Below are 57,671 nucleotides of genomic sequence, written 5' to 3' on the forward strand. Positions count from 1 at the left end.
CATCAAGGGCCTTTGAAATCGGAGACTTAGAAGGCACCTTTGCAAGCCTGGCCATGATTACAGCAGCTATCGTCACAATCATATTAGCATATACCATTTTTCCGGTATTACAGAATGAATTAATTATGTAACGGTGATGGGATACAGACGGTAGAAAAGTAATTCCAATCACTGACGAACTTCGAGATATTCTATATACGCAATAAAAGAAGATATTTATTTTCGTTTTTTGCATAAAATCAGCATTAGACTAATTCTAAGGGAGAAGCTTAAATTCTCCCTTTTTTATATTACAGTTTCAATTATTTCCTCTGTTCTTTAGCTTCGTACATTCGTTTATCAGATTCTAAAATTGTATGGTGAAAATCATTTTTACTGCCTGCATAAAGCAGGGGCCGAAGCATTATCTTACTTTCTAACGATAATCCGGAAATTTGAAATACTGCGAATGATCAATGTTTGAAAAATATGGCATAGACGCTGAAGGAGTCATGGTTGGGGTTTCATGCGTACTTCATCCTTTTTCCATAAATATAACGGAATACTTTATGGGAGTAGGTGAATCCTTCTCCCATTAGGGACATCGTTACATCATGCTGCCTAATAGCCACCTATGAAGTAAGAGGCAACTCAAAGGAGAAGAATTTTGTATACTTTTTTAACTGGTGATTTCGTCAGTTATCAAGCCAGAAAGAGAGTGATGGCCAATCCGGTTTGGAATTTACGGGGGTATAGGAATATGGTGTCATTCTTTACCTTATTTTCCCATTGTATAATGTAGAAAATTGCTGGAAAATAGAGGTTATACAAAATTAGGAAAAGTATTTGGGGAATTTATCCGAATGCAGGGGGAAGAGATGAAAGTACAGTTTATTGGTAAAGTATTGTTGTCAGCGGTATTGTTATCCATCGGCACACAAGCGGGAAAAGGGGACTTAGCGATGGCCGGGTCTCCAGAAGAGTATAAAGGGGCCGAGTTTTCTACATTTGGAATCCATCCAGCCCTGTCACCGGACGGAAAAACGGTTTTTGTAGGGAAGGGGCAGCCTGATCCAAGTAATGATGATCTTTATAGATTAAGTATGTACGATGTCTCCACCGGATCGCTTCTCAAGGAAATAGACAGTCCGAACAGCTCGGCTTATTATGATTTCAGCCCCCAAGGGAAGTATTTGATTTCCAATGGAGATTACACGAATATATTAAACGGCGATGATGGCGAGCAGGTATCGACCCTGCCATTCTATTATGCTCGGTATTCATTCAAGAAAAGTAATGAGGATATCGCAGCATTTACTTATTCATCCAATAGACAACTGTTGGATGGAAATACAGTTTCTATTTATGATTTATCATCAGGAACAGAAATCTTTAAAAAAGAATATGAAACCGATAAACCAATGAGGGTTGCTCTGCACCCAACGGAACCGATTGCAGCCATATCCTGCGGCCTTGATATTGAAGTTATTGATTACCAATCCAAAAAAACGCTCAAGATGATACGGAACCCGTTTAAGTTGACAACGAATCAACAATATCAAGCGATCGGCCTTTTGGAATATAGCAATAACGGGCAATTGCTTACAGTATATAGCAATGCTGGGATTGACGATTCAGTTAAACAATTTGATGCCTTAAAAAATTATAGTGAGTCACTGGTTGAATCGTTCGACACGGAGCAGCGGGTCAGAAATAGCCTTCCTGCGCAGATGGAAAATGCTGTTTTTTCAAAAGATATGAAGAAAGTCGCGTATGAAACAACAGGGGATTATACGCGGCATGTGGTCGTTGGGGATTATCCCATCAAAACTAATGCATCAGAGAGAATTGAATTTAAAGATCCGTATATTCAGCTAAGAGAGGGTTCTTCTACCTATTACGGTTTGGAGTATATAGACAAATATAAAAATCGTATACTGCTCGAGCCGAAAGATGTGAAGCTGGAAGCACTGGACCCGGAAATCTTAGAAATCAATGCGGCGAATAAAATAATTGCCAAAAAGCCAGGAAGCACGTATGTAAAAGCTACCTACAAAGACTTTACCGATTTCCTTACGGTTGAGGTCCAAAGCCTGGCAAGCTCCCGGATCGTCACGGATCCACTATATGATTCGTCTTTAACCATAACAGGCAAGGCCCCTGAAAATATTACACTGTTTGGGTTTTATGCGGGCAGGGAATACCGCATCACTACAGGGAGTGATGGTTCATTTACCTTCCTTTTGGATAAGCCACTAAAGGCAGGTTCCCGCGTCTGGTTTATGTATTATCTGGAAGAGTTATATCCGGCTGAGGCACCTCCCGGAAGTGATTACCTATTCGAGAATGTTTTACGTGATACAGTGGCACCTGCTGCCCCTAAAATCACAGAGGTAAATCAACAAACCAGTGAAGTACAGGGAATCACGGAACCAAATGCTGCGATCAGCGTTTCAGTCGATGACACCGGAAGTGCCGGATTTGTCAGGGCCAGCACACAACCAACAATAAAGGTTTCCGCTAAAGCAGATAAGCAGGGCCGTTTTAAGATGGTAATCCCAAATGTAAAACTGAGCGGCAGAACCTTCCGGACAACAGCGAAGGACCTTGTTGGCAATCAAAGCAAGACAACCGTCACAAGGGTTGCTGATAAAATTCCGCCTGCTGTCCCGCGGGTTAAACCCCAGAGCAATATAGCGACAGCCATTACCGGAACCGCGGAGCCATATGCTACTATATACGTGAAAAAAGGGACTTCTGTCTTGGCAAGCGGGAAAACATCAAGCAGTGGAGCTTTTTCCATTAAGATTCCAAAGCAGCCTGCAGGGACGTATTTGAAAATCAGTGCGATGGATGCTGCAAAGAATATGAGCAAAACTGTAACGATCATGGTTTTGAAAGCTCCCGCTACTCCAACTGTGAATAGTGTTTACAGCACATCAACTGTCGTTTCCGGGAAATCCCAGGCAGCAACTACCGTGTATGTGAAAAAGGGAACTGTGATTCTTGCTTCCGGGAAGGCAACCAGTAAAGGGACATATTCCATCAAAATTACCAAACAACGAAAGGGCACTGTATTAACCATCGTGGCAAAAAATGGCCAGGGAGTATATAGTGCTTCAAAAACAATAACAGTCAAATGATAGGGAAGCCTTCTAGGCCTCCCTTTTTTCGCAGTCATAACCATACAGGTTCACCGGAGTGTTGTAATCATCTATTCACAAGTTTATATAGGTAATCAATTAGAAGTGTAAAAATATATATCTGCATATGTCATAAAAAAGAAGTGTGAGGTACACACATCATTTTTGTTTCGTATTATACTTTTCTGCTTGCAGCTGTTCCAGTTCCTTATTGACTTCCTCTTCGTCAACATAATTGCGATAACCGGCATCATATTGGACAAGCGGACCTGCAGATTCGGCTCCCGCCTGTGCCTTCGTCTCCATAAGAAGGATGCGACCCGCTGGATTCAGGAAGCTTTGGCGAAAAGGAGACACATATATTTTAATATAATAGGCCTTGAAAGAGTAGATTGATTCTTTCTATCTTCTTTGGGTGTATCCGGACATGCCATAGAAGTTCAGGTCAAAAGAATGATATATCCCCTTCAGGCTTTTTAGTACAATAGGAATCAGGTACAAAGTCAGAGATGAGGGGAATGATACATCGCATGAACAACGTAGCAAAATGGACGGGAATCGGGATAGCTGTGTTGATAGGGGTGACCATGATCTCCCTAGGTTTTTTGGCTTGGATATCTATTCTGACAGGGGAAGGATTCTCGGCGGATGTATGGAGACCTCTTTTGATAACATCGATCGGGGGAGCGGTAGCGGGGTGTATTGTGTTATGGGGTATAAGGAAGGTGGTTGCTGAAAATGGGTATCTTTCTCGGCAGAACCATCAAGAGCGACCCAATGTGCGAATAGCTGAACGTCTCCTCTCCTGCTTAGAAGACCATCCCTACAGGATGAGGCTAAAGACGGAAGTTAATATGCCGGTGAGCAAGGAACTTCGGTGCTTTTTTGTAGAAGATGGACTGTACGTTGTACCGCTTGCTGGTTATAAAAGGACCGTTGAAGAATTCCTCACTGCCTTGAGAAAAGAAATGCTGGGCGCAGACGAGGGTATGTACCTCGCGTTTGACAAGATGAAAGAACGGATTGAAGAGATACATAGGATATATCAGGAACAAACGGAGCTTGAAAGGCTGCGGGAACAAGCTTCCATATTTATGAAGGCTCATGGGAATCTAAAAACTTATAAAAGTTACGCGATTTCATTCAAGCCCCATAAACTTCAAAGTATAATGGTTTCATTGGCACTTGAGGAACATCAGATGCTACTGACTTTGGATACTGTAATATCCGATTTCGAAAAAAACATGGAGTACGTTCGTACTGGACTGATGAAAAAATCCGCATAATCCTGGATACAGAATCTCTCGTAAAAAATTTTTCATTTCAAATAATACTTTGGTGGAGAGAATTCTGTTACTCTCCACCAGTCAGGCTATAGTAATTAGACAAATCGCTAGTCATCGGCAGGCTTTAGTTTTAGGAAAAGAGTTGCGCGGCAGCTCTTTTTTTCTTTTTGCAAGAGGGGACTTGAGTATGAACGCGTAAAAAAGGTGATAGGATAAGCGGGCACATTTCTTTGATTAAATGAATGTGAACTGACTACGTCGAAAGCTTGTCATTCTATTAACCGAGCAAAATACAATTCTCTAAGAAGAGGAATAGTTTGTTGTTACATTATCGAGGTTGCATAATGAGGGAAAACGGAAGATAAGCAATGGCCTATGAAAATACTTCACATTTAATAGCTTATTATTTTTTGCGTCATGTTTGGAAACTTACATAAAAAAAGCCTCCTATAAAGGAGACTTATTACCAACTAGCTTTCTTTACTCCAGGAATTTGCCCTTTATATGCAAGTTCTCTAAAGCAGATACGGCATAGTTTAAATTTACGGTAAACAGAATGTGGACGTCCACATTTTTCGCATCGAGTGTATTCTTGAACCTGATATTTAGGTGTGCGTTTTTGTTTAATGATCATAGACTTTTTAGCCATATATGAAACCTCCTTGTAAATGTTAATTGGGGAAGGAGACATACAATATTATAAATGAATAATTATTATTATTAAATAGGAGTTCAGTGGAAAATAAAGAGCGAAATCATGTATTAGCAAGTAGGGAGTGAACTGTTTAGCTGAAGGGACTCTGTCCCACGACTGGTACGTTCTACCCCTGATACCGAAATGTAACTAATATATAAATGTTCAACGACAAATATCTGGCTCAACTAATCATACGAACAGGGCAGATAAGCTAAAGATAACGGACCAAACGGATATTTGAAGGTGCTTGAAGGACTGACATCAAATGTATTTTATGGTGATGTATCATGGAACAATTTCAAAAACAGTACCTTGGTTAAAATCAGTCACACTCATAGAGCCATAAACCCCTAAAAAAAGTCTGTTTTGATTCCGATTCGTTCCCAAACTAACATAATAGGCGGATTGAGGCCCAAAATTATAATCGGTATCAATAATACTTACATCATTTAGTTGACCATCTGTTCTTGCCCTGGTATAAGCTAACACCCCTCGGCCCGGAGATTTTGATTCTTTCCGGGCAATGTCTGTAAACACAACGCTTCCCGTTAAATGAGGGATTCGATTCCCCATATAGGCTTGCACGCCTGTCAGTGCAGTTCCTCCAAACTTATCGGGTCGGGGATCTTTATGGAAATAACTGGTTAAAGGCTGAAGACGCTCCACTGTAGTTTTTATTGCTTCATCGTAATAAGCAATTGTTTTCTGATTCAAAGTCGCATTTGAAGGGCATCCCCGTATAAATGAAGTAGGAAAAGCCCCTTCCCACCCGCGCCAGCCAAAGTTAATCAACCCTTCGCGGTCAAACTCAGTTCTCATTAAAAAAGCTTGAATAAGCTCAGTGACCTGTACTGGTTTATATCGAATGAATGAAAAAATTGACTCTGCCAAGTCCTGCCCGACATTTCCCGCATATTTGATATACTGATTATAAAATCTTTGAAACGAAATGCCTGGTATATTGCGAACCCCTTTGGCAATGACCGCAAGTGTTTCCTGGATTGGTGCGGGCAGCTCATTAAAACGTGTGACAGCGGGTGGATTATAGCTAAACGTATTCATATCTACATTTATTTCAATTATCTTACCGGCGATTTCCATATCATCCTGACTTAAATTAAATGGATCATAGCCGGATCCGCCGTCTCCAGTTGTCAAAATAAGTTTTCCTGTTTCAGGTGAAAAGTTTAGGCTATTGACACCATTATGATTAAAGAATGGTCTTCTTAAGTTAAGTAATGTCCGTCGTTTTTGAGGTTGACCATTGGATTGTAATGCCCACTCCTCAACTGTATCAATATGATCATATTGAGTTTCTCTATGTATCCACCTAAGGTTTAAAGTTCCTGGATCGCACGGGTTAGGCTCAAAAGGTTCAGGAAGGGGACTTGGGCCTTGTGTTCCAGCTACTGAATAATGAAGATAAAACAGACCATTAGAATAAAAATCAGGATGAAACGCTAACCCAAGCAATCCCCGTTCATCATATCCACCACCAAAAACACCCAGTTTTATGATTCTCGGACGAATATCTAAAAAAGTCCTTAAATCTCCGTCATTTATGTAAAAGATTTCTCCTGCCTGTGTTGCAATAAATAATCTTTCCATTGAGTCACCCGGAAGTATAGCTGTTTTCATAACAGTGGGTAAGTTTATCTTACTTACGATGGGCCGTAAGCTAACCTTAAGGTTTGTCAACTACCTTTGCACTCCTTCATTGTTTCTTTTTATAAGAATATGAATAGAACTGGTCTATTAGTCCTCTATGGTGAAGTGGCGCACATATACGGTGGTAGTTGGATAAAGCGGTGAATAGTATGAGGGTAGTGTAGAAGTTTATTGGAGGTGGGGCTCACGAAGATGGTAAAAAGTAAAACCGTACAGTATTGGCGTAGGCCTTTCTTGGGAATACCGCATGCCCTTATCGAATTGTCTTCTACCACAAAACTAATACTTACCGCCGCATTAAGCGCGTGTGCAGCCATGTCTCAGTCAGCAGGGGGATATGTGCCCGGCATCGGTTTTTTCGTAAGTGCCATGACGACTTTACCGATCTTTTTAGCAACGGTGGTATCCGTGAGGCACGGATTTCTTTCTTATTTTGTTACGTTCCTGCTTTTATTGTTCATCCAGCCTAGCGAGCTAATCATTTTTGCTTTCACAACGGGAATTCTAGGGTTGGTGCTTGGCGGTTCCTTCTGTAAGCGGAAAACAAGATTTTGGGTTGTAATCCTGGCGGGAGCGGCCTTATTTATAGGAATCATGGCGCTCCTATTTATTTTCCGCTTTCCTGTGTTAGGACCTGAAGTTGATACAGCCTTTCATTTTGGTCCGTTATTGCTCGTAGGGATAGGCAGTATTTTATATGCATGGATGGCAGCAGAATCTTGTTGGTTTGCCCTAAAACGGTTGGGCCGTGCTCTGCCCGATAAAGCAATCAAGGCTGTATCCGAAAAATTAGACACAAATGAATAAATCAAATATGAAAAAGTGCCTGTAACCTGAGGCACTTTTTCTAGTGGAGCCGTGTTACGAATCACCTTTCACAAGCATAGAGTCTTTATCTCTCCTGATGGGGGATTGATCAGGACTTTGCATGCGAGGGGGAGCACTATGTATGGTCCTTGTCAGTGTTTTATTAATGCCCCTAGATTCGATTCTTGGGTTTTTTAATCATTAGCCCATACAATTTTTCTCTACTGACATAGGTTATAGTATTAGTTCGAAAGGAGGAATAAATTATGGCTGATGGGGCAGGATACGGCAGCGGATTTGCCTTGGTCGTTGTTTTGTTCATCTTACTTATCGTTATAGGTGCGGCGTATTGTGGTGGTTGGTAATAAAGCAAGAAAATATTAATGGTTTAAAGAATGGGTATTTCTTATTATGTATGGCTACGGCGATTACGGTTATGGACGGACATTCGTATTAATTGTGAGTTTTATTCATCCTCTTAATTATTGTTGGATGTGCTTGTCCTAATTATGAAAATGTTTAAGGGTCCTTTGAAGGACCTTTATTTTTTTTGAAGAGCTTATGAATGTCCATACATTGCTGCACCTTGCAGATATGGGATTTTTAGATTATTTATTTTTACCTTACATAGCCCATACAGAATGTGCTTTTAAGAATACTCTAGTGTAAGCACCGTAATACCTTCTTCTTCAAATACAATCTCCTATAAGAAGATCGGTCCCGCATCCAGTCTTCTTATTTTTGGGGTTTTCACTGAAAATCAATCCAACGTCCATGAAAATTTATGGAAGAAAGCATATCCATCACATCACAATATTTACACACTTACATAGGTTATAACAACAGTGAAAGGAGGAAATTGTTTTTGATGGGGCAGGATACGGCAGCGGAATTAATTAATCGTTATCCTATTTATCTTACTAAATGTGGCAGGCGCTGCGTTTGGTGGATGTTGGTTCTGAATTAACAAAATACTCTTAAGAAAGGGGGAATGATTATGTATGGCTACGGACCATATGGATATGGATACGGCGTCGGTCACGGTTACGGGTCCACATTCGTTTTGATTGTAGTATTATTTATTCTGTTGATTATTGTTGGATGTGCCTGTGCTTATTAACTGAAGTGTTTATAGGTCCTTCAAAGGACCTTATTTTTTTAACTAACCATCTAATTAAGATTCTGCTTTTTCCTTATGTGAAATTCTTATGAATACTGTTTTTTCGCAAATAGCCCAGACAGAATAACGGTTAAGGAATACTTTAATGTAAGCACCGTATTACCCTATTCAGACATACAACCTCCAGAAGAAGCACGGATACAAATGCCGTCTTCTTCGTACATATTTAATAGGCTTCTCCGAAAAAGCTTGCCTTCCATTTTGATGACTATGTTGCGATTGATATCTAAACAGCCTCGATGGCAGACATCTGTCACTAGTTTTGTTTTTGATCCTTCTAAAGACGAGCTCTTGACAATGATGTCAGCAGATTTGTCTTTCATCCACCTCATGAAGAACCTTTCTCGATTCTTCTAACTAGGTGTTGGTCCTTCACCGACCTGATGAATAATCTCTTCACAACTCTATCACCGATTTTGGGCCTTCATCTCGGCAATGAAGAACCTTTCTCGCATTTTCTCACTGATTTTGGTCCTTCATCAACCTCATGAACGACCTCTTCACAACTCTATCACCGATTTTGGGCCTTCATCTCGCCTATGAAGAATCTTTTCCGCCTTCTCTCACTGGTTTTTGGCCTTCATCGACCTCATGAACGACCTCTTCACAACCATCTCCCCGATTTCGGTCCTTCATCTCGATTATGTGGTGGATAAAGAAGGGGTGCGCTCATTAGGGCCGATTAGATTGCAAATCAAATGCATTTAATGTACGAACAGAGTGAGATGTATGTAGTCGTAAGTTTGAAGCTTCCATTAAGATCGTTTTTTGCTTTTTCACAAAAGTGGCCAGTTTAGTTAAGATACATTGTTTGCAAATATGCCTGAAGTGACGTTAAAAAAGTAGAATCCCCATGTATAGATGATTCTTTTGTACTCTCAATCGTTTTATTGCTTTTATCGGCGTAAAACCAAACATGCGGAATACTCACGACTAAACGGTGAAGGAGTTTCATAACCGCCCGATCTGCTGCATCTGCTGGCCGGACAGCAGCATGCTATGGGTTTTTTGCAGTTCTAATCGTTTTGGAACTGAATGGAAACTCATCGCTGTTATTTCTTTAAAGTGCCATTGAAATGAAGAAAATCCTCATTTTTGCTTTATCAGTAAGCTCTCAAACATCATTAGATAGCTTGAGAGCAGGTTATTTGAATGACGCAAACAAACACCCATTCATATGAATGGGTGTTCACTTTTCAAATACGATGCCAAAGTGATCGGAGGAAGCTCCACTTGCCTGATTACACTTAAACTGAGTTCGCCTGTCCATTCTATGATGGTTTCCGGTTTAGGGCGGATATCTAACGATGGACCCCTCGGAGTTTCTGTGTGTTTCCAATGCATGATTCCTATCTTTCCTCCATCTCTTAAGAGGGACATTGCATTTTTCATTAATGCAAGAGGTTCTTCACAATGAAGGATGTTAAACAGAGACACATAATCAGCGCCTTTTAACGAATCATCCTGTAATTGTGATATATCTCCATTGATTAACCTGATGTTCTCGATGGAAGCGTCTGAAACTCGTTTCTGACACAATTCCAGATACCAGTTGTCGATATCCACACCAATTGCAACACCAGATATGATCCGTGAAGCAGGAATGAGGAATGTGCCATATCCACAGCCTATATCTATGAATTTCTTAATATCCTTAGTAATATCCAATGACTTTAATACCAATTGTGTATCGAAAAATCCTTCCCAGGTGTCATCGCTGGGCATGCCTGATTGTCTGTATTTCATATGCGTTGCCCCTATGCTGATAATAAAACAATATCTTTTATGAAATCTGAATATGTCAATATCTTATTTACATTGGGTGCTATTGTTGAAGAAAAGTTGCAAACTGGGTGACTTTTTCTTCAGCAATAAAGTGACAGCAGCTGAATAATACAAAGGAACGTATGCAAGCTCCTCTCCTTTTGAAGGTATCGAAAAATACGGAGTGTGATCCCACTTTTTTATTTATCGCAATGTGTTCAAGTGCCCGATTGCCACAGGCTTACTTCCTAATACATAAACACAAGGACCAAGGGTTTGAAATCCTGAAATTAGCGAATATTTGGAAAGAATTGGCCTTATACTTTCAAAGAAGAAGCAAATTTATTAGCTCTTTAGCATTGACTAAAAATAGTTTATAGGTGTAAACTACATACATCAAATGGTTTATCCCTATAAACTATATTCGGGAATGAGGTGAACTTAATGAGCAGAGAGAATTTATATCAAGCTGTAAATCTTTTTGGTGACGTATTATTCGAGGGCGTAGAAATGATAAACAAAGAAATTAACTTAGATATCTTGAAGCACATATCTAGAGAACAGATAGATTTACTCAACATATTAAAGAAAAAGGGTGCCTGTTCTCCCGGGAGTCTTGCTGTGTCGCAAGGTGTTCATAAAAGTGCCATTTCAAACAGGTTAACCAAGTTACTTAATAAAGGTTTGATCGAATGCGATGAAACTTCATCTATTGCAGATAAACGCTCCAAGCTTGTTAGGCTTACTGTCCAAGGGGAAAAGACCTTACAGGAAATAGAAACTGCCATTTTTCAAAAAGTCGAAACGCTACTGGCTGATATTGAAGATGAAAAAATAGATACTTTCATTGATATCTTCACTACAGTTAAAGAGAAGCTGAAGGAGAAAGGAGACACCAAAGAATGAGGTTCATCGTAAAATTTAAATGGGTCATTGCTGCTTTAATAGTAGCTTTAACTGTTACCTTATTTATGTTAGCTCCAAACTTAACGAAACTTGCTAATGAAAAAGGGCAGACTCAGCTTCCAGATAGTGCTTCCTCCTCAAGAGCTGCTCAGATTCTAAAGGATGCGGGTTTGGACGATAATACAATAAGTGTGGTGCTTACACTCGACAAGGCGCTGAATAATGACACAGAGAAGCAGCTACAAGATGTAATCACTGACATGAAGGATATCAAGGGTGTACAGGGTATCACAACCCCTCTGTCACAAGACGAGAAGATCCGCGACCAGCTGATGTCAAAAGATAGGAAAACCATCCTTATACCAGTGACGGTTACGGGTTCAGACGAACAGGTGGAAAAAATAGCTGATGAAATATATGAGGCGGTACCAGATAACATAATTGCCTATGTTACTGGATCTTCTCTCATTAATCAGGATTTTGGACATAGTTCTGAGGAAGGGTTAAAGAAAACAGAATTAATTACAATTGTGTTGATTTTAGGGTTATTGCTATTAGTCTTTCGATCTATAGTGACTCCATTTGTTCCGCTTATCGCTGTTGGTGTCACATACTTATTAAGTCAATCGGTGCTTGCATTTTTAGTGGAAAAAATGGATTTCCCGATCTCAACCTTTACACAAACCTTCCTGGTTGCCATTCTATTTGGGATAGGAACGGATTATTGTATCCTTCTTTTAACTCGATTCCGTGAAGAATTGGCGAACGGCCATAATAAGGTAGAGGCAACCATTATTGCTTACCGTACTGCCGGTAGAACATTATTTATCAGCGGAGTTGCAGTACTGATCGGGTTTGCTGCTATAGGCTTCGCTGAGTTCGCAATCTTCCAGTCTGCCGTTGGGGTGGCAGTGGGAGTCGGTGTACTCATTCTCATTCTGTTTACCTTGCTGCCGCTGTTCATGGTGACATTAGGTGAGAAGCTGTTCTGGCCATCCAAGAAAGCGGCATCTCATAGCGACAACAAACTTTGGGCATTTCTGGGTAAACACTCCGTTTCCCGTCCATTATTATTTTTAATCATTACGGCCATTATTACTGTGCCGTTTATCCTGACATATGATAAACAGGTTTCGTTCGACAATACCGAAGAAATCAGCAGTGAATATAAGTCTATTAAAGGGTTGAATGCAATAAGAGACGCTATGGGTGAAGGAAAAGCCTTCCCTGTGAATATAGTGATTAAAGGAGATAAAGACTTAACAACAGCCGACACAATTCCTTATCTAGGAAACATAAGCAGGGCCATTGAAAAGGTAGATAATGTTGATTCAGTATTGACGATTACTCAACCGACAGGTGAAAGAATAAAAGATTTATATATTGATTCCCAATTAGGGGCCATGTCCAAGGGGATCAATGATGCTGTAAAAGGTTTAGGGGACGTTCAAACCGGTCTGAAACAGGTGGAAGACGGATTGAGTCAGATCGCCAAACAAACAGGGGCAGCTGCGGGTGGATCTTCCGGAAATCCGCTGTCAGAAGCAACAAATGGCCTTGGCCAAATCAATAACGGTTTACAGTTAGTAAGCCGGCAGCTTGCACATACTGGTAATGTACAACAAACGGTTCCTCAACTAAACGCCATTAGCGGACAGTTGAAACAAGTGCAATCAGGTTTGGAGCAGGCAGGTACAGAACTTGCCAAACAACAACAGCAAGTTGGAGCACTAACCGAGAATCTTAACAAACTTTCTCAAGGAGTAGCGAGTGCCGATCATGGAATTGCCAAAATATCAGAAGGTCTCACGAAAGCTACTGATATGCTGAACAAAATGAGTGATAGCACAACAATCAATGAAACTGGTATTTACATTCCACCTGATGCTCTGAAAGAAGAGGGATTCAAGCAAGCCATTGATACTTATTCCTTTGCAGAAGGTAAAGGGGTAACTTTGAATGTGGTACTTGGTGTAAATCCTTATTCGGAGGAAGCGATCGAAACAGTAGATAAGATTAAAAAAGCTGTCGCCAGTGAAGTACTGGGTACTCCTTTCGAAAAAGCGGAAATTGCGTATGGCGGGGTCTCCAGTTCAAATGCAGATTTAAAATCAATTTCTACCACAGACCTGACACGGACTATGATTATTATGATGACCGGGCTATTTGTGGTTCTGACCATCCTATTCCGCTCAATGATCATGCCTATTTATATGATTGCATCCTTATTACTGACGTACTACACAGCGATGTCTATCTCAGAGTTAGTTTTCGTTAATGGTATGGAATACAGCGGTATTAGCTGGGCAGTGCCTTTCTTTAGTTTTGTAATACTGGTAGCATTGGGAATTGACTATTCAATCTTCTTGCTTGACCGTTTCAATGAAGAGGTTAAAGTCGGCATCGTACCAGGAATGGTGACGGCAATGACTAAAATGGGCTCTGTAATCATAACAGCATCCATCATCCTGGCAGGAACCTTCGCAGCTATGATCCCTTCAGGAGTGCTTACACTTGTCCAAGTAGCAACAGTAATCATCATTGGTTTACTGTTATATGGCCTTGTAATCTTGCCGCTTTTAGTTCCGGCAATCGTTGTTACGCTAGGGGAAGGTAACTGGTGGCCATTCGGAAGAAAGAAAACAGAATAACATTCCGGAACTAAATAAAAAACCAAAGAGGAATACAATCCTCCTTGGTTTTTTTGCTGTGCTCACTGATGCGGCATGTTATTGAAGGAGAACTCGCCGTTTTTGTAATATTTTCCTTTGTCATTAAATTAAGTCGAGTAAGAATGTTTATAGGCTTTTTTTGATGTGCAAACGGCGAGGGCAGTCTGAGAACGATGAAGAAATAGAAGAAATAGATGAAATTTGGTTGAAGTAATATTGGCGGGTGATCATAGCGTTAATTGGAATGTGTTCCCGAAATAAAAGATTTTTTAAGATCCGTACGGAGATTGGCATATCATACATGACGGGATAATGGGTTTATCCAGAGGCCTGCATAAAAGAAATGAGACTCCGTCTCTTTGATCTTATAATGTAGCGGATAGAATCATGAACGAAGAGCGGCATTTTCATCATTAGCTTAGTTTCTCTAGAAACGATTTGCTTGTAGAAACCTGGTCTTCTCTTAACCCGTGCATGATGAGAGGGCGTTCATAACCAACAGACTTCAATAGCGACAAGTAATGCCTGTAATCAAGATTGCCCTGGCCCGCGGCCACAAAATCATCCTGTTCAATGGACAAATCCTTTGCATGGGCCAAAATGATATCTTCTCCTAAGAGGTCAAAAGCCTCATCCAGGATAGGGTTCATCCGGTGGATTCGATGGATTGGAATCAGGTTCGCACCATCCATAATAATTTTAAGATGCTTAGACTGGAACGTATCCAACATTGACCTTGCTTTGCTTGCCGTATTGATAACGTTTGAAAGTTCCGGTTCAATGCCGAGAACAATATCGTATTTCTCAGCAATCTTCAGGGCCTTCTCCATGGTTTGCAGTAAGTCATCCCATGCTTTCTGTGAATTATTTTCAGGATGGAATTTCCACATGTCGTTTGCATCCCTGCTGCCCGTACAAAGGGTAATGATGTTCGTTCCAATACATTCACAGATGTAGGCCAGATTCTCTAATCCAACTAGTCCCTTGCCACGTTCGTGGATGCTGGGATGAATCATGTTAAATGTTCCCGACAGAGCTGCTACATGAACATTCGAAGTACTAAAAACGTTCTGCAGTTTTCGTATGGTTGCTCGTTCCATTTTTGCGGGCAGTGTCGGCAAGTTGGCACAGGCCATATTAAATTGAACGGTATGAATGTCATAATCCTGAATAGCCTGGATCACATCCATCACATTATTCCGGCTGAAGGTTTTAGCAAATATACCAATTTCCATCATACTGCTCCTTTTACTTCTGATAGGTGGATGCGTCGGCCAGATTCTACGGACCTGGCAATGGCGACCATCGCTTTCATGTTGGCGATTCCGTCATGGACGGTGGCCCCGTGCATCGGTTCATTATGTAAAATGGTGTTGGCAAAGCCCTCCAGCTGCCGGCGATAAAAATGTCCGTCTGAAGCTAATGGGCGATGAAATTGATTGTCTTTCGTTGAAAAGATATCCACATCACTCGATTTGAATAACCAGGGGTTATAGGTTTTGCCGACAACACTTCCGTGTTCCCCGTAAATTTGAAAACCTTCGTGCCAATCCATCCTGATTCCTACCGTGAGATCTAATTGTCCGAAACTTCCATTTTCAAATTCAACCGTCGCCAGCCAGTTGTGGGCCCCGAACCTTTCCGTATGGTGGGCCTGGGCACTTACGATATTTCCCCCAAAAAAACGTGCGGTATCTACTAAATGGCTTCCATGTGCCAGCATATAATATTGTTTTTTGTCTGCCTTAATATTATGCTTAGGTCTTATCGCATGATGGCTCCTTTCGATAATCGGCATGACATTATCGGTAACCGTATACCGTTGAAAGTTGTCACCATACCAGGCCTTCAGAGCCAGGAGTTCTCCGAGCTCATGTTGGACAAATTCCCTCGCAGTGGCAATCCCTTCGTCAAACCTTTTCATATTCCCCACTTGCAGGACCAGCCCTGTTTCTTTTACGACTTTTTCTAATTCCAGACATTCTTCAATGGCAATGCCTAATGGTTTTTCTACTAAAACATGTTTGCCAGCCTGCAGTGCCCTGATGGCCGCATTCACGTGAAAGTGGTCAGATATCCCGATAATGACGGCATCTATCTCCTCATTTTGAAGCATTTCATCGTAATCTGAATATGAAAACTTCGGTCTATGGATTTCTGATACCCTTGCAAGCAAATCCTCTGCTCCGTCACACAATGCATACAATTCTACATTTTTCCCTTTTCTGCAGGAATCAATATGGGCAGCCTGGGAAATCGCACCGCATCCAAGGATGCCGATTCTTATTTTTTCTTGTTTCATCTTGTTTTCCTCCGTTTTTAGATTTTGAAGCAATGATACAATGAAAAATGAGAAGTATCAAGAATAATATCCGCGTTTATACTTGTAATTTTGGTTGTTTTGGGATAAAAAAGGTATAATACAAGAAAAATCAAGAAAAAAGGAAGATTATAACGGCATGCTACGAGAAGAAAGGCAAAGAAAGATATTGGATACTTTGGACAACGAGGGAAAAGTGGTCGCGAAAGAATTGAGTTTACGATGGAATGTCTCAGAGGATACGATCCGCAGGGACTTGAGGGAAATGGATTCCAAGGGCCTATTACAGCGGGTTCATGGCGGGGCATTCCCTGTGGCTACTGGATCTGTCATCCATTCAGTAAGAACCGGGGAGAATGTAGAGATCAAGAAAGCTCTGGCTGAAAAAGGGGTCAAGCTGATCAAAGACGGGCAGGTCATTATCTTGGATGGCGGTACAACAAATCTGTTCCTTGCTAAAGAGATTCCCCTTGATTTCAAGGGGACGATTATCACCAATAGCCCCGTTATATGTATCGAGCTGGCAAATCATCCTCATATCGATATTGTGATGTTAGGCGGGACCTTTTTTAAGGAATCGTTGATAAACATAGGGATTGAAGTAGTGGAAAAGCTGAAAAGCATAAGAGCTGACCTTTGTTTTCTGGGTATTTATTCTTTACATCCTGATTTCGGATTGAGTATCCCCAATCTGGAAGAGTCGTATGTGAAGCAGCAAATGATAAAAAGTTCGAACAAGGTTGCGTGCCTTATAACCCGAACTAAACTCAATACCATTTCAAATTATATTGTGGGTCCTGTTTCTGATCTGGACTACTTAATTACTGTTGAGGACATATCGGATTTGCACTTTACTACTTATAAGGAAATGGATATTGAACTAATGTAACGAACCTTCGATAAAAAAATTAGTAAAAGGCAAATCATTGAATGGGGGGAGCTGATCGTTTGGACAGCTTTTTCTATTGGGCTAAAGGGGCAGTTTAGCGGAGAAGAGGAAGGGGCAAAAAAGACAGATACTCAACAGTAGAAGAATTTTTCTTAGCCTGGGAATCAGAAATAATGTTATCTTGAACCAGAGAATTGTGAACGAGTGTATTTAGGTTAACGGGTGCGTTGATTGGCAGGATTACACCTTTTTATCAGCCTTCCGGGTTGCCTAACAAGGGATAAAATCATACAGATAAGTCGCTTCCATAGTGGCTTTTTTATTTTGCTAAAGGGGCAGGTTAGCTGAAGAAGGATTTTCCTCTGTAAAGCAGAATAATTTAATCTGACATAATCTATGAATAAAGGAATTATAACTATGGATAGACAAAGAACACTTTTCTATGGATTTATAATAGGATTCACTTTATTAATTTCACCAATACCAAGTGTACTGTATTGGATGGATGATATAGAAGAAATATATCGTTACTTGGGCTTAATCATCTCCTGCCTGTGTGGTATTCCATTAATTATTGATGCTTTCAAGGTCCTTTTGAAAGATGTACAAGAGAAATAAATGCTGCCGTTGTGGCAGCTTTTCTTATTGAAGAAAAAGTCCTTCTTTTTCCATATTCTTTATTTAGTATTACTAATTGTTCTCAATATTCTTGTAGTAGGAATGTAACGCAACCAAGAAAATATCCGTCTATGAAAATAGGAGGAATGTTCATGAAAAAAACCATATTGCGAGTCGGACTGGTTGGTTTGATTCTTTTTGGACTATACATAGGTGAGGGGCTGCTTCAGGGAGAACCACCACAACCCGCTGTGAAGGCAGATGGGAAATTCATACGGGTATATCTTGGGTCGTATTGCTGGAATTCCATGCTTAACGGAAGGTGCGTCGATACCATCGGTCCAGTTGGAATAATCCAACACCACCAAGCTAAGCCCATGTCGATATCTCCAGGAACTACAATCACATTGGAATACGGGAAGAAGCCCAACAAGGGCAGCGTGGGAGCGAACCGTTGGAGTCCGGATAATGAAAGCGAAACAGTCTCCCTAAAAGGGAACTCCTTTACAGCACCAAATGAAAAAGGGACTTATGTATACGATGTCTCTGCAAGTTGGGAAAAGGGCAGTGCAAGCCATGTGTTTGTCGTAAAAGTAAAATGAAGCATCACAATTCCGTAATGTTCAACAGCGGGCACAGTGCCGATGTAGTTAAGGAAGGTCCTTCTTGTTCCACTAACGGGGCAGCATTCCTGTAATGAATGAAAATGGAGTTTGAACAAAAAAATAACCTCTTGGTAGAATGAGAGGGTCCTGAAGCTCGGCCAGCGGAAAGGACAAATCTCATATACCAGGAGGCTTTACAATGAATTATAACCAAAATAAGAAGATTGCTCAAATTACTTCCCAAACCTTGATTATAGGGGTGGATATTGCAAAATTCAAGCACGTGGCACGTGCCCAGGACTTTAGGGGAATGGAATTTGGATCGCCCTGTTATTTTGAAAATACAAGACAAGGGTTCGAGCATTTCCTTAATTGGATGTTGGAGATCAAGAAAGAACAAGGCATGGATCATGTGATGGTGGGGATGGAGCCTACAGGTCATTATTGGTTCAATTTGGCTCACATATTAAAAGAAAATGAAATAAAATTGGTAGCTGTGAATCCCTTGCACGTGAAGAAAAGCAAGGAGCTTGATGATAATTCTCCCACTAAAAATGACGTGAAGGACGCTAAAGTCATTGCCCAACTGGTCAAAGACGGGAGGTTCGCAGAACCTACAATTCCACAGGGAGTTTATGCCGAACTACGGGTGGCAAAGAAGATACGGGACCTTTTGACAGAGGATCTTCAGACAGTCCAAGGTCAGGTTCATAACTGGATTGACCGGTACTTTCCTGAATTTCTGACGGTCTTTAAGAAGTGGGAGGGCAAGGCAGCGTTACAATTCCTAAAGCTCGATGCGTTACCGCATGAGATAGTTGATTTCTCCGACGAAGAATTGCTTTCTCATCTTAGAAAAGCCGTAACCAGGAGTGTAGGTCTGAATAAGATTCAGGAATTAAAGCAGGCTGCGAAGAAGTCCATCGGACTTCGTCAAGGCTCTGAAATGGCAAAACTGGAACTGAAAACGCTTCTGGCTAAATATGAGTTAATACAGGTGAAATTCGAAGAATTGGACGCACAGATAGATAGTTTACTTGAGGAAATACCGGGTGTACCGCAAATGTTGGCGATAAAGGGTGTTGGCAGGGACACGGTCGCCGGTTTCTTTGCCGAAGTAGGTGATCTTAGCGAATACTCTCATCCCCGACAGATTATCAAGCTGGCCGGCTTGAGTTTGAAAGAAAATACTTCTGGTAAGCACAAGGGGAAAACGACGATTACAAAGAGGGGACGTAAAAAGCTCCGGGCCCTGTTGTTCCGGGTTTGTATGGTTCTCGTAGCCAAAAACTCAGCGTTTCATTCATTACATGTGTACTATACGCAACGTCCTGATAACCCTTTAAAGAAGATGCAGTCCCTTATTGCATTGTGTAATAAATTGATCCGAATTTTCTTTGGAATAGGGAAAAAGCAATTTGATTTTAGTGAAGACAAGATGTTAAAAGACATCCCTCATCAGTCAATATCCAAGAAGACAGAAATGGCCGCTTAAGACTTTTTTCGTTAGGGAAATAGTAGATGTTGTTTTATTGATTTGGGGACATTTGAAGCACGGATTAGTCGGCAAAGCAACTAAATTAAGGGCGAAGACCCTGTGGGGCAGCATGGCCGACATCCACCTCATGGAAAGGTTGGACGAAGGAATTTGAGAGCGAAGACTCTGTGAGGCATGGGAGGGTTGACCTCCATGAGAAATGTGGACATCCGCCAGTGCAATCATATTTTGGATCATCCACCAATAAATGTAATTGGTTGGTTAGTGGGTTATAACTCTTTTTCCTTTAGAGGTCCAATTATATCCTTTTAAGTGATAAATCCCCAACTACAAAAATATTACCGACAAGTAGATAACTATGAAAACCTAAGAATACTGGAGAAATCGGAAGATTTTCGTTTCTTTATTGAGGGAGGTTAGTTAAATACCCAGGTGGTATATAATCTTGTTTCTAATTTCATGTTGGAGGTTATCATGAAGGAAATAATAAATCAATTTAATACTGAAATCACTAGAAAAATTGATTTAAACTATCTTGTTTTCTTGCCTGAAGATTATGAGAGTGTGGATAACAAACAATATCCATTACTAGTCTTTCTCCATGGGGCTGGCGAACGGGGAAATGACATTGAAAAAGTAAAAAATTACGGGATACCAGAAATCCTTTCCCACGCAGATTTGCCATTCATTCTAATTTGCCCCCAGTGTCCAGATGGTACCGTATGGTCTCTTGAAATTGATGCTCTAAGTAAATTATTGGAAGAAATCAAACGGTTGTATAAAATAGATGATAGGAAGGTATTTCTAAGTGGGTTAAGTATGAGAGGCTACGGCACTTGGGATTTCGCAATGAAATTTCCAGACAAATTAACTGCAATAGCCCCTATCTGTGGTGGAGCCATAATGCCAGAGAAAATATGTACACTTAAGGACTTGCCTGTATGGGCATTTCATGGGGAGAAAGATAAATCTGTTCCAATAGAAAATACAAAACGGCTTGTGAGTGCATTAGAAAAGATCGGTGGAAATGTTAGATATACATATTATCCTGAAATTGGTCATAACTGTTGGGGGGCAGCTTATAAGAATCCTAATCTCTTTAGGTGGCTTCTTGAACAAACCAAATAATTTTCATGTGGAGCATTACAACCTCGTAATGCTTTTTTTATTAGTGGGCTAAATCTATTGGTTCAGCACCTTAAAGAGGCAGTTTAGTTGAAGAAACACCCTCCAAATGTACTCATGAAAATGTTAATATTTATCATGTGTGTAAAAAAAGTGAAAACGGAGTAAATTGTATGAAGAGATTACTATATAGTTTCGTGGTTTTGTTATTATTAGCTGGTTGCCAAGGGGCAGACAGTAATGATAAAAAAGAGAATTTAGTAGAAAATAAAACTAATGAAAATGAAGGAGAATCTATGTTTACGATAGACAATTATACAAACACAATAACAAATAATCTTGAATTAAACTCTGAAATGCTAATACAAAAATTAACTGAAATACGGAGTTTGAAGATTTATTCCGAAGTGGAGTTGTTAGATTTTTCAGCATTTATGGAACCTACAAGATATGAATTATCAATCGTAATGTATTCGATGGATAAAGAGGCTAATGAAGTCTTTTATGAAGGTGACGATCCAAAGATGTTCGCGGGGAGTATGAATGTACTACAGGAGATAGTATATTACCAAGAATCAACTGACCAAATGGATAAGTTCCTTGAATTTTATGAACAGAATGATGAAGAAATTGTTATTGCAGAACAAGAAACCGTAAAAAAATGGTTTTTAGATTGCTGGGAAAAAGCGAATGGACAGGACTTTAAATTGCCTTCTTATTTATCTTTTCACGATGAATATAAATCATATGATTTAAAGAATAATAAATGGATTTCAGAAGACGAAATGTGGTCTTATTAAAAAATAACCATTACTTCACTAACGAGTGCTTTGATCCAAGTGTGATTAAGGCACTTTTTTGTTGAATTGGTTATTGTGCCAACGGGGCAGGTCAGTTGAACAAGATCAATGATACACTGCATAAATGTGTAGTTATTTTATTTAATAGCCGGAAATTAAGTTTTGAACGGTTTTTCGATGTCCCCATATCATAAATTTCAAAATGAAATACCGATGAAAAAAATCCTCGAAATTACGTGATTAATCCTTCCGCAGCAGATTCAGGATTTCTCTTTGTTCAAAGTTTTAACAGGAAACAGCACTGGCCATCGAGAATACTATCCTATAGCTCTTGGTAACTCCTTACCCCTGGTACATCCTGGAAACGAACATCCAGATTGAAAGGAATGGTAGATAAAAACAGAATAAAACGGCTGCGGGAAAGCAGGCAGGCAATAAAGGGGATAATTGAATGCTAAATAATATGGCACAGTTTACTCAAACCATCCAGCAAAACGGGGGTGGGCACATCCTGTATTTTTCCAACTGCGAGGGGGAATATGTGGCCAATGCGGCAGACTATATTGTAACCGGCATTAAGAACGGACACCATATCGTATTCGTGGAAAATGACCGGATTATCTTAAAAATCGCAGAAAAGCTATTCCGCCGTCTGACGGTTCAGGAGCTAAAGCGGATCCAATTCATCAATAATTTCGATTTTTATTTTTCCAATGGCAATTTTCATCCTGTGACGATCTTTAATCATTTCTTTGACACCTTGGACCCCTATTATGAACAAGGATTGAGTCTTCGGTTATGGGGGCATGTGGAGTGGGGGCCACAAAATGAAATCGAGCGGACGCTCGAGAGCTTTGAACGCGAGGTGGACCAGCTGATGCCCGACATGGAGGTAATCGCCGTATGTGCTTATGAATCAGACCGGCTCTCTTATAAGCTGAAGAAAGAATTGATGAAGTGTCACGGCTATTTAATGACCGACCACTATGCGTTACTCATCCCAGAAATGGAGCTGGCTTCTGCGGTAGAGGACGCTATGGATTGGACGCCGGAAAAATGAGGGCTTAAGCCTTCTTTTTTTCTGTCTTCTAAAACGAAAGCCGCGTACTTATTACAGCCAAACTCATATTCTTCTGATGTTTCCGGGTTAACAACCGGCATTTCTACAACGAATAAAGAGAGTCGCCATTGGCACTTTTTCTTGTTGTACTAAAGGGGCAGGTTAGTATGGCCGTTATCGGGAAATGTTTTGGTTTAGTGACGAGATGAAGTGGATTATATATGCTTCTGGCTCTATTACTTAGATGGTAAATATTTGATAAATAGAATAATGGGCAATGGGAAAAATAGCTTGGGTTACATTTTTTCCCAAGCTCTTCTATACAAAGATATGAAGAATTTCCTTCATATTTGAACGACTTGTATCATAATTTTTGTGACGTAATGTTCCTTATCATTCATTACAACTGTGTCATAAATATACTCTTCAAAAGCATAATCACCTAAGGCTAAATTTAAACGTTTCATCTCTGAAAGAAGTCGCTTATATGTTTTATGTATTGATTTCTCATCCCCGATATGATATCCAATGAGAAACTCACCTTTCACCGCCTGAAAATACGGATACCCCACCTTAGGATGCGGCTGCTCAATATATAAAAAGCTGTAATTAGAGAATTCTCCCTTCATTACGTGCTCCCGCTTTGTAATTCCACCTATTGGATATCCTGAATCAAGATGAGATATATTCAATTCATTAATAAAATCTGAAATAACTTCTACAAATTCTTCATCACTTATATTTTCAATGTTTCTACTTAGATATAGTGTTGCTTCCGGTAATTGTTTAAGCGTAATTTGTTTGAAATCCAGGTGAGATGCTTCTTCCATTAATGCTATTTTTGCATCAATCATTCTTTCCTTCATTTCAATCTCCTTACGCTTTTTCACAATCTCTTCTTTTTTTTGATGCATTAATGATAAAAAACTTTCAGGCGATTTATTTTGTGTATATTGTTGAATATCGTTTAGCGACATACCTAGGTCCTTTAATAAATCAATAACAAAGAATAGCTCTATTTGGTGAATTGAATAATAACGATAACCTTTTTCATTTTTCCATAGGGGAGACAAAAGTCCAATTTGATCATAATAAAAGAGCGTCTGTTTGTTTACCTTACAAAGCTTCGCAAATTCCCCAGTAGTTAAATACTTGCCATTTTTTTATCCATTTTTTACAGCACCACCCTTGACTATATAGTTACTATATACACTAGGATGGTTATTGTAAATAAATGAAAAATACAAATTAGTTTAAGGGAATTTGTTTATTAAGGGAGAATGTAAAAGATGAAGGCTCATAAAGTCACCTTAGGGTTATTATTAATGAATTTATTCATAGCCTTTTTGGGAATTGGTCTTGTAATTCCAGTATTACCTACGCTGATGAATGAACTAGGCATTACTGGAACAACAATTGGTTATTTAACAGCAGCGTTTGCATTTGCTCAATTGATTGCTTCACCGTTTGCGGGGAAAGCGGCAGATAAATTCGGCAGAAAAATTATGATTGTCATTGGCTTATTTATTTTCGGTATCTCTGAATTTTTATTTGGGATCGGCAGAGAAATCGAAATGCTATTTATTTCTCGTATTTTGGGTGGAATTAGTGCTTCGTTCATTATGCCAGCTGTTACAGCGTTTATTGCTGATATTACAAATTTGGATACTCGCCCGAAAGCGCTAGGATATATGTCAGCTGCAATTAGTACAGGATTTATAATTGGTCCAGGTATTGGTGGATTTTTAGCGGAATTTGGAACACGTATACCATTCTTGTTTGCAGGCGGATTTGGTACCATAGCTGCTATACTTTCAATTATCTTATTAAAAGAGCCTGATCGTAGAGATGATAGTAATGGACAAGTCTCAGATGGTACAATTGGCCTCAAACGGATTATTGCCCCTAAGTATTTCCTTGCGTTTATTTTAATTTTTATTGCCTCATTTGGTTTAGCAGCTTTTGAATCGTTTTTTAGTCTATTTGTGGACCATAAATTTCAATTTAAACCATCCGATATAGCCATTGTGATCACGGGTGGTGCCATTTTTGGTGCACTTTCACAAGTCATATTATTTGATCGGCTTACAAAAATTTGGGGTGAAATTAAACTGATTCGATATAGCTTACTATTATCAGCCATTCTAGTCTTTTTAATGACTGTTGTTCATTCCTATTTCTCTATTTTACTTGTTACATTTATTGTGTTTGTAGGCTTCGATATATTCCGGCCAGCAGTTACCTCATACCTTTCAAATATTGCTGGGAACGAACAAGGTTTCGTGGGTGGAATGAACTCTATGTTTACAAGTTTAGCGAACATCAGCGGACCAATTCTAGGGGGGGTATTATTTGATATAGATATTAACTACCCTTACTACTTTGCGACAATGATACTCTCTGTGGGAATAGTTATTACATTGTTCTGGAGGAAGGAAGCAAGTGATTCTTTAAACGAAGTGAAGACAAGTGGAGCCAATTAAGCAAATTGAAATAATGACGGAAATTGTGAACCATGTACTTAAACAGCGGGGACGCTGATCCATGAAGGATTAACGTCCCTTTTTTATTGAATTCCTCTTATTGAGCTAAAAGGGGCATGTTAGTGGAAGAAGAGTTGAGTGAAATTTAACAATATTATTCAAGGTTATCCTAGTGATGGATTGCTTTATGTAAAAATAATGCGATTTATGAAAGGGATTTTTCAATGACAGCTCATCATTTTATCGCTACATTAAAACCTATTCCTGAATATCACTCAAGTGAAAATAATTATCCATTTTTAAATGGTGAAGCATATAAGGAAAGTTTGCCGTTTACCCTTCCTTATGTGTATGAACTTGGAGGAGAAGACATTGAATTTATAACATTTTTGGATTCAATTATGGATATAGGGGACGTTGTAGAATTATATATATTTGAAGAAGGACGACAAGGTTATTCCTTATCGCATAATAATCCAGAAGAGGCGAGAACGATCAATCTCTTAAAAAAAACTTACAAAGACCAGTACGGTGAATATCAATTTGATTCAAAGAAATGGAAAGAAGAGCTTTCCAGACGCACTATTGCATCAAAGCGAAGTGTGACCACCTTCGTCAAATATTAGTTGTTATTGAAGCAACTTGTGCGTTGATCCAGCAAGGATTATCGCTTTTTTTGGTGAATTCCTTATTGAACAAACGAAGCAGGTTAGTTGAACAAGGATTGACAATATTCATGTTGTTTTTGTCTCTTCATCAAATGGATAATCTCACGCATTTTGTTGCTTGCCCAGATTTTGCAATAAAAAAGCTCCGAATAAGCGGAGCTGAATTTTCTTTGGTTTTTTGCATATGTTTTTTACGACATCACCATCGGAAATTGATAGAGCTTGTTCACGATTCCTGTTTCGTTTGGAATAGGAATCTAATGGAGAATACAGTGCCCTTATTCAGCTTACTCCACACCTGTATATCGCCATTCAGCAGCTTCACTAATTTCTTTACAATGGATAGACCGAGCCCTGTTCCTCCAAAACTTCTGGAACGGGATTTATCTACCCTGTAAAACCGTTCAAAGATGTATTCCAGGTCTTCTGTAGGGATACCCACACCAGCATCCTGCACTTCCATGCACAATTGCTGCTGCTCCATCCAGCATCTGATCGTGATACTGCCATTCATTTTGTTATACATGATCGCATTTTCCACCAAGTTTAAAATGATTTGCTCGATACGCAGACCGTCCGTAAACTGTAAAGGCATATTCGGTTCCAGCTCTTGATAGATGGTGACGCCTTTTTCCTTTGCCTTTAGCGAGCTCTTCTGTATACAGTCTTCCAGGATCTCTCCAATGTTTACCCATTCATATGTAAGTTCAATCCGTCCTTCCTCAATCTTGGAAAGTTCAAATAAGTCATTCATTAACGTTGTCAGTCGCTGCGACTCATCCTGCAAGATGGATAAATACAATCTCTTTTCTTCTTCATTGCCATACAGCCCATCATTTAAAACCTGGGCATACCCTTTAATGTAGGAAATGGGGGTGCGAAGTTCGTGAGATATATTAGCAAAAAACTCCTTCTGGTTGTTACGGTGCGTTTCCAATTCCCGACCCAAGTCATTGATTGCTGTACCTAGCGTACCCAGTTCATCATGGGAAGACACCGTTACCCTTCGTGATAATTTCCCTTTTGCAATTTCCCTCGTCACTCTTTCCATATGAAGTAAAGGGGCTGACAGTTTTTTGGAGGCGAAGTAGGTGAACACTAAGGCGACCATCAAGGAAACCAGAACGGAAATCAACAACAGCATTTCCATATTATAGAGGGAATTTTTAATATGACCCACATTGGCAATCGCATAAATGCCCCCTGCCAATTCATCTTTGTGCATGAAGGGCTCGCCAGATATTAAATAGGTTACGCTCGTATTTGGATTGCGGTATTCCGTCCGGATATTATTATAACTGAATACAGGATTTGTCAATATCTTATCTAATCGTGTGCCTTCCGGAAACGCCCTTTGTTCCGTGCTGAACACAAGGGTTCCACGGCTATTGACCATTAAAAATTCTGTATGGGTTAAACTCGCCAATTGCCTAAAGGACTGAAGCGAATCTTCTTCCGACATTTTTGCGAGCATACCGGCATATTGTGACGCTAACTTATCAATTTGATGCTGGGTTTGGTTCAAGTAAAACGCGGAAAACAGGTGGCTGATGGTAAAGAAGAGAGGCAGCAGCACAATCAAAAACAGAATCATGATGGTGCTGCTAAGTTTTAACACAATACTTTTTTTGATCATCTGCCTTCATCCAGTTCATTGAATTTATACCCGACTCCCCACACCGTCTTGATTGGATTATAGGATGGACAGATTTTCTTTACTTTAATTCGTATATTCTTTACATGGGTGTCAACCGTCCGGTCATCCAACACATCATTGATTCCCCATACCATGTCCAGTAATAGGTCCCGTGTAAAAACCCGTTTAGGACTGGTGGCTAATAAGGAAAGTAATTTGAATTCCTTTGGCGTTAGATCTATTTTATGGCCTTTTACTGTGACTTCACGAGCCTCCATTTCAATTTTTAGAAGGCCATGCTTGAAATTCAACACCTTTTCGTGGCTGGGGTCTGATGCATTAACCCTCCTAAGCAGGGCTTTCATCCTCGCAGTCAGTTCCGCCGGTTCGAATGGTTTCACCATGTAATCATCGGCCCCTATATCCAATCCATAGACTTTATCCTTGAGCTCATCCAAGGCTGTCAACATTAGGATAGGGATTTGACTGCGGAGCCGAATTTCCCTACAGATTTCCCAACCGTCCTTCTTTGGCAGCATAATATCCAATATGATAGCTTGTATGTCCTCAATGCTCAAAACCTCAAAGGCTTCCTTCGCATCACTTGCTTCATAGATGGTATACTCACTGCTCAGGTAAATCTTTAATAGATTCCTCATATTCCATTCATCATCTATCACAAGTACATTTTTTCTCATGCATCCGGCTCCTTGGCTCCTAATTTACTTAATTATATCTAATTTTCTGACTATATGGAGAGAATCATACTTTTTCACGCTTGTACAGCTGTTCTTGAGTCAGAGAATAAAAGGGGTACATGAAAAAAGTCCATCTCCAGATGGACCCTCTATTTTATGGCTGTAATTTCTGAGGTTGTATCATTAAATTTAGTGTAAAAATCTGAGCTGAAGAGAGACATAACAATCACATCATGGTATTGGTTTCTTAAGAAAAAATGCTCTTTCAAAATCCCTTCCATGTTGAATCCGTATTTTTCATAAGTGATTTTAGCAGCATGATTATATTCCGCCACCTCTAAATAAATCTTCCTTACATTCAGGTATTCGAAGGCATACCTAAACAGGATATCCATCGCATCAGTGCCAATGCCTTTCCCGCGACGTGATTTTTCTCCTATTGTAATCCCGAAATATGCGGTCTTTGAAATCCAATCAATTTGATTGAGATGGATATAGCCGACCAACGCATCATCTTTTAAATCCTCAATCGCAAATAATACCCTGGTCCGTGATTGGTCATCCAAAATGCTTTCATACCATTTTTCCTCCATAACTTCTGTGACTGGAAATCGATAACCCATGATGTTTTCGATTATTTCTGGCTCATTTCGCCAGTTTAGGGTTAACTCTTTATCCTCTTTCTTAAATGGCCTGAGCCTGCATTTTCCACCAGTGAAACTAAACATGATTCATCCCCTTCACCTAATAGAATTTGTAAATGATATCTACTTACAATTTCAGTGATGGTCTTGATCTGTTCGCTGTTCTTGCTCTAATGGTAAGAATAAAATTTGAAGAAATTATGAAGTTATGGAATTATGATGCCACTTAAGTCTTCATCAGTGAAATAACCCCCAAAAAACGTAACCAAATTACCAAAGGGGGAGAGGCGATGGAAAATCCTTTGAAACTGGCACCTGATGTCCGTCCTCAAGCAGCAGTCTACACTCTCTGGAAAATGATTTTATATTTCTTGAAGTTGGGCACGATTGGATTTGGCGGACCTGTTGCGTTAACAGGATACATGTACAGAGAATAGTGAAGAAAAGGAATTACATTTCGGAAGCCCATTATTAAGATGGCCTTGTGTTATCGCAGCTCGCTCCCGGTCTATTGGAAGCTCAATTCGCCATCTATCTTGGTTATGTGCGGGACACATTCATTCACCCTTAACGGTCTTTAACAAGGACCTTTTGGTTCTTGTTCTTTTTAAATGAAACTAAAAACTAAGTTAATGGGTCCGATGAATCAGGAAGGAATTTATGCATAGTTTCCTGAATTTCTTATTATGCTAACGGGGCATAAGAAAATAATGACCGCTTCGTCATTCTTTTTCTTTGCACACGTAAAGGTACAGTTTAAGGAAGCCTCAGAATTCACTTGTGTTCGTTGTGAATTTTAATCTACAGTATAAAGAACGCTAGCCGAAAATGATTAATGTTCCTATACTGATGGGATAAGACTCGTAAGTGGCGAATCTGGAAATTCCAAATAAAACAATTTCTGATAATGAAAGCCCTTCTAAGTAAGGCTGAACGATACGATGACGAAGGTCCGGCGTGGTGTTTTAATATAGAGTTGGAGCCGGAGGAGAACAATAGAAGTTAACAATATCTCTTACAGCAACCGAATATTGATTCCATCTTCCTCCGAAAAATCTATAACCATAAATTCTTGATTCCCCGACAGGCGTTAAAAAAAACCAGAAATTGTCTCCGTTTCTAAGCCACAAATAGGTGAATCGATAAATACAATTTTGAAGCCCCCGGGTATTCTGGGCATAGAGTGGCAATTGTCGTGTATATTCCAAAATTCGAGGTTCACTCCTATTGAAATTAGACTGATAACCAGTTTATGCTTGGGGTCAAATCTTGGAATGGGTTTATGCCTAATAGCCCGCCTAAGTTTTCAAATATGAAGGAAGAAGCTTTTGTTTAAGGGTTGGGAAAGCTCTTTTAATAGCTCGTGATATAGAATGACAGTGGTTTTTTTTTTGGTTAACACCTATTGATTAGAAGAATTACAAAGGCTGGATTTAAAAGAAGTTAAGCTTCCATTTGAATGGTACGAAACTTGGTTAAAGGAATTAATTGAAGAGGAATAATCATTGGTTATTGAACAAACGGTGGGTGTTCCAGGAAGGATTTCTACACTTTTGTTGGGGGCTTTAGAGAAAGATTTGAGTTTTAATTAAGGCGAGCTTTTTTTATGAACGGTGCGTTTAGGAATAAGAAGATGGGTTTTATTGTGAATGAAAAGTCCATTTTATTTGTTGGATGGGGCAAATGCCCTCTAAATTCTAGAATTAAAGACAAATACCCAAGAACATTACCCAAAAACGCATATGCTTTAATGTAAAATAAAAAAGAGGAGGATGAAAATGTTTCCTAATGATAATGCCCATATTCCGACAGATCGAGGGATTGGTTTAGGTGGTCCAGGGTCGGGCTTTGGTTTTTCACCAGGACTTGGCTTAGGTGGACCAGGATCAGGTTTTGGTTTTGGACCAGGACTTGGCTTTGGGGCTCCAGGCTATCCGCACCAACACTACCCTTACTACCCTCATCACCATTATCCGTACCACCATTATCACTATCCTTACTATCATCATCACTACCCGTATCACCACCATCACCCCTACCCTTATTAACATTGATGATAAACCCGTTAAATAAGGTTCGGATTCAAAATAAGGAAACCTCGCCAATAATGTGGCGAGGTTTGCTACTTTATATGATAATTACGACTCCAAAAAGATTGTCAATTGTTCGTTTTTTTAGAATTGTACTTAAAAACGGAACCCTCTAGGCATGTAATCTGCTTATTTATGATGTTTTTTGACTTGTGTGGAGGCTTTCTGCCATCATCAAGTCATTCTTGTATGCAGCCATCGCCAGTTCATACCTCACCTTTTTGCCCGCTTCCAGGAAATGCGCTTCGTTGACAAGACCCGATAATGAATATCGGTGACCTCTGAAATCCACGTTCAGTTCGGTGATTTCGTTAAATTTGAAACGCTCCACTGGGACGCCGTTCTCATCCTTCAAGAGGAATTCACTGTAGGTTTCGTTACATGTTTGTGCCACTTCCTCCATTACCTTGAAGGCATCGTCCGGATTTTGCCTATAATGGAGCACCAGGCTTTCGTTCACCCGGCGCCTTCCCCGGTTCCCATTTTGAAGCTCTATGATGCTGCTATATGAGACTGAATAAAGGTATCCGTCATATTGGCGGATCTTCAGGTGACGCATGCTGATTTCCTCGATTTTCCCCTCGCGGTTTCCATTGATGATGACATAATCTCCGTGGTGGATCTGGCGCTCAAATAAGTAGGTCAGCCCCATTATGTAATCGCGGATGATATGCTGAAGGATTAATGCCAACGCACCTGCCACCACCACAGAACCAGTGACAAGCTTTGCCAGGTCGAAGAAATGGCTAAGCACATAAATAAAGAAGAACACCAGTCCCAATACCTTTGTCACCTGGTTGGAGAAATGCATCAATGTCTCTTCCCGCTTTTCATCCAAGAAGCTTGTCTTGTCAAAGAAAAGCTTGATGGATTTGCGGATTAAATAAACCGTGAATATAATGAGCAGTGCCACGGTTAAAATTTTTACTGGAAACTGCTGGAACAGTACAGAGAAAACCATTCTAATCCCCCCACTTTTTTACGCTATATCAAAGGAATGCGGATAAGGAGAAAAAACTCTCCTTTCTCAACAAACATTAACGATAGCATGGTTTAATAAAAAAAAGAAGCCTTATCCGTGCTTCTTGAGGAATGATTATTAGCCAATAAGCAGCTTTTCTTTTTCGACTAAAGGGGCGGTAAGTTTAAGAACAATTTCTAAATAGGATGAACTGAATTCGATAAATTCCTTTAATGAAGTAAATTTGTAAAGCTAAGGGGAGCAGTGATGAACGAGTTAATGTAAGCCGCCATAAAAGAATTGGAAGAAGAAAAAGGCACACATATATGCTATATGTTCGGCAATCCAACAGCATATATTTATAGAAATAATAAATAGTGCTTGAGTGCCTAAACTGGAGCTGCTAAATTGTCAGCTCTTTTTTCTTGTTCTGCTAATGGGGCGGGCTAGTTGAGCAAGGACTCTGGAGTTGAGGAGCCAAACCTGCGACTCTTGATCATAAAATATAGTCACTATTCACGAGTATTGGTAAATGAACGAAGCCGGCCTGGGCACAGTTATGCTTTTTATCGGTTTCTTAAGGTATACTAAGATAGAGAATAAGCAATAAAGGTGTGATTTTTTGTCTGAAGTAGTAGTTCCAATCAAAAAGCAGCATCGTAAATTATCAGCGTTACAAGTGGTCCGGAGAATGATCTTCCTTACTATTGGTGCATTATTCATGGCAACAGGACTGGAAATCTTTTTGGTGCCCAATCATGTTATCGATGGTGGCGTAACCGGTATTTCCATCATGCTGTCCCATATCACAGGATGGAAACTTGGAATTTTCCTATTCCTTTTAAATTTACCTTTCGTCTATCTGGGTTACAAACAGTTCGGGAAAACATTTGCCCTCTCCACGATATATGGAATCATCATGCTTTCTATTTTTGCCACCTTCTTTCACCCCATACCACCATTCACCGAAGACCTCCTTCTCGCTACAATTTTCGGCGGCATATTTATTGGTGTAGGCGTAGGGCTCGTGATTCGCAACGGTGGGGCCCTAGACGGTACAGAAGTGCTTTCCATCGTGATAACACGAAAGACCCCCCTTTCCCTCGGTCAGATTATCATGTTTATTAATGTATTCATACTGGGTTCGGCAGGATTTGTGTACTCATGGGACCGGGCTATGTATTCGATACTTGCCTATGTTGTGGCAGCCAAAGCCATCGATATTGTCGTGGCAGGAATGGAAGGTTCCAAATCTGTCTGGATCATCAGTGACGAAGCAACAGAAATAGGAAACGCCATTACCAACCGGCTGGGCAGAGGGGTGACTTACCTGGCCGGCGAGGGAGCCTTTACGGGAAATGATAAAAAAGTGATTTTTTGCGTCATTACCCGCCTGGAAGAATCAAAACTAACAGGCATTATCGAGGATATTGATCCTTCGGCATTCCTGGCGATTGGAGACATATCGGAAGTCCGCGGGGGACGGTTTAAAAAGAAAAACATTCACTAAGAAAAGCCAGCAAAAGTGCTGGTTTTTTTATTGAACAAATATCCTAAGTAGAAAGGGATCACTATGCTGCAAGGGAAATGGGAAGGCCTTGGGCTGACAGGAGCAAAGCCGGGTTGTTTGAATGGGGATTGCGGGGCATGTACTGTAATGATAGATACAAATCCGATGAAGTCTTGCTTGATGCTGGCATTTGAAGGAGCAGGCAGGAAAAAATTACAATCAAGGGCTTAAAAAACAGACCCATACAGAATGCTTTCGCCTGAGCATTTTGTATGTCAATGCGGCTATTGTACCCCCAGAATCATCATGAACTGCGAAGCCTTGCTTCTGCAGCATCCAGACGCAGATGACCAAACCGTAAAAGTATGGTTGGAATCTACTATTTGCAGGTGTACAGGCTACCAAGAAATCGAACAAGCTGTGAAGTCATTATTTGTAAGAAATCGGGATCCAGACGATTAAGGAGCTAATATGAAAGGGGAAGCGTTGAAATGCCTAACGCTTCTTAGTGATGTACTACCATCTTTCTTCGGTGATGTATAAGGAAAAAACAATAGATTCATAGAGTGTTATAGTATTAAGAACGGAGCTGCTTCTGGAGCGGCTTTTTTTGTTCTGCTAAAGGGACAGCTAATATCAAATGTCTAAAATGGCTGATAAGAACTATTTTTGCTAGATTCACCACCAGGAATCAGTAACACTCTCCGTTGTAAAAATGTTAGAATATAGGAAATATTGTATTATTTTGTAGAATGCTAGAAATGTATTGTATAGAGACAGGAAAAGGACGGGAGAATCATATGGAAACCCCCTTGCTTCATAAACAAAGAAAAATACTTGTTCAGTTCCTCCAGAAGTGGGAACATAGGTTTTTGGCTGATTGGCACCAGATGATCATCGTAGATGAGCTGGACCCTTTTAAAGAGCAAATCAAAGGGAATGGCCTGATGATGTATCAACTCATTACTCAGACCTTAAAAGGCACCCTTTCTTCGGAAGGTCTAAAAAAGCTTGCGTTCAAAGTGGCAGCCGAGCGGGTTCAGGCCGGTGTAAATATCGGCAATTTTATCTATAACGTCAATCTGGGCAGGACAATCATCATCAACAATATCCTGGAATCCGATGTGCCTGAAAGGGACCTGAAGGATATCATTGCCCATATCAATAAGCAGTTTGATAATTTCTGCTATCATGCCGTATCCAGATTCACGGATATCAAGGAGATGGAGTTACAGGAGAAAAGCCTGTACATCAGCGAAAATCATAAGGACAAGCTTGCTGTGCTCGGACAAATTTCCTCAAGCTTCGTCCACGAGTTCCGGAATCCGCTCACGTCCATTATCGGTTTTAATAAGCTCTTAAAGGAACAGCACCCAGACCTGAAGTACTTGGATATTATGGAAAATGAACTGGAACAATTAAATTTCCGAATCGCCCAGTTCCTTCATACGTCAAAGTCCGAATTGAATTCGGTGTATGAGAGGGGTATTTCGATCAATAGTCTGTTCAAGGATATCCAGCAGCTTACCTATCCGAGCATCGTGGATACGGATGTTAACGTTTCAGCAGAATACGAGGGTGATTATCTGATTTCCGGGAATAAGGATGAACTTCGGCAAGTACTTTTGAATCTCTTCGTCAATTCGATAGAGGCGTTAAAAGAACAGGAATCGCCGCGCAATCTGTTTGTGAGGGTCCATTCCACCGGCAGGGAATTGGTTATCAGCATCGCTAATAACGGTCCGCTCATCAAACCAGAACATACTAGGAAGATTTTTGAACCCTTCTTTACCACAAAGGACCTTGGAACTGGGATTGGATTGTATGTATGCAAGAAAATCATAGAAAAGCAAGGCGGTCGGATTGATTGCCAATCCACTCCTGACCTGACGACTTTTTCTGTCTATCTTCCGCTCGCCGAGTATTTACATTTTTCAATGAACGATGCAACAGAATGTATGGATGTGGTCGAAGCTCCACGCGGATAAAGAAAAGGAATAAGGGGGGATAAACAAAAAACTATACGTTTTTCTAATCATCAACAAACGGAGCAGGATGATTGAAATGGAAACTAGCACCATAACCTTTATTCAAATAGTCTCTATATGTAGCCTTTGATTTGGCATTACGTGCAGCCATACTAATGAGTGCTTTCTTATACAGGCTTGGAACCGCATGAACATGAGTCTGTACTGGTACTGAAGGATCGGTTCTTATTTCAATTAGAAACACAGACGATGCTAAAGCAATCATCAATATTTCCGAAATGTATGGAAGCTTGTGTATTAGTGGTTTCGAGGTTACTCTGTTTAAGGGAGAGCTTATGTACCCAAACAAAAGGGGACAGTGGACCAGCAAATGTATAAGTCATGGCTCACATTCTATATGAGTAACATTATCTTGAATTCAAAACAACTTCCTCCTACAATAAATATGTCGGCATTTGTGTGATGACAGAATTTTGAAAGGAGATATCATGAAGAGTAAATCAATGATTATGCTGCTGCTGGCAATCCTTATGTTGTCGGCATGTGGGAAAGCACAGTTGGACGATCCTCTTACCCTGATGGATCAAGATAAAAACGAAGTGACATTCCCTTCGGACAAGCCGTCCTTATTCTTTTTTATCACTACGTACACCTGAAGCCACTGTCAGCAGCAACTGGTTCAGTTTCATGAGAATTTGAATCAACTAAAAGATCTGGATGTCAATATGTACATCGTAAGTGGCGACAAGCCAGAAGAGCAGGTCCAACTGTATCAAGCACTGAAAGACAGATATGGGAAAAGCATAACATTCATTTCGGATCCGGAGCTTAAGCTGATCGATCTTTTCGAGATGAAAAACGGCGAACAGGCATACAGGGGCTACGGGATGATGGATGAAAAAGGCAATATTGTATTCCATACCGCCAATGATTTGTGGGGAGAAGAATTAGATAAGACAGTTAAAGAAATAAAAAAAGAGTATAAAGCTCTATAAATTGAAGGCAAGATACCGGAAAAAAAACAGGCTTTCCCGAAAGGGGAGCCTGTTTTCTATTCAGTCCATCAAGGATAGAACGGAAAAGTCCCCAGGGCCAATTAGCGCCATTCCGAGGGAAACGACAATCAAGAACAAATTATATTCATAGCCCCCTGCAGTATTCGAAAAGCCCTTCGAACCATGGACCGTTGTGATTGACCCAATCATGATAATGGTAATCAGTAAGGCAGCCAGGGGTAAATATATGCCCAGAATAAAAAGCAGCCCTCCAATCAATTCGGCAATTCCGCTAAACGCAGCGATGGCATGCCCCGGCTTGACCCCGATCGACTCAAACCATCCGCCCGTTCCCTTTACTCCGTGTCCCCCAAACCAGCCAAACAACTTTTGGGAACCATAGTATATGAATACAACGCCGATCATAATCCTGATAAGTAAAAGACCGATATCTTCCAATATATAAACCTCCTGCTGAGAATATTTGGCGGGTATAATGGTTATCATTCCCCAAATGGAAAACGCTAACCTGCAATCTTTTATACAAAAAAGTTTCTTGTTATGGAGAGAGAGGTAAGTGAAAAGTCACTTGACCGTACAATTATCAATATGTTGCACGAAGGCAACTCTTTTGCCTTCTTATTAATATTATTCTGATATCTAAAAAGGTTGCTGTAGACCCACCCAGTGATACATTGATATGATGATCAAACAGTCAATTTTAGAAGGGTGATTCGATGGATGAACAGAAATACAACGATCTAAAGCTCGGCGAACGGGGAGCTTATATTAGCATCATTGCTTATATTTGCTTGTCGGCCTTAAAATTATTTATTGGCATAACAAGCGACTCGGCAGCCTTGAAAGCGGATGGCTTGAATAACTCAACGGACATTGTGGCATCCATCGCCGTATTGATTGGTTTGAGAATATCCCGGCGTCCAGCCGATAAGAACCATCCTTACGGACACTGGAAAGCAGAGACGGTAGCCTCCCTTGTCGCTTCCTTCATCATGGCGGCCGTCGGGTTGCAGGTGCTGTATGAAGCGGGTTCCAAGGTTATGGAAGGGACAGAAAGTACACCGGACCTTATATCTGCATGGACAGCGATTTTCTGTGCTGTCATCATGTATATGGTGTATCGATATAATCATAGGATTGCGAAAAAGATTAATAGCCAATCCGTCATGGCAGCAGCAAAAGACAACTTGTCAGACGCCTGGGTCAGTATCGGCACAGCAGTTGGGATATTTGGGTCTCAGCTGGGACTTCCTTGGCTGGATCCAGTGACGGCTGTCATTGTGGGGCTGCTGATATGCAAAACGGCATGGGACATCTTTCGTGAGGCATCACACCATTTAATGGATGGGTTCGATGTGGAGCAGATGGACATATATAGTGACACCATCATGGAAGTAAAAGGTGTAAAAGGCATAAAGAGCGTGAAGGCAAGGAGCTATGGGAATAATGCAGTGGTGGATGTCGTTATATTGGTCAATTCTACACTAGGCATCAAAGAGGCCCATGATATCTCCTCCATCGTGGAAAAGAAACTAATGGATGAGCATGAAGTATATGATGTCCACGTCCATGTGGAGCCAAATTAACCCCAGGAGAGAACGGTAAGTGTATTCTATGGCTTTGGGGAGGACAGAGAGTTGTGGAATGCTTCATAATTTAAGGGCTGTAAATCTGGGAAGCCGTCATGAAGGCATCGTTCATGGGCTGCTGCATCGCAGGCTATGGGGATATTACGGTGTTCCCGAGGCTTTATACGTATGGTATTTAATTCGCACTTAAAAGCGAAAACGGAGATGGGTGTTATCGGCGATAATCGTATTGTTCTTATCCGTGGAAGACCGGATATATTTATGGGCATGCCTCATTACTTTCCATAAGTGGTCAATTCCATTCCGCTCTAATGTATGGGGTATTTGCGGTCTTAATATGGTGGATCTCCTGATGGTTTCTTGGCATGGAATTCAAAAAAACATGAGTATAATTCGTTATGATAATAATTTTAATGCGAACGAGTGGTGTATCATGATTTCACTCTTCGTTGGAGCCTTACTGGTTTTAACTACTGCCAACCTGTGTGGGTATGTTTACTGGTTTCTTTTCGATAATATTTTAGGTGCGTCACCAGTTAATTATTATGATTTTCAAAGGTAAAAGAAAAGATAGCTGAATGGTCCAAAAACGGGAATTAAAAAGATTGAACGCTAACTAAGCTGCAGAGAAAAATGTGGCTTTATCTTGAAGAAGTGAAATGGATTTAATATATGTTTTAACATAGAACTATGATTCTATAGGGTGTGGTTTGAGCGGGAATACTTTTCGTAGATGGACCATAGATAACAATTAAATCTCGGTTAGCAGGTTTTCTTGAGAAGGGCTGCCCATTGGTTAATACAATTTGGGTGTATGAAGATATATTTAATCGTAACCGTCCATCTTTACTCTCTAACTGACTATTAAAATAATCAACTTTTACATTTTGGTAAGAACTTTCTTTTACCATGACAAGTGCTTGATATTGTGGAGGATAAATAAGAGGAACAGGTGCATCCCCATTATAATATCCAGTTATTCGATCTCCGGCTGCCACGATTACATGGTCTACAACGTAAGTGGTGGGTGAAACCACGAAATTTACCACTGTTCCCAATCCGTTTTCTACAGTTATTAATTTATAACATCCTTCTTTTTCTCCATTTTGCCCTGTGATAAAATCATTAATCATAGTGACGGTCCCATGAAAAGAATAAAAATTTGTCATTTCTCATACCTCCTTAAGACAAGCGGCCTACCAATAATCTTCTAAATCAGAGTGATATCTTGTGTACAATATGTAGGTAAAACCTCAATGACTATGTCAATGCCCATAAAGTTATAGAATTCTTATATGCAGTGATTGAGTTCACTTGAACAAATGTCTGACCAGGTGGCATCCCTATTGGAGGAAACAGTTGCCCAAATTGTCTTTCATCAACTTCTTCCGTGTAAATGATGTTCTCTGTGAATGGATATGAGGATAAAGCATTAGCCATCTGTCTTCAGATGCCCTATCGGCAGTGGCGTACGGACCTGAACAAATCTTGATCGTTCTGGTAACAGTAGGTGGGGCAGCATTTTGGTGCTCGATTCCTATCGTGGAGGGAGTATAAAGCAAAGGAAGGGAATTATCTGCTAACGGTCATCATCCCACAATTCATTCCGAAAAAGGGATGGCACAATATTATTCACAACCAATCAAGTTTACTGATCCAGGCCTTCTTACTGTATCGGAGAGACGTGGTCGTCACCACAGTGCCTTATCATTTGTAAAAATAGCCCTTTGAAAAAGGAGCCACAGATAAGGTGGCTTTTCTTGAACAGTTAAGGTATCGTTTGCTGAACAACACCGAGTCGAAGAGACTTGTCATTGGAAAAGGTTGTTTAATAAGATCTAACTTTAATTGTGGTACAGCATTATGTATAATTTTCTGAGAACACCTATCGATTAGAAAGGAATGACTATTATAATAGAGAATTTAACAAGACGATTTTCACCAGCTCAAATCATTGTTGTGTATTACTCAATAGCTGTCATAATATCGACCATATTATTATTGCTTCCTGTCACTCAAAAGCAAAATGCAGAGCTGACATTTACGGATGCTGTATTTCTTGCCATTAGTGCCGTCACTGTAACAGGTTTGTCCACTCTGGATATAAGCCAGCTGCTCAGTGTTCCAGGCACGTTCATATTTGCTATAATCCTGCAATTCGGCGGAATTGGAATCATGGCTTTCGGGACCATACTTTGGCTTATTTCAGGAAAGAAAATAGGCTTCCGGGAACGAATTCTCATGACGACCGAACAAAACAGCCCCAGTATTTCCGGAATTGTGCGGCTCATACGATTGGTCCTTGTTTTCTTTGCTGCTATTGAATTGTTTGGTGCTGTTGTATTGGGAACCTATTTCCTGAAATTTTTTCCGACATGGCAGGAGGCGTTTTTGCAGGGATTCTTCGCCTCTGTGTGTGCGGCGACCAATGCGGGTTTTGATATCACTGGAAAATCATTGATCCCCTTTGCTGGTGACTACTTTGTGTTGTCTTTCAATTTGATACTCTTCATCATCGGTGCCCTGGGGTTTCCGGTGCTCATGGAGATACGCGAGTGGTTCAGGTACAGAGGGAAGAAACCTTTCCGATTTAGTTTGTTTACAAAAATAACTACGATCACTTTTTTCTTATTGATTGTGATCGGAACTATCTTTATTTTTATGCTTGAATACAATCACTCCTATAAAGATGAGTCCTGGTACCAATCATTATTTCATTCCTTGTTCTATTCGGTTTCATCCCGAACAGGCGGGATGGCAGTACATGACATCACGCAATTTTCGACTGTGTCTCTTTTGGTGATTAGCGTCCTTATGTTCATAGGTGCGTCTCCCAGCAGTGCCGGAGGAGGCATTAGAACCACGACGTTTGCGGTGATGATGCTCACCATTTATTATTTTGCGAATGGCAATAGGACTATAAAAGTATTCCGAAGGGAAATTGATCAGGAGGATATCATCAAGGCATTTGTCGTGTTTACAACGGCGGCAATTCTATGCGGTGGGGCTGTAATCATTCTTACACTTATAGAACCATCGTTTTCATTAATGGAGATTTTATTCGAAGTTTCATCTGCATTCGGTACCGTGGGTCTTTCCCTTGGAATCACAGGAGATTTAAGCATTGCTGGTAAGGTTGTGATCATGATCCTGATGTTTATAGGAAAAATAGGTATGTTTACCTTCTTATTCTTTATGGGTGGGAAACCGATTAAACATGCATATCACTATCCCAAAGAACGAATCATTATCGGATAGATGACGTATCAGGCGAAAAACATTTCCGAATATACATAATGCAGCAGCTGTATGTACGGATTGTTAAACGGCATTTTTTGAAGCTCAGTTTTTCTCTATGGTTTAGAAAACATAAGCATTAAAAAATCAGGTTTATCAAAAGACAGCGAACCAAAAAAGTAACATCACATACAAAATGATGTTGTTTGGGTGGGCTACGATAGTAAGCAAAGGACAGCAGGATTCTTGATAATAATCGGTAGATCAAAAGCTGCTTTTCTGCAGCTTTTCCTTATTGTGGTAACGGGGCAGGTTAGAGTTTATGATGAAAAGGGCGGATGGAGCAACCTCCACAAAACTTGGATAGTGATGCTTTGAAAAATAGACATTAATGTAAAACATAGCTCAACCTTACAATTGTATTTTTTTATCATTTCGGAGTCGCTCACATGGTGACTCTTTTTTTCTGAAAGAGGAAGGATAGTGGAAGAAGGAATTTAGAAGATTCGACATTTAACAAGCAAAACAAAAAGAGTTGCCTTAGCAACTCTCCTCCTAGTTGGATTTAACCATCCTATTGACTAATGTATTGATTCAATGCTTGTTGTAAAGATCCTAATGTTTCGGTGTCCTTACCAAACTTGAAACCTGAATGAATCATTTGCCTAACGACCTCAGCCCTTAACCCCGTTATAACGGTCTTACATCCCATCATTGCACTGCCATCGATGATCTTTAATAAATGATCAATTACTTCATTATCCATCTCTGCTATCCCTGATAAATCCATGATCAATGTTTGGATACGCAATTTCCCTATTTCCTCTAAGACTTTTTCTTCCATCACATTTGTCCGGAAAGTATCGACCGTTCCAATTAACGGCAAGATACACATCGTCTGTGATATGGGGATGATAGGTACGGAGAGATTCTCAACCAATTCTCTTTGGGACTTGATCAAGGCATCCTTGTATGTACTAAAATTAATAAAGAAGGCATTTAAAAATTCATCCACGCCATTATTGATTTGTTTTTCTAGGGAAAAAAAGTCCTCGAGTGAAATTTCAGTTGCTTCTTCGTTGTATTCTTGTATAAATGCCCACAATGTCCGACGTATTGCCTGAACCCACTCTAGCTTGAATGATAAGGTTAGTTCATGGGATGCCCACGCTATACCTTCCTGTTTAGCAAATAGTCTAAGTTCTTCATTTTTACCATGAAGAATAAAGCCTACCAACTTATGGGCATTATTGACAAGGTCAATATTCCCGAATTTAAGAATGTCTTCTATTCTATCCCTGACATTTGCTGCTTCCTGTAATAAAGCATCTTCAAATCTCTGTTTGTTTTGTCTGATGAAGTCAATTACTACACGATTTTGGAAAAATGTATCCATTCTATACCCCTTTTTAGTAAATATATTACCCCATTATCTTATACCCGTATTTCCTTTTTATAAACCTATCTGGATAGTAAATAGTAAAATATTATTAATTGTGGGAGGAGGCTTGTCATTCTTTAAAAATGGTATTAAAAGAAAAAAGAAACCCCAGAAATATCGTCGAAGAGCGGGAATTCCAATCAATATAGAGCGGGGACGAGTTTTTTATGATAAAAAGGTTACGGAGGAATATTATAGAGGACTAAGAACCTAGAAGATACAAAAAAATGGACAGTGTAGTGCTAAAGGTTGAAAAAGCAAATTGGAATGAATGATTGCTAGATTCTTTAGACTAACCTAATAACTTTTGAAGGACAATGCCCTTCCGATTATAGAAGGGCGTTTTGTTTAAAAATGTGAGGGCCTATAATTTCAACCCCAGGTGAAATATTAGGTAGCACTTAGTTGGCTTTCCGGATGTTGTCTTGTTCTTACACTTATGAATCGCCTTTAGGCCAGTGCTATGTTAGTAAGACATATATTCTTTTATTTAAGCGGAACTAAAGGCCTTTTTCATGAATGTACGGTTTAAGCCGGAGTTGGAGAAAAAGATTCCCACTTTCCTCCTTATGGCTTCAGAACCACCTTAATGCAGTTATCTGTTCTGGTATCAAAATATTCATAGCCTTTTTCTGCCTGATCAAGCGGCAGAACATGTGTGACCACATCGCCGATATCGACTTTCCCCTGGGAAACAAGATCGTAGATAAAAGGCATATAATGGATTACAGGAGCTTGTCCTGTTCGTAGATTCACATTCCGCTGGAAGATGTCTCCTAGAGGGAATGCATTATAACGGCCCCCGTAAACACCCGTGACCTGGATCGTGCCGCCTTTTCTAACCGCCTGGCTTGCGATGACCAGTGCACTCATGGTACCGCCCTGAAGCTTCAGGCCGGTACCCAGGTATTCCATCGGTGTCATTTTTCCGTCCATTCCTACGGCATCAATGACAACATCGGCTCCGCCCCCTGTTATTTCCTTAAGGTATTCTCCTGTATTTTCATACTGTTCGAAGTTGACGATTTCAACCTTGTTCGTCCTTTTGGCGTGCTCCAGGCGATAGTTGATGTAATCCACGGCGATGACTCTTTTTGCCCCCTTGAACCAGGCCCATTTCTGGGCAAGGAGTCCCACTGGGCCGCAGCCAAGGATCACGACCGTGTCACCGGATTTTACCCCTGCGTTATCTACTGACCAAAAGGCCGTCGAAGCGGCGTCGGCAAGCAGCACCAATTGTTCATCTGCCACTTCACTGTTTTCCGGGATCTTAAATGGGGTAAAATTCGCAAAAGGTACCCTGAGAAACTCAGCCTGCCCCCCAGGATAGCCGCCCGTCAAGTCCGAGTAGCCGAAGAATCCTCCCATTTCACCATTATCATTTGAATTATCGCATTGGCTCTCCAAATGATTCTTACAGTAGAAACATTCTCCGCATGCCACATTAAACGGGATGATTACACGGTCGCCCTTTTTTAATTTGGTCACATCCGGACCGACCTCTTCGACAATCCCCATCGGCTCATGGCCGATGATATAATCCTCGGGAAAATTCGGAATCATTCCATGTATTAAATGAAGATCGGAGCCGCAAATCGCTGAGGTGGTAATTTTCACAATAATATCGTCTTTTTTCTCAATCTTCGGATCCGGGACTTCCTTTACCCTGACATCCTTAATGCCCTGAAAGGTAACAGCTTTCATTTCTTTTCATCCTCCCTATTATTCATCACTGTCTATTTGTGCCATCATCCCAAGACGGGAGGTATCCCCAGGGAACAGATTCATACCGCCTATCATTAAGGCTCCCTTTACAGACTTAAGGTCCATCTTGTATTGATCCTGCAAGTTGTATGGATGCAGCCATCCTTTTTCTATCATGAAGCTGGACAGTTCCCCGTGCAGGGCGAGGCCCGCTTCCATTTGAGACCTGAACGCCTCTCTCAGTTCGGGTGTGGCCGTTTCCGCCAATGCATTTGCTGCATTCCGCACGCCTGTTTTTACCGTTAACAAGAATTCCATCGCTAAAGAAGCGTCAGCCAGCTCGGGCATCCCCTCGGCATTTTCGACTTCCATATAATCATTGATCATTATAATTCACCTCATTCACCGGGTTTGGCACTTTATACAGCTTCTGCAATGACTCCAATGCCTGCATGGATTGCTGCACATCTTTTTCCATTAATGCTTTCAGATCCTGGTCAAAGACTACCCCAGACATCATTTTGGACTTGACCACGCATGTGGTCTTAAAATTGATCATTTCATGCAGCTCAAGCGTCTCGTGATTTGCTAAATTACTTGAATCCAATAGGTTCACCTCCATGTAAATAACACAGCTATTTTCTGCTATAGTTGTTTTCTCAATACGTTACGGGGCTATTTTGATCACTGGAGATTTTTCTTATTTATTCTTTGAGTCTGTGTTGTTCTTAGGGTCATTCTTACTGGGTCTTTCTTTTACTTCCCTGTTCGGGTCAAAGTTTTCTACATTGGCATAGCCATGTGTCCCTTTTCCGTTTGGCATCTTTTCATCCTGCTCCTTTCCAGTGACTGTCAGTGTAACTTTCTGTATTAATGTATATATTTCCTCAAAAAATATTAGAGGGAGTAGGTGGAAGAAAACGGTGGACCCGTGTTTCGGCATTTTTTTAATGTGTTACACGATTATAATATATAGACGGAAACGCTAACTTTACGGATTAAAAAGTATTCTTTGCTTCACCTAAGTATTGATAAATATTTTGATAGGACCTTTATATCATTACTGAATGTAATCGGTGTACTCACATATTCATCCCGAACCCGTATATGCATTTTCCTTTGTCTTCTATACAAAGCCCAGTCCTTTTTCCAAAATATCCAATAAGCTCAAGAGAAGATGGACAGCTTGTTTATCCTTTCTGAAATCAATCGTTTTCTTATAGAACTATTAAAAGCGTGATCTTTACAGTGGATAGAGGTTTTTGTATAAAAGGAAAACAGCGGAGAGAATATAAACTACGTAATTAATTAATTAAGGAGGAGATAATATGCAAGGAAATTTAGGGCTTCATGAAACTCTCGAGATGCATGAATTACTGATTTTTAAAAATACTTGTTTAACAAAGTCTGCTTCCATGAGTGCTCTCGCACAGGACCCTGCCTTAAAAGCCATTCTTGAACAAGACGTTACCCAATCAAAACGGGCTGTACAACAGCTTCAGAATTTACTTTCTGCAAACGGAGGTCAATTACAATGAACCAAATCGTCCAAAACCTAATGGGCATGGGAGATATTACAGACCAGGTGATCGCATCTGATTTGCTGATCTCTGCCAAGTCAGGAATTAAAAACTATGCTTTTGCCATTACAGAGGCTGCGACTCCAGAAGTACGTGAAGCCCTTCACCAGCAGTTAAATGATGCCATTGATCTGCACGGCAACATAAGCGATTACATGATAGACAGCGGATATTATCATCCCCGGAATGTTAATGAACAGCTTGCAGTGGATGCTCAAACAACAAACACAGCGTTAAATATTCCGAAGCCTTAAAAATGTGGATGAGATTGTACGTAGGTACTGTGTAAGCTGCTCAGCTCAAACTGGATCATAAGCTTTGCCGATTCATTGGTTCCATTCGTATGGGCCATACAGCTATTAGCTACGATCCGAATCATTCCTCAATAAAAAAGGCACTGTTCTCTTTTTAGAGCGAAACAACCAGAAGTATCGTAAAATCCATGATGAAACCTAACACAAATGGAATAGTAATCAGGAAACCCAGTCTGCCCTTTTGTGATTCCTTCCCCAATCACAGTTGTAATATAATCCTTTCAAACTCTTGCTCCGTTAAGGGAATGTTTTTTTTCAGTAAAGCGGCCGGGATATGTAGTTTCCCGGCGTCCTTCAGATATCCGAGGGATAGGGCTTCCTCCTGATAAGGTAACTTTAGATAACAGGGAAATTGATAGAATTAATCACCAACACGAAGAGAATGACGCCTAGGTGTTTAAACGATGTATACATAACTCCCCCAAAACCTTTTGGTACGTACCAAAAACCCGTTTACTACAACTCACATCCTTAAAAAACTAATCGAATACGATTTAACTTATCTTTTTCTGGAACGTAGAAAACTGTATTATTCCTAGCGATTAGAAGAAACCCGAACTTTTACTGGAAAAGAAGTAAAAGAAAATACAATGGGTGGAGATGAGCTAACTAAATTTTTTACTTTTTATGACCAGATAAAAGGTTTTTCCAATACAGTCTTATAGGTTAACTTTCGAGGTGGCAATAGCAGCTTCTTTTGCAGCTTTTTTCTTATGGTGCTAGAGGGCAGGTTCGCATTCCTGTAGTTCGTTATTTTTGAACTTTGATAAAAATAGGGGCCCTCGAATTGGGGAGGTTGATCCAGTAATGGCCCGTATGTTCCATACCGACTATAGCAGCCGCAAGTTTATGTATTCTTTTAATCTTGTATATCCAATTTAATAATGTCGCAAATCCCCCTTCATTATTTTCAAAGGTGATGGAATTATGGAGCGGTTTCTCGACTCCTTTATTTAACCATGCCCTCACGTAGCCAAGTTGGCCCAACTTACTTCAAACAAAAGGTAACCTAAGACCAAGGAGTTTGAAATCCTGCAAATTAGCGAGCATATGGAGGAAAAATCGAATCATACTGAGGGAGTTGAATAATAACGCTACCCCTAGGTACAAAACCGGGAACTGCATATTTGTAGTTCTTTTTTCTTGCAGATCTTGAGAAAACCGCCAGCGTTTTATTACATCAATAGAAAACCCTATTTTCTTTAATACGTCTTTTACAGGCAAATGGCCGGGCTGATTGTCGTTATCAGCGTTCAAACTACTGCGGGATTTTGGAATAGACTGGACAGGAACCAGAAGCATTGGTTGGTTTCATACAATGCAAACGTTATTGCAGAAGCGATTAATAGTAAACAAACTTTTTGAAGATCACCATTGCCGCCTTTTTTTCACCACCTGGTAAAACGCTGGACTGAATCGCAGTTTTTGTTACCAATTCTAATATTGATATTATACTTACAAATAACCGATATTAAGAAAAGCAGCGAAATGACAGTGGCAATAAGTGACAAGTACATATTTTTGATAAGCCATCGCTTTTTCTCTATACTAAAAAGTAAGGAAGGTAAGGAAAGTAAGGAAAGTAAGGAATAGTGAGGTGATGCATAATGGAGTTTTCAAAAGTGACGTCCAAAGGGCAGGTTACGATTCCGAAACATATAAGGTCGGTTTTAGACGTACATGAGGGTGACCATGTCGCGTACATCGAAGAGAATGGCGTGGTGATCCTAGCAAAGGCAGACCTGCAATCACTTCATAATTTACAGGATATTGTGAGCGATGAGAAGTTTAAGTAAGTCATGAAAAAGGCAAAAAAATCAGAGGAAATAATCAGTAAAGGGGAGTAAGCAATGAATATCAGGGAAAGCGAACTGCCGGGAATCGGCAGGAAATTTGAAATTGTAACTGCAAATGACGACAAGATTGTGATTGTCATTCACGACGACGGCAGAAGGGAAATCCACCATTATGAAGATGATGACTTTGAAGAAAGTCTTTCGACGGTCACCTTTACGGACGCCGAAGCGAGAGGAATTGCGAGCATTCTCGGCGGCATGGTTTACAAGCCGAAAGCACTGGAAACAGTGGAGATGGCCTTTGATGACCTGGTCATTGAATGGTACAAGGTCCTTTCCAATGTCCCGGCTGTCGATAAAACCATAGCGGAATTGGATGTCCGCAGCAAATACGACATCACGATCATCGCAGTCCTTAAGAAGAATCACAAAAAGGTCCTAAACCCAGGGCCAGAGACCACGATTGAAGCTGGCGATACACTCGTCATTTCGGGAGAAAGAAAAAATCTGAAGAATGCAATCCGTGAATTGCTGATAAGAGAAGGGGGATGACAACATGGATCACTTAGTATTTGAAGTAGGAACGGCCCTCTTATTGGTGGCCCTGGCCGCCTTAATTGCGGGGAGATTGAATTTTTCCATCATTCCATTCCTGATCATTGTAGGGATGCTGGTTGGGCCTCACGCACCCAAAATCGGAATTATCGATTTAAAGTTTATCGAGAGTGCAGAAATCATTCATTTCTTGGGGCGGATTGGTGTCCTGTTCCTGCTGTTTTATTTAGGTCTTGAGTTTTCCATCGGAAAATTGATCAAGTCCGGTAAGTCGATTGCTGTTGGCGGTTCCATTTACATTGCCATCAATTTCTCCTTAGGGTTTTTGTATGCATGGGTCATGGGATTCCCTTTGATGGAAATATTAATCATCGCAGGTGTTATTACCATCTCGTCCAGTGCGATAGTCGCGAAAGTCCTGGTTGACCTTCGAAGGACAGGGAACAGGGAGACGGAATTGATTCTTGGAATTATTATGTTTGAGGACATCTTCCTTGCTGTGTATCTATCAATCATTTCAGGACTTGTCCTGTCAGGAACCACCTCTTTTGTAGGAACCCTGTTATCTGTATTGACGGCTTTAGGGTATATGCTGCTGTTCTTTATCATTGCCCGTAAGGCTACCCCGATTTTGAATAAACTCCTGAATATTAAATCCAATGAAGTATTTATCATTGTCATTTTCGCTACCCTGTTCTTTATCGCCGGTTTTTCTGAAACCATTCACGTCGCAGAAGCGATTGGTGCCCTGCTGCTTGGGCTTGTATTTTCCGAGACGGAGCAAGGGGAAAGAATCGAGCATATGGTCGTTCCATTCAGGGACTTCTTTGGAGCGATCTTCTTCTTCAGCTTCGGTTTGACGATCGACCCTTTTTCACTTGGGGGAGCCGTTTGGATGGCTCTCGGGGCAGTGGCTATTACCATTTTCGGGAATTTTGTAGCAGGCATGATAGCGGGCAGGCGGGCCGGGCTGTCCCATAAAGCATCGGCCAACATAGGGTTGACTATCGTGTCACGCGGAGAGTTTTCCATTATTGTTGCTAACCTCGGAATAGCAGGCGGCCTCTCTCCCGTCCTGCAGCCGTTCTCGGCCTTGTATGTATTGATTCTTGCGATACTTGGACCGTTGCTGACCCGGGAATCGAAGAGTATATTCAAGGTGCTTAACAAAATCTTTAAATGGCAAAAAGACAAATCGTCAGTCGCTTCATCATCTTAATAAAAGAATGAAATTCATAATCATAAAGGCATGATAGGACCCAGTTTTAGGCCCCACACATGCATTAATTGCTGGAACATTTAGTAACATGATTCCACTTTTATTATAAGAATGTATTGATCTATTAGTGTGCTGCCTGCTATTGGCGGCACATTTTTCTTATTAAACAAATGGGGCAGAATTCCTATAATGACTGAAATAGGTGTTTGAACAAAAAAATAACCCTCTGGGTAGAAAGAGAGGGTCCAGAAGCTGGCCAGCGGAAAGACGGTTACTTCGCAGTATTGATCAGTGATACTGATGCATCACAACAAATGGTATCCATATACTATTACGATAAAAACAGAATAAAATGGTGTACCAAAAAGAAGAATTAATGTTAATATACATCCGTCATCAACGGAATAATATAAGCCCGTTCACAGGGCTTTTTTACTACTAATTGATTCACGTTTTACTACTCTTCGTCTGTATCTTCTTCAACAGTATCTACTTCAAGTAAATGAGGAAAGTGTTCTTGGAACATTTCTTCTTTTATTTGTTCTATAAGACTCAAGATGTGCACCTCCTGTTGTAGTAGATATTTACCCATTTCTCATGTGTATAACCTGGTAGTTTTTACATTACCGAATTTATATCCACATATGAATTTAATTGAAAATACAGTACTTTTAGGCTGTTTGCTGTTAATTTTACTTCTGTGTAAGAATTACTGCTAAAGATTCCTGCATATTTGACTAAGTAGGTTACCGGAAGAAGAATGGCTAATCAAATGATTCTTGCTTTTTTAACAGGGCTTGCTTACGGGTATGATTTTCGAGAAGATATCCCGACATGCTTTTCTTGCTGTCTTAAAGAGGCAGGTTTGTTAAATAAGGTTCAGTATTAAGAATAAGGAACACGGCTAATAATGTGGCGAGAATGTTTCTTTAGTTCACCCTCATTGCACCATTAGGCGTCGCTAATGAAACGTTTCTATCTGAATCTCATCTAACAGAATAGAAGTGTGAAAGAAAGGAAGGAAGGGGGAGCCATTGATGCAGGGATTACTCTAACCGCGGCCGCCGATTTTCCTTTTGCAGTTCTTGTAACTTTACCATCGTTCGGAAAATGGACTCACCTACTTCAGGTTCCTTTTTCAACAATCGTCTTTTAAAGTTGTAGAATCTGAAACGAGCTTTGGATGAAGTGCAAATATACTCAAGTACCATGCTACAATAGCGATAGGGGGACTCATCATAAACTTTAATGTAACTGCAATTGCACTCGATATAACAACTGTCCAAGTCCTATCATATCAACTCCTTTAGTATCAATGTCTGGTTGCGATTTTATTTACAGGCACACATTTCATTTAATATGATTACCACAACAATAATAATAGAAATTTAATGTCAATGCATCATCCAAGAATAACAATCATCCACTTGTTTCTGAGCCTCCTGCTCAACCCACCCATCCTTTTGATGGCTGGAATGCTGCATATGACAAACAAACCGATTAATGTTGTGAACTGGCATTCGAAACTACTCAGTATATTTTTAATAAAGTTATCTATAGCTACGATCAATTAGAAGGGTTAAAGTTGATACTGCATGGATTGGATGGTGATTTTTCAGGGAAATTTTTTTATAATTGAATCAATTAACAGATGTATTCCTATGAAAGTGATTTGTATCAACATTTTGACGAAATCGGCTGTAGAGGTGTAGCATGAAGATTCTGTATGCATTGGTAATTATCATTGTGGTCATATCGATCGTATTAACATTGTCAATCATGGGTGAAAGTGATAAGAATTATAGGAGTTCAACAAAAAGAAACACCGTCAATTTAACCTTGATTTACGCTGTCATCATTACCCTGTCTTTACTTGTTCTTGGAGTTTATATTAGCGTTGTATAACTGCCATTGATTTTTACCTGTTGACTGGCAACTCAATAGGTAATTTTATTATGAATGGCATCTCCAAGGCGTTAAATAAATGTAAAAAATAAAAGGGGACTATAGGACTGGACACTTGATCGAACAGTGAAAAAAGCGTTATAAACAGCTTTGAGAATTAATCATCATGCAGATGTACCACTGATGAAGGATTTACCGAAAATTGCAGCATTAACATCTAAGTTAACATCTGCATCTTTTAGAACAACAAATGGAGTATTTCCACCTAATGGCTATAATAAACACCAGCAATACGACCAATATGACGGCCTGCTGGTGTTGAACCTGTAGCAATGAATTTTGATTAGCACCTGAGCTCAACTTCTTGCTATTTTTGTAACGGAACGGGAAGCAGTGATTGTTAAAGCTGTAAGTAAAGTGCCATGAGAGGAATGAAGGCCAAAACTAGTCAGAAGCACGATTGAAAAGTGCTTCATAAGAAAAAATAGGATGCCGCAGCATCCTAGTGTTCATTTTCACACCTATTTAATTAAAAATCTGCATTTCCTGGTGTACGAGGGAATGGTATTACATCGCGGATGTTCTTCATTCCGGTTAAATACATGACAAGTCGTTCAAATCCAATTCCATAGCCAGAATGCTTTGTACCACCGTATTTTCTAAGCTCGAGATACCACCAGTAATCTTCTTCTGCCATATCAAGTTCTTTAATTCTATTTACAAGGACTTCTTCTCTTTCCTCACGTTGGCTTCCCCCGATTAACTCGCCAATACCAGGAACCAATAGGTCAGTCGCAGCTACTGTCTTGCCGTCTTCATTCGCTCTCATATAAAATGCCTTAATTTCTTTCGGATAGTCGGTTACGAAGACAGGACGCTTGTAAATTTCCTCGCTAAGATAACGTTCATGCTCCGTTTGCAAATCCGTGCCCCATTCGACAGGGTAGTCAAATTCCTTACCGGAGTTCTTTAATAATTCAACAGCTTCGGTATAAGTAACTCTTCCAAAATCGGATCCTAACGCATTGTTCAATCTTTCAATAAGTGTTTTATCAATAAAGCTATTAAAGAAGGCCATTTCTTCAGGTGCATGTTCAAAAACGTAATTAATGACATACTTGACCATTTCTTCTCCGAGGTCCATGATATCCGGTAATTCTGCAAAGGCAACTTCCGGCTCGATCATCCAGAATTCTGCGGCATGTCGTGCCGTATTAGAATTTTCTGCTCTAAAGGTCGGACCAAAGGTATACACATTACGGAAAGCAAGAGCAAAGGCTTCCGCATTTAATTGACCGCTAACGGTTAAGTTGGTTTCTTTGCCGAAGAAATCTGCACTGTCATCCACTTTTTGGTCTTGAGTTTTTGGAAGCTGGTTCAAATCCATTGATGTCACACGGAACATTTCCCCGGCGCCTTCCGTATCGCTTCCGGTAATAATCGGTGTATGCACATACACAAATCCTTTTTCTTGAAAGAATTTATGAATGGCATAAGATGCTAGAGATCTTACTCTGAAAACGGCTGAGAAGGTATTGGCTCTCGGACGTAAATGAGCGATTGTTCTTAAATATTCAAGGGAATGTCTCTTTTTTTGTAAAGGATAATCTGCATCCGATAATCCTTCAACAACAATTTTTGTCGCTTTAATTTCAAAAGGCTGTTTCATTTCAGGAGTTGGAACAAATTCACCTTCTACTAAGACAGAAGAGCTAATAGGTAACTTCGTAATTTCTTTAAAGTTTTCAAGGGTATCCTCAAAAACTACTTGTACACTCTTAAAGAATGTTCCGTCGTTTAACTCCATAAAGCCAATAGTTTTGGAATCGCGAAGAGTACGGATCCAGCCTGAAATTTGAACAGTTTTGTGTTTAAAATTTTCTTGATTTCTGTATAAATCTTTTACTACGGTCTTTGTCATAATTAACCTCCATATGGTAATTTTTCACAATAAAAAAGCCTTCTATCCCCAAAAAAGGGACGAAAGGCTAACTTCCGCGGTACCACCCAAATTGTCAATAATATGACCAACTTTTAAGCTAATATGCTTACCCCAGTCAATAACGTGCTGGTAACGTCTAAGCCTACTTAAGATATCCCTTTCGGTTAGAACTCAAAGGTGTTCTTCATTCATGCTTCATCGCCAGGCTTCCACCGTCCCCGGCTCGCTATCGAATACAGCAAAAATTACTTTCCTCTTCATCGATTTAAAAATATGTAGTTTTAAATGAATTTTTATTGTAATAATTTATCACAAAACAAAATCCTTTGTCTAGTTGCCCTTAAGATATATTCAATGGAATCTTTATTTTTCTACACCATAACTTAAATGAATCAATATTGATACAGAAATTAAATAGTAAAGTTGTGAAAATTACTAATAAACTGGATAGAGCAATAGACAAAAGGTTAATTCAAAAGCAATTGATACAAAAACTTGAAAAACATATAAGATGCAACTATTGTAATGAAAATTTTTAATCGATTATGGTTACAGGAAAAACGTTTGGATATGGATCTTTAAAAGGAGCATAGGTGGAGAATATTTAAGTGTAACGTTGCAGGGAAAGTTAAGTGAATCATTAAAGTTAGAGCAGAGTTCTGGATATATGAATATGTTTGTGAAACAATGCACTTAAACTAAGGGGCAGGTTAGTTGAATAAAAACGCTACCCCTTTAGTACAGAACTGGGAGCTACATACTTGTAGCTTTTGTTTTGCTGGGCGTGAAGAAAACCTCCTACGTTTGTATTACCCCAGCAGAAAATCCTATTTTCTTCAATGCGTCTTTCACAGGCAAATGGCCGGGCTGATTGTCATTATAGTACGAATCTAACCGGTCAATAAAGTAATATTCCTCAACCAATATGGTGAACCCACTCGCTTTCAACAAATGTAACTCAGTTGAAACCAATATATGCTTCTGGTTCCTGTCCAGTCCATTCCAAAATTCCGCAGTAGTTTGTACGCTTTCCTCCTTTTCGCTGCAACCATATAATGCGAACGTTATTGCGAAAGCGGTTAATAGTAAACAAACTTTGTTGAGCATTCCATTTCCACCTTTTTTCCACCACCAGGTACTGATCTGAATGGGGTTTGTGTTTCCAATTCTAGCATTTATATTATAGTTATAAATAACCAATAGTAAGAAAAACAACGGTGGTAATAAGTGCCAAATATAAGGTAAAAGAGACAGAGCTGGGAACAGAATCCCCAGGCTTCTTTCGTTAACGGGCAGGTTAGTTACAAAGTAGCTTGAACAAGTTATAATTTAAACATTAACTTACTTTCATTGCAGGGAGATATAAAAGTGGATAATACACTATTGTTGGATTTGATAAAAAAATATCGAGATAATGAAGGACATATATTTTATCACTTTAAAAATATAGACCATTACCTTCAGAATGTAGTCACTTTTATAACTACAGGTGTTAAATCTGGTTCCCATATTATTCTTATTGAAAACGACAGGAATTTAATCAGTATAAATAAAATGTTACAAAGAGAACTGAAACAAGGAGAAATCGCTAAAGTTCATTTTATAAACAATTATGACTTTTATTTTGAGAATAAATGTTTTGAACCGCAACGGATATTCGCTCACTTTAAGCAAAACATCTTACCTCATTTGGAAAGCAAAGTCCCTGTATGGACTTGGGGACTAGTGGAATGGGGAGATGATAATGAAATAATACGACAAATAGAAGATTATGAAAAAAAGGTGGATCGGTTCGTTAACGAAAAGGGATTAATTTCAGTCTGTGCTTATGATGTTAACCGAACACCTCATAGCTTAAAGGAAATGTTAATTAGATGTCACAGTGTAATGCTAACTGATGATACAATTGTGTTCCCTTCCAAAATTGCGGATTAGCTGTATCAGCCAGGTTTTTGATTAGCTGAAGGTCATCATAAACATGTTTATAGCAACTTGAGGGCATGAAGACATATTTGAACATAAACATTTGAAATTTGAAGGGGGGACAGTCTAGTTATGAAGCAGTTAACCGAATATTAAATATCGTGGATGATGTTTATAAAAGTAAAATAGAAAACTCATTAATCGTTACATAATATAGCTTCTGCTAAATCATTATCATGATGACTTTGGTTTTGACGGTTGGAAGAATCTAAGTAATCCTGATGTTTTTCAATTAACACTAATCAAAAATGAAGTACACATGAAACGAATTTGGAATCTAGAAACACTAATAATGGAGCCGTTTCTCTGCGGCTTTTTTCTTATTGTGCTAAAGGGGCAGCATTCCTGTAATGAATGAAAATGGAGTTTGAACAAAAAAATAACCTCTTGGTAGAATGAGAGGGTCCTGAAGCTCGGCCAGCGGAAAGGACAAATCTCATATACCAGGAGGCTTTACAATGAATTATAACCAAAATAAGAAGATTGCTCAAATTACTTCCCAAACCTTGATTATAGGGGTGGATATTGCAAAATTCAAGCACGTGGCACGTGCCCAGGACTTTAGGGGAATGGAATTTGGATCGCCCTGTTATTTTGAAAATACAAGACAAGGGTTCGAGCATTTCCTTAATTGGATGTTAGAAATCAAGAAAGAACAAGGCATGGATCATGTGATGGTGGGGATGGAGCCTACAGGTCATTATTGGTTCAATTTGGCTCACATATTAAAAGAAAATGAAATAAAATTGGTAGCTGTGAATCCCTTGCACGTGAAGAAAAGCAAGGAGCTTGATGATAATTCTCCCACTAAAAATGACGTGAAGGACGCTAAAGTCATTGCCCAGCTGGTCAAAGACGGGAGGTTCGCAGAACCTACAATTCCACAGGGAGTTTATGCCGAACTACGGGTGGCAAAGAAGATACGGGACCTTTTGACAGAGGATCTTCAGACAGTCCAAGGTCAGGTTCATAACTGGATTGACCGGTACTTTCCTGAATTTCTGACGGTCTTTAAGAAGTGGGAGGGCAAGGCAGCGTTACAATTCCTAAAGCTCGATGCGTTACCGCATGAGATAGTTGATTTCTCCGACGAAGAATTGCTTTCTCATCTTAGAAAAGCCGTAACCAGGAGTGTAGGTCTGAATAAGATTCAGGAATTAAAGCAGGCTGCGAAGAAGTCCATCGGACTTCGTCAAGGCTCTGAAATGGCAAAACTGGAACTGAAAACGCTTCTGGCTAAATATGAGTTAATACAGGTGAAATTCGAAGAATTGGACGCACAGATAGATAGTTTACTTGAGGAAATACCGGGTGTACCGCAAATGTTGGCGATAAAGGGTGTTGGCAGGGACACGGTCGCCGGTTTCTTTGCCGAAGTAGGTGATCTTAGCGAATACTCTCATCCCCGACAGATTATCAAGCTGGCCGGCTTGAGTTTAAAAGAAAATACTTCTGGTAAGCACAAGGGGAAAACGACGATTACAAAGAGGGGACGTAAAAAGCTCCGGGCCCTGTTGTTCCGGGTTTGTATGGTTCTCGTAGCCAAAAACTCAGCGTTTCATTCATTACATGTGTACTATACGCAACGTCCTGATAACCCTTTAAAGAAGATGCAGTCCCTTATTGCATTGTGTAATAAATTGATCCGAATTTTCTTTGGAATAGGGAAAAAGCAATTTGATTTTAGTGAAGACA

Annotated in this window: 53 protein-coding genes, 5 pseudogenes and 1 other annotated feature (2 of these 59 only partly in view); of the genes and pseudogenes, 36 read left to right on the forward strand and 22 right to left on the reverse strand. The window is 40.0% G+C overall.

Going from position 1 to position 57,671, the window contains the following annotated elements:
• Nucleotides 1–131: the 3' end of an LrgB family protein gene (locus tag V1500_RS07180; protein ID WP_409304895.1), read on the forward strand. 571 nt of this gene lie to the left of the window's left edge; 131 of the gene's 702 nt are visible here — the last part of the coding sequence; the start codon falls outside the window, past its left edge; the stop codon is at nt 129–131.
• Nucleotides 132–857: 726 nt separating this feature from the next.
• Nucleotides 858–3,122 carry an Ig-like domain-containing protein gene (locus tag V1500_RS07185; protein ID WP_409304896.1) on the forward strand — a complete coding sequence of 755 codons (2,265 nt, stop codon included), beginning with the start codon at nt 858–860 and terminating at the stop codon, nt 3,120–3,122.
• Between the two features lie 159 nt (nt 3,123–3,281).
• Here the strand turns inward: V1500_RS07185 and V1500_RS07190 are convergent, their stop codons facing one another.
• Nucleotides 3,282–3,428: a hypothetical protein gene (locus V1500_RS07190; RefSeq protein ID WP_409304897.1), complete on the reverse strand. Its 147-nt coding sequence runs from the start codon at nt 3,426–3,428 to the stop codon at nt 3,282–3,284.
• 224 nt (nt 3,429–3,652) lie between these two features.
• Between V1500_RS07190 and V1500_RS07195 the strand changes: the two genes are divergently transcribed.
• Nucleotides 3,653–4,408: a hypothetical protein gene (locus tag V1500_RS07195; protein WP_409304898.1), complete on the forward strand. Its 756-nt coding sequence runs from the start codon at nt 3,653–3,655 to the stop codon at nt 4,406–4,408.
• A 463-nt stretch (nt 4,409–4,871) separates the two neighbouring features.
• Here V1500_RS07195 and V1500_RS07200 read toward each other — a convergent pair whose 3' ends face one another.
• Together V1500_RS07200 and V1500_RS07205 are read right to left on the reverse strand one after the other, a co-directional pair.
• Entirely contained in the window at nt 4,872–5,057 is a 186-nt protein-coding gene (locus tag V1500_RS07200) for a type Z 30S ribosomal protein S14 (RefSeq protein ID WP_409304899.1), read from the reverse strand.
• Between the two features lie 333 nt (nt 5,058–5,390).
• Nucleotides 5,391–6,803: a PQQ-dependent sugar dehydrogenase gene (locus V1500_RS07205; protein ID WP_409304900.1), complete on the reverse strand. Its 1,413-nt coding sequence runs from the start codon at nt 6,801–6,803 to the stop codon at nt 5,391–5,393.
• Between the two features lie 162 nt (nt 6,804–6,965).
• On the opposite strand from V1500_RS07205, the gene V1500_RS07210 reads away from it, so the two are divergent.
• The 4 genes from V1500_RS07210 to V1500_RS07225 all read left to right on the forward strand — a co-directional run bounded on the left by V1500_RS07210 (nt 6,966) and on the right by V1500_RS07225 (nt 8,700).
• A complete protein-coding gene (locus V1500_RS07210; RefSeq protein WP_409304901.1) occupies nt 6,966–7,580 on the forward strand; it encodes a DUF2232 domain-containing protein in 615 nt (204 codons plus the stop codon).
• 266 nt (nt 7,581–7,846) lie between these two features.
• The gene (locus V1500_RS07215) at nt 7,847–7,945 is read left to right on the forward strand and encodes a YjcZ family sporulation protein (RefSeq protein ID WP_409304902.1); all 99 of its coding nucleotides are present in this window, start codon (nt 7,847–7,849) and stop codon (nt 7,943–7,945) included.
• 107 nt (nt 7,946–8,052) lie between these two features.
• On the forward strand, nt 8,053–8,103 hold the full coding sequence (locus tag V1500_RS07220) for a hypothetical protein (protein ID WP_409305940.1): 51 nt from the start codon (nt 8,053–8,055) through the stop codon (nt 8,101–8,103).
• A gap of 474 nt (nt 8,104–8,577) precedes the next feature.
• Nucleotides 8,578–8,700, forward strand: coding sequence for a YjcZ family sporulation protein (locus tag V1500_RS07225; RefSeq protein ID WP_409304903.1), 123 nt, complete (start codon nt 8,578–8,580; stop codon nt 8,698–8,700).
• A 164-nt stretch (nt 8,701–8,864) separates the two neighbouring features.
• Here V1500_RS07225 and V1500_RS07230 read toward each other — a convergent pair whose 3' ends face one another.
• Entirely contained in the window at nt 8,865–9,083 is a 219-nt protein-coding gene (locus tag V1500_RS07230; protein WP_409304904.1) for a hypothetical protein, read from the reverse strand.
• Between the two features lie 850 nt (nt 9,084–9,933).
• A complete protein-coding gene (locus V1500_RS07235; RefSeq protein ID WP_409304905.1) occupies nt 9,934–10,506 on the reverse strand; it encodes a class I SAM-dependent methyltransferase in 573 nt (190 codons plus the stop codon).
• 462 nt (nt 10,507–10,968) lie between these two features.
• Between V1500_RS07235 and V1500_RS07240 the strand changes: the two genes are divergently transcribed.
• Both V1500_RS07240 and V1500_RS07245 read left to right on the forward strand, forming a co-directional pair.
• On the forward strand, nt 10,969–11,430 hold the full coding sequence (locus V1500_RS07240; protein WP_409304906.1) for a MarR family winged helix-turn-helix transcriptional regulator: 462 nt from the start codon (nt 10,969–10,971) through the stop codon (nt 11,428–11,430).
• Nucleotides 11,427–14,081, forward strand: a complete 2,655-nt coding sequence (locus tag V1500_RS07245; protein ID WP_409304907.1) for an MMPL family transporter — start codon at nt 11,427–11,429, stop codon at nt 14,079–14,081. Before V1500_RS07240 ends, V1500_RS07245 begins: the two co-directional genes overlap by 4 nt.
• A 434-nt stretch (nt 14,082–14,515) precedes the next feature.
• Here V1500_RS07245 and V1500_RS07250 read toward each other — a convergent pair whose 3' ends face one another.
• Both V1500_RS07250 and V1500_RS07255 read right to left on the reverse strand, forming a co-directional pair.
• Nucleotides 14,516–15,340, reverse strand: a complete 825-nt coding sequence (locus V1500_RS07250) for a sugar phosphate isomerase/epimerase family protein (protein ID WP_409304908.1) — start codon at nt 15,338–15,340, stop codon at nt 14,516–14,518.
• Nucleotides 15,337–16,404 carry a Gfo/Idh/MocA family protein gene (locus V1500_RS07255; protein WP_409304909.1) on the reverse strand — a complete coding sequence of 356 codons (1,068 nt, stop codon included), beginning with the start codon at nt 16,402–16,404 and terminating at the stop codon, nt 15,337–15,339. Before V1500_RS07255 ends, V1500_RS07250 begins: the two co-directional genes overlap by 4 nt.
• Before the next feature lie 157 nt (nt 16,405–16,561).
• On the opposite strand from V1500_RS07255, the gene V1500_RS07260 reads away from it, so the two are divergent.
• The 7 genes from V1500_RS07260 to V1500_RS07290 all read left to right on the forward strand — a co-directional run bounded on the left by V1500_RS07260 (nt 16,562) and on the right by V1500_RS07290 (nt 23,017).
• On the forward strand, nt 16,562–17,311 hold the full coding sequence (locus tag V1500_RS07260) for a DeoR/GlpR family DNA-binding transcription regulator (protein WP_409304910.1): 750 nt from the start codon (nt 16,562–16,564) through the stop codon (nt 17,309–17,311).
• Between the two features lie 417 nt (nt 17,312–17,728).
• Nucleotides 17,729–17,929, forward strand: a complete 201-nt coding sequence (locus V1500_RS07265) for a hypothetical protein (RefSeq protein ID WP_409304911.1) — start codon at nt 17,729–17,731, stop codon at nt 17,927–17,929.
• 152 nt (nt 17,930–18,081) lie between these two features.
• Entirely contained in the window at nt 18,082–18,531 is a 450-nt protein-coding gene (locus V1500_RS07270) for a hypothetical protein (protein WP_409304912.1), read from the forward strand.
• Between the two features lie 202 nt (nt 18,532–18,733).
• Nucleotides 18,734–20,029 (forward strand): IS110 family transposase, encoded by a 1,296-nt coding sequence (locus V1500_RS07275; protein WP_409303922.1) that lies wholly within the window; start codon nt 18,734–18,736, stop codon nt 20,027–20,029.
• A 477-nt stretch (nt 20,030–20,506) separates the two neighbouring features.
• Nucleotides 20,507–21,160 (forward strand): dienelactone hydrolase family protein, encoded by a 654-nt coding sequence (locus V1500_RS07280; protein ID WP_409304913.1) that lies wholly within the window; start codon nt 20,507–20,509, stop codon nt 21,158–21,160.
• Nucleotides 21,161–21,330: 170 nt separating this feature from the next.
• Nucleotides 21,331–21,957, forward strand: a complete 627-nt coding sequence (locus tag V1500_RS07285) for a hypothetical protein (RefSeq protein WP_409304914.1) — start codon at nt 21,331–21,333, stop codon at nt 21,955–21,957.
• Nucleotides 21,958–22,408: 451 nt separating this feature from the next.
• Complete coding sequence (locus V1500_RS07290; protein ID WP_409304915.1) at nt 22,409–23,017, forward strand: MEDS domain-containing protein; 609 nt, start codon at nt 22,409–22,411, stop codon at nt 23,015–23,017.
• Nucleotides 23,018–23,361: 344 nt separating this feature from the next.
• On the opposite strand, the pseudogene V1500_RS07295 reads toward V1500_RS07290, so the two are convergent.
• A pseudogene (locus V1500_RS07295) lies at nt 23,362–24,180 on the reverse strand (MerR family transcriptional regulator); the annotation flags it as partial.
• A 126-nt stretch (nt 24,181–24,306) separates the two neighbouring features.
• Here V1500_RS07295 and norA point away from each other — a divergent pair.
• Nucleotides 24,307–25,500 carry a multidrug efflux MFS transporter NorA gene (gene norA / locus V1500_RS07300; protein ID WP_409304916.1) on the forward strand — a complete coding sequence of 398 codons (1,194 nt, stop codon included), beginning with the start codon at nt 24,307–24,309 and terminating at the stop codon, nt 25,498–25,500.
• Nucleotides 25,501–25,724: 224 nt separating this feature from the next.
• Entirely contained in the window at nt 25,725–26,126 is a 402-nt protein-coding gene (locus tag V1500_RS07305; protein WP_409304917.1) for a hypothetical protein, read from the forward strand.
• A gap of 268 nt (nt 26,127–26,394) precedes the next feature.
• On the opposite strand, the gene V1500_RS07310 is transcribed toward V1500_RS07305, so the two are convergent.
• From V1500_RS07310 to V1500_RS07320, 3 genes are all read right to left on the reverse strand, one after another.
• Nucleotides 26,395–27,804 (reverse strand): sensor histidine kinase, encoded by a 1,410-nt coding sequence (locus V1500_RS07310; protein ID WP_409304918.1) that lies wholly within the window; start codon nt 27,802–27,804, stop codon nt 26,395–26,397.
• Nucleotides 27,801–28,502 carry a response regulator transcription factor gene (locus tag V1500_RS07315; protein ID WP_409304919.1) on the reverse strand — a complete coding sequence of 234 codons (702 nt, stop codon included), beginning with the start codon at nt 28,500–28,502 and terminating at the stop codon, nt 27,801–27,803. Before V1500_RS07315 ends, V1500_RS07310 begins: the two co-directional genes overlap by 4 nt.
• Nucleotides 28,503–28,651: 149 nt before the next feature.
• Complete coding sequence (locus V1500_RS07320; RefSeq protein WP_409304920.1) at nt 28,652–29,230, reverse strand: GNAT family N-acetyltransferase; 579 nt, start codon at nt 29,228–29,230, stop codon at nt 28,652–28,654.
• Nucleotides 29,231–29,436: 206 nt separating this feature from the next.
• Here V1500_RS07320 and V1500_RS07325 point away from each other — a divergent pair, with 206 nt between their 5' ends.
• Both V1500_RS07325 and V1500_RS07330 read left to right on the forward strand, forming a co-directional pair.
• Entirely contained in the window at nt 29,437–29,583 is a 147-nt protein-coding gene (locus V1500_RS07325) for a hypothetical protein (protein ID WP_409304921.1), read from the forward strand.
• A 1,341-nt stretch (nt 29,584–30,924) separates the two neighbouring features.
• Nucleotides 30,925–31,194 carry a hypothetical protein gene (locus V1500_RS07330; RefSeq protein WP_409304922.1) on the forward strand — a complete coding sequence of 90 codons (270 nt, stop codon included), beginning with the start codon at nt 30,925–30,927 and terminating at the stop codon, nt 31,192–31,194.
• Between the two features lie 175 nt (nt 31,195–31,369).
• Here V1500_RS07330 and V1500_RS07335 read toward each other — a convergent pair whose 3' ends face one another.
• Nucleotides 31,370–32,197, reverse strand: coding sequence for a mechanosensitive ion channel family protein (locus V1500_RS07335; RefSeq protein ID WP_409304923.1), 828 nt, complete (start codon nt 32,195–32,197; stop codon nt 31,370–31,372).
• 691 nt (nt 32,198–32,888) lie between these two features.
• Between V1500_RS07335 and V1500_RS07340 the strand changes: the two genes are divergently transcribed.
• The 5 genes and pseudogenes from V1500_RS07340 to V1500_RS07360 all read left to right on the forward strand — a co-directional run.
• Nucleotides 32,889–33,707: a YitT family protein gene (locus V1500_RS07340; protein WP_409305941.1), complete on the forward strand. Its 819-nt coding sequence runs from the start codon at nt 32,889–32,891 to the stop codon at nt 33,705–33,707.
• A gap of 63 nt (nt 33,708–33,770) precedes the next feature.
• A pseudogene (locus tag V1500_RS07345) lies at nt 33,771–34,169 on the forward strand ((2Fe-2S)-binding protein).
• A gap of 338 nt (nt 34,170–34,507) precedes the next feature.
• A complete protein-coding gene (locus V1500_RS07350) occupies nt 34,508–35,695 on the forward strand; it encodes a histidine kinase N-terminal domain-containing protein (RefSeq protein ID WP_409304924.1) in 1,188 nt (395 codons plus the stop codon).
• A 488-nt stretch (nt 35,696–36,183) separates the two neighbouring features.
• The gene (locus V1500_RS07355) at nt 36,184–36,351 is read left to right on the forward strand and encodes a hypothetical protein (protein WP_409304925.1); all 168 of its coding nucleotides are present in this window, start codon (nt 36,184–36,186) and stop codon (nt 36,349–36,351) included.
• 15 nt (nt 36,352–36,366) lie between these two features.
• Nucleotides 36,367–36,690: pseudogene (locus tag V1500_RS07360) on the forward strand (redoxin domain-containing protein); the annotation flags it as partial.
• 60 nt (nt 36,691–36,750) lie between these two features.
• On the opposite strand, the gene V1500_RS07365 reads toward V1500_RS07360, so the two are convergent.
• A complete protein-coding gene (locus V1500_RS07365) occupies nt 36,751–37,149 on the reverse strand; it encodes a DoxX family protein (protein ID WP_409304926.1) in 399 nt (132 codons plus the stop codon).
• 278 nt (nt 37,150–37,427) lie between these two features.
• On the opposite strand from V1500_RS07365, the gene V1500_RS07370 reads away from it, so the two are divergent.
• Nucleotides 37,428–38,297: a cation diffusion facilitator family transporter gene (locus V1500_RS07370; RefSeq protein ID WP_409304927.1), complete on the forward strand. Its 870-nt coding sequence runs from the start codon at nt 37,428–37,430 to the stop codon at nt 38,295–38,297.
• A 680-nt stretch (nt 38,298–38,977) separates the two neighbouring features.
• On the opposite strand, the gene V1500_RS07375 is transcribed toward V1500_RS07370, so the two are convergent.
• Nucleotides 38,978–39,469, reverse strand: coding sequence for a hypothetical protein (locus tag V1500_RS07375; RefSeq protein ID WP_409304928.1), 492 nt, complete (start codon nt 39,467–39,469; stop codon nt 38,978–38,980).
• 380 nt (nt 39,470–39,849) lie between these two features.
• On the opposite strand from V1500_RS07375, the pseudogene V1500_RS07380 reads away from it, so the two are divergent.
• A pseudogene (locus V1500_RS07380) lies at nt 39,850–40,017 on the forward strand (amino acid permease); the annotation flags it as partial.
• A 185-nt stretch (nt 40,018–40,202) separates the two neighbouring features.
• On the forward strand, nt 40,203–41,558 hold the full coding sequence (locus V1500_RS07385; protein ID WP_409304929.1) for a TrkH family potassium uptake protein: 1,356 nt from the start codon (nt 40,203–40,205) through the stop codon (nt 41,556–41,558).
• Between the two features lie 553 nt (nt 41,559–42,111).
• Here V1500_RS07385 and V1500_RS07390 read toward each other — a convergent pair.
• The 5 genes from V1500_RS07390 to V1500_RS07410 all read right to left on the reverse strand — a co-directional run bounded on the left by V1500_RS07390 (nt 42,112) and on the right by V1500_RS07410 (nt 45,505).
• Nucleotides 42,112–42,933, reverse strand: a complete 822-nt coding sequence (locus tag V1500_RS07390) for an STAS domain-containing protein (protein WP_409304930.1) — start codon at nt 42,931–42,933, stop codon at nt 42,112–42,114.
• Nucleotides 42,934–43,545: 612 nt separating this feature from the next.
• Nucleotides 43,546–44,682 (reverse strand): zinc-dependent alcohol dehydrogenase, encoded by a 1,137-nt coding sequence (locus tag V1500_RS07395; protein ID WP_409304931.1) that lies wholly within the window; start codon nt 44,680–44,682, stop codon nt 43,546–43,548.
• A gap of 18 nt (nt 44,683–44,700) precedes the next feature.
• Entirely contained in the window at nt 44,701–45,069 is a 369-nt protein-coding gene (locus tag V1500_RS07400) for a spore coat protein (RefSeq protein ID WP_409304932.1), read from the reverse strand.
• Entirely contained in the window at nt 45,059–45,304 is a 246-nt protein-coding gene (locus V1500_RS07405; protein WP_409304933.1) for a spore coat protein, read from the reverse strand. The genes V1500_RS07400 and V1500_RS07405 overlap by 11 nt, the downstream gene beginning before the upstream one ends.
• 78 nt (nt 45,305–45,382) lie before the next feature.
• A complete protein-coding gene (locus V1500_RS07410; protein WP_409304934.1) occupies nt 45,383–45,505 on the reverse strand; it encodes a hypothetical protein in 123 nt (40 codons plus the stop codon).
• 505 nt (nt 45,506–46,010) lie between these two features.
• Here V1500_RS07410 and V1500_RS07415 point away from each other — a divergent pair.
• The 6 genes from V1500_RS07415 (at nt 46,011) to V1500_RS07440 (ending at nt 52,051) form a co-directional block, all read left to right on the forward strand.
• Nucleotides 46,011–46,220 carry a hypothetical protein gene (locus V1500_RS07415; RefSeq protein WP_409304935.1) on the forward strand — a complete coding sequence of 70 codons (210 nt, stop codon included), beginning with the start codon at nt 46,011–46,013 and terminating at the stop codon, nt 46,218–46,220.
• Nucleotides 46,217–46,516 carry a spore coat protein gene (locus tag V1500_RS07420; RefSeq protein ID WP_409304936.1) on the forward strand — a complete coding sequence of 100 codons (300 nt, stop codon included), beginning with the start codon at nt 46,217–46,219 and terminating at the stop codon, nt 46,514–46,516. The genes V1500_RS07415 and V1500_RS07420 overlap by 4 nt, the downstream gene beginning before the upstream one ends.
• Nucleotides 46,517–48,183: 1,667 nt before the next feature.
• On the forward strand, nt 48,184–48,372 hold the full coding sequence (locus V1500_RS07425; RefSeq protein ID WP_409304937.1) for an AbrB/MazE/SpoVT family DNA-binding domain-containing protein: 189 nt from the start codon (nt 48,184–48,186) through the stop codon (nt 48,370–48,372).
• Between the two features lie 54 nt (nt 48,373–48,426).
• On the forward strand, nt 48,427–48,924 hold the full coding sequence (locus tag V1500_RS07430; protein ID WP_409304938.1) for a cation:proton antiporter regulatory subunit: 498 nt from the start codon (nt 48,427–48,429) through the stop codon (nt 48,922–48,924).
• 4 nt (nt 48,925–48,928) lie between these two features.
• Entirely contained in the window at nt 48,929–50,146 is a 1,218-nt protein-coding gene (locus tag V1500_RS07435) for a cation:proton antiporter (protein ID WP_409304939.1), read from the forward strand.
• Between the two features lie 1,713 nt (nt 50,147–51,859).
• Nucleotides 51,860–52,051 carry a hypothetical protein gene (locus V1500_RS07440; protein ID WP_409304940.1) on the forward strand — a complete coding sequence of 64 codons (192 nt, stop codon included), beginning with the start codon at nt 51,860–51,862 and terminating at the stop codon, nt 52,049–52,051.
• Between the two features lie 156 nt (nt 52,052–52,207).
• On the opposite strand, the pseudogene V1500_RS07445 reads toward V1500_RS07440, so the two are convergent.
• The 3 genes and pseudogenes from V1500_RS07445 to V1500_RS07455 form a co-directional block, all read right to left on the reverse strand.
• A pseudogene (locus V1500_RS07445) lies at nt 52,208–52,379 on the reverse strand (aldehyde dehydrogenase family protein); the annotation flags it as partial.
• A 201-nt stretch (nt 52,380–52,580) separates the two neighbouring features.
• Entirely contained in the window at nt 52,581–53,972 is a 1,392-nt protein-coding gene (gene asnS, locus V1500_RS07450; protein ID WP_409304941.1) for an asparagine--tRNA ligase, read from the reverse strand.
• Nucleotides 53,973–54,024: 52 nt separating this feature from the next.
• Nucleotides 54,025–54,263 (reverse strand) — a binding site (T-box leader).
• A gap of 528 nt (nt 54,264–54,791) precedes the next feature.
• Nucleotides 54,792–55,100 carry a hypothetical protein gene (locus tag V1500_RS07455; RefSeq protein ID WP_409304942.1) on the reverse strand — a complete coding sequence of 103 codons (309 nt, stop codon included), beginning with the start codon at nt 55,098–55,100 and terminating at the stop codon, nt 54,792–54,794.
• A 261-nt stretch (nt 55,101–55,361) separates the two neighbouring features.
• On the opposite strand from V1500_RS07455, the gene V1500_RS07460 reads away from it, so the two are divergent.
• Nucleotides 55,362–55,928: an MEDS domain-containing protein gene (locus V1500_RS07460; protein ID WP_409304943.1), complete on the forward strand. Its 567-nt coding sequence runs from the start codon at nt 55,362–55,364 to the stop codon at nt 55,926–55,928.
• Between the two features lie 506 nt (nt 55,929–56,434).
• Nucleotides 56,435–57,671 carry the 5' portion of an IS110 family transposase gene (locus V1500_RS07465; RefSeq protein ID WP_409303922.1) on the forward strand. The gene runs 59 nt beyond the window's last position, so the window shows 1,237 of its 1,296 coding nt (coding positions 1–1,237); its start codon is at nt 56,435–56,437; the stop codon falls past the right edge of the window.

This window comes from Peribacillus sedimenti (genome assembly GCF_046237635.1).
Lineage (GTDB): Bacteria > Bacillota > Bacilli > Bacillales > DSM-1321 > Peribacillus > Peribacillus sedimenti.

Coding starts and splice junctions, on each gene's coding strand:
- V1500_RS07185 (WP_409304896.1), top strand. CDS start 858: ATGAAAGTACAGTTTATTGGTAAAGTATTGTTGTCAGCGGTATTGTTA.
- V1500_RS07190 (WP_409304897.1), bottom strand. CDS start 3,428: ATGGAGACGAAGGCACAGGCGGGAGCCGAATCTGCAGGTCCGCTTGTC.
- V1500_RS07195 (WP_409304898.1), top strand. CDS start 3,653: ATGAACAACGTAGCAAAATGGACGGGAATCGGGATAGCTGTGTTGATA.
- V1500_RS07200 (WP_409304899.1), bottom strand. CDS start 5,057: ATGGCTAAAAAGTCTATGATCATTAAACAAAAACGCACACCTAAATAT.
- V1500_RS07210 (WP_409304901.1), top strand. CDS start 6,966: ATGGTAAAAAGTAAAACCGTACAGTATTGGCGTAGGCCTTTCTTGGGA.
- V1500_RS07215 (WP_409304902.1), top strand. CDS start 7,847: ATGGCTGATGGGGCAGGATACGGCAGCGGATTTGCCTTGGTCGTTGTT.
- V1500_RS07225 (WP_409304903.1), top strand. CDS start 8,578: ATGTATGGCTACGGACCATATGGATATGGATACGGCGTCGGTCACGGT.
- V1500_RS07230 (WP_409304904.1), bottom strand. CDS start 9,083: ATGAAAGACAAATCTGCTGACATCATTGTCAAGAGCTCGTCTTTAGAA.
- V1500_RS07235 (WP_409304905.1), bottom strand. CDS start 10,506: ATGAAATACAGACAATCAGGCATGCCCAGCGATGACACCTGGGAAGGA.
- V1500_RS07240 (WP_409304906.1), top strand. CDS start 10,969: ATGAGCAGAGAGAATTTATATCAAGCTGTAAATCTTTTTGGTGACGTA.
- V1500_RS07245 (WP_409304907.1), top strand. CDS start 11,427: ATGAGGTTCATCGTAAAATTTAAATGGGTCATTGCTGCTTTAATAGTA.
- V1500_RS07250 (WP_409304908.1), bottom strand. CDS start 15,340: ATGATGGAAATTGGTATATTTGCTAAAACCTTCAGCCGGAATAATGTG.
- V1500_RS07255 (WP_409304909.1), bottom strand. CDS start 16,404: ATGAAACAAGAAAAAATAAGAATCGGCATCCTTGGATGCGGTGCGATT.
- V1500_RS07260 (WP_409304910.1), top strand. CDS start 16,562: ATGCTACGAGAAGAAAGGCAAAGAAAGATATTGGATACTTTGGACAAC.
- V1500_RS07265 (WP_409304911.1), top strand. CDS start 17,729: ATGGATAGACAAAGAACACTTTTCTATGGATTTATAATAGGATTCACT.
- V1500_RS07270 (WP_409304912.1), top strand. CDS start 18,082: ATGAAAAAAACCATATTGCGAGTCGGACTGGTTGGTTTGATTCTTTTT.
- V1500_RS07275 (WP_409303922.1), top strand. CDS start 18,734: ATGAATTATAACCAAAATAAGAAGATTGCTCAAATTACTTCCCAAACC.
- V1500_RS07280 (WP_409304913.1), top strand. CDS start 20,507: ATGAAGGAAATAATAAATCAATTTAATACTGAAATCACTAGAAAAATT.
- V1500_RS07285 (WP_409304914.1), top strand. CDS start 21,331: ATGAAGAGATTACTATATAGTTTCGTGGTTTTGTTATTATTAGCTGGT.
- V1500_RS07290 (WP_409304915.1), top strand. CDS start 22,409: ATGCTAAATAATATGGCACAGTTTACTCAAACCATCCAGCAAAACGGG.
- norA (WP_409304916.1), top strand. CDS start 24,307: ATGAAGGCTCATAAAGTCACCTTAGGGTTATTATTAATGAATTTATTC.
- V1500_RS07305 (WP_409304917.1), top strand. CDS start 25,725: ATGACAGCTCATCATTTTATCGCTACATTAAAACCTATTCCTGAATAT.
- V1500_RS07310 (WP_409304918.1), bottom strand. CDS start 27,804: ATGATCAAAAAAAGTATTGTGTTAAAACTTAGCAGCACCATCATGATT.
- V1500_RS07315 (WP_409304919.1), bottom strand. CDS start 28,502: ATGAGAAAAAATGTACTTGTGATAGATGATGAATGGAATATGAGGAAT.
- V1500_RS07320 (WP_409304920.1), bottom strand. CDS start 29,230: ATGTTTAGTTTCACTGGTGGAAAATGCAGGCTCAGGCCATTTAAGAAA.
- V1500_RS07325 (WP_409304921.1), top strand. CDS start 29,437: ATGGAAAATCCTTTGAAACTGGCACCTGATGTCCGTCCTCAAGCAGCA.
- V1500_RS07330 (WP_409304922.1), top strand. CDS start 30,925: ATGTTTCCTAATGATAATGCCCATATTCCGACAGATCGAGGGATTGGT.
- V1500_RS07335 (WP_409304923.1), bottom strand. CDS start 32,197: ATGGTTTTCTCTGTACTGTTCCAGCAGTTTCCAGTAAAAATTTTAACC.
- V1500_RS07340 (WP_409305941.1), top strand. CDS start 32,889: ATGATCTTCCTTACTATTGGTGCATTATTCATGGCAACAGGACTGGAA.
- V1500_RS07350 (WP_409304924.1), top strand. CDS start 34,508: ATGGAAACCCCCTTGCTTCATAAACAAAGAAAAATACTTGTTCAGTTC.
- V1500_RS07355 (WP_409304925.1), top strand. CDS start 36,184: ATGAAGAGTAAATCAATGATTATGCTGCTGCTGGCAATCCTTATGTTG.
- V1500_RS07370 (WP_409304927.1), top strand. CDS start 37,428: ATGGATGAACAGAAATACAACGATCTAAAGCTCGGCGAACGGGGAGCT.
- V1500_RS07375 (WP_409304928.1), bottom strand. CDS start 39,469: ATGACAAATTTTTATTCTTTTCATGGGACCGTCACTATGATTAATGAT.
- V1500_RS07385 (WP_409304929.1), top strand. CDS start 40,203: ATGACTATTATAATAGAGAATTTAACAAGACGATTTTCACCAGCTCAA.
- V1500_RS07390 (WP_409304930.1), bottom strand. CDS start 42,933: ATGGATACATTTTTCCAAAATCGTGTAGTAATTGACTTCATCAGACAA.
- V1500_RS07395 (WP_409304931.1), bottom strand. CDS start 44,682: ATGAAAGCTGTTACCTTTCAGGGCATTAAGGATGTCAGGGTAAAGGAA.
- V1500_RS07400 (WP_409304932.1), bottom strand. CDS start 45,069: ATGATCAATGATTATATGGAAGTCGAAAATGCCGAGGGGATGCCCGAG.
- V1500_RS07405 (WP_409304933.1), bottom strand. CDS start 45,304: ATGGAGGTGAACCTATTGGATTCAAGTAATTTAGCAAATCACGAGACG.
- V1500_RS07410 (WP_409304934.1), bottom strand. CDS start 45,505: ATGCCAAACGGAAAAGGGACACATGGCTATGCCAATGTAGAAAACTTT.
- V1500_RS07415 (WP_409304935.1), top strand. CDS start 46,011: ATGCAAGGAAATTTAGGGCTTCATGAAACTCTCGAGATGCATGAATTA.
- V1500_RS07420 (WP_409304936.1), top strand. CDS start 46,217: ATGAACCAAATCGTCCAAAACCTAATGGGCATGGGAGATATTACAGAC.
- V1500_RS07425 (WP_409304937.1), top strand. CDS start 48,184: ATGGAGTTTTCAAAAGTGACGTCCAAAGGGCAGGTTACGATTCCGAAA.
- V1500_RS07430 (WP_409304938.1), top strand. CDS start 48,427: ATGAATATCAGGGAAAGCGAACTGCCGGGAATCGGCAGGAAATTTGAA.
- V1500_RS07435 (WP_409304939.1), top strand. CDS start 48,929: ATGGATCACTTAGTATTTGAAGTAGGAACGGCCCTCTTATTGGTGGCC.
- V1500_RS07440 (WP_409304940.1), top strand. CDS start 51,860: ATGAAGATTCTGTATGCATTGGTAATTATCATTGTGGTCATATCGATC.
- asnS (WP_409304941.1), bottom strand. CDS start 53,972: ATGACAAAGACCGTAGTAAAAGATTTATACAGAAATCAAGAAAATTTT.
- V1500_RS07455 (WP_409304942.1), bottom strand. CDS start 55,100: ATGCTCAACAAAGTTTGTTTACTATTAACCGCTTTCGCAATAACGTTC.